The organism is Sphingomonas sp. (genome assembly GCF_048595155.1).
Classification (GTDB): domain Bacteria; phylum Pseudomonadota; class Alphaproteobacteria; order Sphingomonadales; family Sphingomonadaceae; genus Sphingomonas_I.
On sequence record NZ_JBMDXN010000005.1, the window covers coordinates 56347 to 102726 of the forward strand.

Genomic DNA, 46380 nt, shown 5'->3' on the forward strand with positions numbered 1-46380 from the left:
TGGCGATCGATCTGCCGCCTGGCGACCATGAACTGGTGGTCCGCATGGCAGGGAAGCCCCAGCCGGCCTTTCCGTTTGCCGTCGGTGCTGGGGAGGTCGCCGTGCTCCGGATCGGCATGAGCATGACCGGGTGTGAGATCACGCGCGAGGACGGCCCTCAATCCCTGCTCAAGCTGGCTTCCATCCCGATGGTCCGTCCGGATACGGCGCCCGCCGCAGCCATCACACCCACGCCAGCCTGGTCGTGAAGCGCGCGGCGGCCAACATGAACGGATGATAGCAAGATGATGTTCGGCCGCCTTAATCATGTAGGAATAGCGACGCCGTCGATCGAGGCGGCGGTGGCGCTCTATCGCGATCGCCTCGGCGCGACCGCTATCGGTATTCCCTTCGATCTTCCGGCGCAGGGCGTGCGGGTATGCTTCGTCGATACGCCGAACAGCCAGATCGAGCTGCTTGAGCCGTTGGGAGACGATAGTCCGATCCGGCGTTTTCTGGCGAAGAACCCGTTCGGGGGGCAGCATCACATCTGCTTCGAAGTGCCCGATGTGGTTGCGGCCAAGGAGGAGCTGGAAGCCGGCGGCGCAACCGTGTTAGGCGATCCCCGGATCGGCGCGCACGGCACGCTGGTCATCTTCGTTCATCCCAAGGACATGGGCGGCGTGCTGGTCGAACTTATGGAGACGCCGGGTGCGCATTGACTTCTCTCCGTGCCAGTTCGCGCGCTGGCATGATCCCGTCGGGCAGGATGCGTTCATACGGGCGGTAGCGTGACCGACAAGCCCACCTCTGCGGATTGGGCGGCGCTTGCCGCCAAGGAAGTCAAGGGCCGTGATCTCGGCTGGGAAACGCCCGAGGGCATTCCCGTCAAACCGCTCTATACGGCCGAGGATGTACGCGAGATCGATCCGGGCCTGCCCGGCTTTGCGCCGTTCACGCGGGGCGTGCGGGCATCCATGTATGCCGGGCGGCCGTGGACGATCCGGCAATATGCGGGCTTTTCGACCGCGGAGGAGTCCAACGCTTTCTATCGCCGCAACCTTGCGGGCGGGCAGAAGGGGCTGTCGGTCGCGTTCGATCTGGCGACGCATCGTGGCTATGACAGCGACCATCCGCGGGTGGTCGGCGATGTCGGCAAGGCGGGCGTCGCGATCGACACGGTCGAGGATATGAAGATCCTGTTCGACGGCATCCCGTTGGACAAGATGTCGGTCAGCATGACGATGAACGGCGCGGTGATTCCGATCCTGGCCTTCTTCATCGTCGCGGGCGAGGAGCAGGGCGTCGCCCAGGCGCAACTGGACGGGACGATCCAGAACGACATCCTCAAGGAGTTCATGGTCCGCAACACGTACATTTATCCGCCGGCACCGAGCATGCGGATCGTGTCGGACATCATCGCCTACACATCGGCCAACATGCCGAAGTTCAACTCCATCTCCATCTCCGGCTATCATATGCAGGAAGCCGGCGCGACGGCGGTGCAGGAGCTGGCTTTCACCATCGCCGACGGGAAGGAATATGCCAAGGCGGCGATGGCGGCGGGGTTGGACATTGACGCCTTTGCAGGACGTTTGAGCTTCTTCTTCGCGATCGGCATGAACTTCTTCATGGAGGTGGCGAAGCTGCGCGCCGCCCGCAAATTGTGGCATGGCATTATGGATGGCCTGGGCGCCAAGGATGCGCGCTCCAAGATGCTGCGGACGCACTGCCAGACATCGGGCGTGTCGCTGACCGAGCAGGATCCGTACAACAATGTGATCCGCACCACGGTGGAGGCAATGGCGGCGGCGCTGGGGGGAACCCAGTCGCTCCACACCAATGCGCTGGACGAGGCGATCGCGCTGCCGACCGACTTCTCCGCCCGCATCGCGCGCAACACGCAATTGGTGCTGCAGGAGGAAACCGGCATCACCAATGTCGTCGATCCGCTGGGCGGTTCCTATTATGTCGAAGCGTTGACGCAGGAGCTGCACGACCGGGCGCTGGAGATCATCGACCGGGTCGATGCGGAAGGCGGAATGGCCAAGGCGGTCGCCGCCGGCTGGCCCAAGGCGATGATCGAGGAAGCGTCCGCCGCCCGTGCCGCACGGGTCGATCGGCACGAGGACGTGATCGTTGGCGTCAACAAATATACGCTGCCCGAGCAGGACGAATTGTCGATCCTGGACGTCGACAATCATGCGGTGCGCGCCGGGCAGATCGCACGGCTCGAGCGGATCAAGGCAAGCCGCGATGAAGCCGCCTGTCAGGCGACGCTCGATGCGCTGCGCGCTGGCGCGTGCGCGTCACCGCTTCAACAAGCCCAGCCAGAGCAGGGCGGGGTAGGAACGAACCTGCTGGCGCTGGCCGTGGATTGCGCCCGTGCCCGGGCCACGTTGGGCGAGATCAGCCAGGCGATGGAAGATGCGTTTGGCCGTTATGGCACGACGCCCACGCCTGTCTCCGGCGTCTATGGCGGCGCTTATACCGATGATCGCCGCTGGGGTGCGCTGGTGGAAGGTGTGGAGGCTGTCGCCCGTCGGCAGGGGCGGCGGCCCCGCATGCTGGTCGCGAAGATGGGGCAGGATGGGCATGACCGGGGCGCGAACCTGGTATCGTCCGCGTTCGGCGATCTCGGCTTCGAGATTATCGCCGGGCCCTTGTTCCAGACGCCGTCGGAAGCCGCGCAATTGGCGCTGGAACGCGATGTCGACGTGGTGGGGGCATCCAGCCTGGCCGCAGGACACAAGACGCTGATCCCGGAGCTCATTCAGAAGCTGCGCGAGGCGGGGCGGACTGATATCAAGGTCATCGCGGGCGGGGTTATCCCGGCTCAGGATTATGCGTTCCTGCGCGATGCGGGGGTACAGGCGATCTTTGGGCCAGGAACCAATCTGGTAGCTGCGGCAGGCGAAGTGTTGCGTTTGCTGGGGCATAATTTGCCGCCCGAAGATGTGAGTGAGGCTGCCGAATGAACGAGATTAGTGCAATTGCTCCGGCGCCGGTGGCGCCGCTGGATCGCGGCGACGTTGCCGCGCTCTTCAACCTTCCGTTCATGGAGCTGGTTTTTCGCGCGGCCGAGATACACCGCCTGCACCACGACCCCAATCGCGTCGAACGTGCGACCCTGCTGTCGATCAAGACCGGTGGGTGTGCCGAGGATTGCGGCTATTGCTCGCAATCGGCCTATGCCGAGAGCGGCCTGAAAGCCTCCAAGCTGATGGACGTGGACGCCGTGCTGGAAGCGGCGCGCGAAGCCAAGGCGGCGGGATCGGAACGCTTCTGCATGGGCGCGGCATGGCGCGAGCCCAAGGACCGCGACATGGATGCCATCTGCGCGATGGTGGAGGGCGTGAACGCGCTGGGGCTGCAGAGCTGCATGACGCTGGGGATGCTGAGCGACGAACAGGCGCAGCGGCTGGGCGACGCCGGGCTCGATTATTACAACCACAATCTCGACACGTCGCCCGAACATTATGACAAGGTGATCACGACGCGCACGTGGCAGGACCGGCTCGACACGCTGGATCGGGTGCGCGGGCAGGGGATCAATGTCTGCTGCGGCGGCATCGTCGGGATGGGTGAGACTCGGGAGGACCGTGTCGGCTTTCTCCACGCTTTGGCGACCTTGCCCGAGGCGCCGGAGAGCGTGCCGATCAACGCGTTGGTGCCGGTGCCGGGCACGGTGCTGGGCGATATCCTGAAGGACGTGCCGAGCGCGCGCATCGACGATATCGAGTTTGTCCGGACGGTCGCCGTCGCGCGCATCCTGATGCCCACGTCGGTCGTGCGCCTTTCCGCCGGGCGTGAGAGCATGTCCGAGGCGACACAGGCTTTGTGCTTCCTCGCCGGCGCCAGTTCAATCTTCACCGGCGACAAGCTGCTGACGACCGGCAATGCGGGAACCGACAAGGACAGCCTGTTATTCGCGAAGCTTGGGCTGAATGCGGCTGCGCAAAGCGAACCGGCGCCGATGGCATGATGGACGATCGTCAAGGCGACGGATTGCTGGAGCGCTGATGTTCAAGAAAATCCTGATCGCCAATCGCGGCGAGATTGCGTGCCGCGTGATCCGCACGGCGCGCGCGATGGGGATCGAAACGGTGGCGGTCTATTCCGACGCCGATGCCCGCGCGCCGCATGTCGAAATGGCGGATCAGCGGGTCCGGCTGGGGCCGCCGCCGGCCGCGGAATCCTATTTGCTGGCCGAGGCGATCCTGCTGGCTTGCAAGGAGACCGGGGCGGAGGCGGTGCATCCGGGCTACGGCTTCCTGTCCGAGCGCGAGAGCTTCGCGCGGCTGCTGGCGGACAACGGCATTGCCTTCATCGGTCCGCCCCCCGCGGCCATTGCCGCGATGGGCGACAAGATCGAATCCAAGAAGCTGGCGCAGGCGGCCGGGGTATCGGTCGTCCCTGGGTTCATCGGCGAGATCCGCGACACCGATCATGCGGTCGAGATTGCCGGCGGCATCGGCTACCCGGTGATGATGAAGGCGTCGGCCGGCGGCGGCGGCAAGGGCATGCGGCTTGCCTGGTCCGAACAGGATGTGCGCGAGGGGTTCGAGGCGACGAAGCGCGAGGGGCTGGCCAGCTTTGGTGACGATCGCATCTTCATCGAAAAGTTCGTCGAGAGCCCCCGCCATATCGAGATCCAGCTGCTGGGCGACCAGCATGGCAATATCGTCTATCTGGGCGAGCGGGAATGTTCGGTGCAGCGCCGCCACCAGAAGGTGGTGGAGGAGGCGCCGTCGCCGTTCGTCACGCCCGAAATGCGCAAGGCGATGGGCGAGCAGGCGGTCGAACTGGCGCGCGCGGTGGGCTATTATTCGGCCGGTACGGTCGAGTTCATCGCGGGCGCGGACCGCAGCTTCTACTTCCTGGAGATGAATACCCGGCTGCAGGTGGAGCATCCGGTGACGGAATTCGTGACCGGGCTCGACCTGGTCGAGCAGATGATCCGGGTTGCCAATGGCGAGCGGCTGGCCTTCGGCCAGGATGATGTGCGCCTGTCCGGCTGGGCGATCGAGAACCGCGGCTATGCCGAGGATCCCTATCGTGGGTTTCTGCCGTCGACGGGGCGGCTCGTGCGCTATCGGCCGCCTACGGCCACGTCCGAGACGTCCAAGGTCCGCGTCGACGATGGCGTGGTCGAGGGTTCGGAAATCTCGATATTCTACGATCCGATGATCGCCAAGCTTGTCACTTATGGCGAGACGCGCGAACAGGCGATCGACGCGCAGATTGCGGCGCTGGATCGGTTCGAGATCGATGGCATCGGCCACAATGTGGATTTTCTGTCCGCGTTGATGCAGCATCCGCGCTTTCGCGAGGGACGGCTCACCACCGGCTTCATTGCGGAAGAATATCCCGACGGCTTTCAGGGCGCCCCGGTTGCGGCGGCGCTTACCGCGAGGCTTGCTGCCATTGCAGGCGTGGTCGCCTGTGCCGATGCATCGCGCGCGGCGTCGATCGACGGGCGCCTGAACGGGCGGGTCGAGCCGATCTGCGAGTGGATCGTGACGATGGACGGCGCCGAGCATCACGTTGCGGTGGAGGACGGCACCGTGCTGGTCGATGGCGAGACGTTGGTGGTGGACGCCCCCTATGTGCCCGGCCAGCGATTGATTGAGGCCGAGATCGACGGCGAACGATTGTCGGTGCGGCTGACGCGAACTGCAGCCGGCTTCCGGCTGACGACGCGCGGACATGCCCATGAGCTGCGGGTGCTGCCGCCCCACGTCGCCGCGCTTGCCGTCCATATGATCGAAAAGGTGCCGCCCGATCTATCGCGCTTCCTGCTCTGCCCTATGCCGGGCCTGCTGACCGCACTGCACGTGAAGGTAGGCGACAAGGTGGAGGCCGGCCAGCCGCTGGCGGTGGTCGAGGCGATGAAGATGGAGAATATTCTGCGGGCGGAGAAGGCCGGCGTCGTCGCCAAGATCGACGCCGTTCCGGGCGAAAGCCTGGCGGTCGACGCGGCGATCCTGGAGTTCGAGTAGCTTTCAATCCGCAAATGCGGCAGAGCCGTTTCAAAATCAGACACAAAGTTGAGGATGTATGACGGCGCAACCCTTGGACTTCGCGCTTGGCGAGATGGCCGACGCGATTCGCGAGACGACGCAGCGCTTTGCCACCGACAGGATCGCGCCGCTGGCGCCTCGGGTCGATGCCGATGATTGGTTCCCGCTCGAGCTCTGGCCGCAGATGGGCGCGCTCGGCTTGCATGGCATTACGGTGCCGGAGGCGGATGGCGGCCTCGGGCTCGGCTACCTTGAACATGTTGTGGCTTGCGAGGAGGTCAGCCGCGCGTCCGCCTCGGTCGGCTTGTCCTACGGCGCGCACTCCAACCTCTGCGTCAACCAGATCGCGCGCTGGGGTAATGCCGAACAGAAGGCGCGCTATCTGCCGAAGCTGATTTCGGGCGACAATGTCGGCAGCCTCGCAATGTCTGAGGCCAGCGCGGGCTCCGACGTCGTTTCGATGAAGCTGCGGGCGGACAAGGTTGACGGGGGGTACCGGCTCAACGGCACCAAATTCTGGATCACCAACGCCGCCTACGCCGACACGCTGGTAGTCTATGCCAAGACCACGCCGGATGCCGGGTCAAAGGGCATCACTGCTTTCCTGATCGAGAAGGACATGGCCGGCTTCGCGATCGGCCAGAAGATTGACAAGATGGGCATGCGCGGCTCACCGACCGCAGAGCTGGTGTTCAGCGACTGCTTCGTGCCGGACGAGAATGTGATGGGTCCGATCGACGGCGGCGTGAAGGTGCTGATGTCGGGCCTCGATTACGAGCGCGTGGTGCTCTCCGGCATTCAGCTTGGCATCATGCAGGCCTGCCTGGATGTGGTGGTTCCTTATCTTCAGGAGCGCAAGCAGTTCGGCAAACCGATCGGTGCCTTCCAGCTGATGCAGGCCAAGATCGCCGATATGGTCGTGGCGCTGAACTCGGCCCGGGCCTATTCCTATGCGGTCGCACGCGCCTGCGACGCCGGCAAAACGACGCGGCACGATGCTGCGGGTGCGATCCTCTATGCGAGCGAGAATGCGGTAAAGGTCGCGAACGAGGCTGTGCAGGCGCTGGGCGGCGCCGGCTACACCAAGGACTGGCCGGTCGAACGCTATCTGCGCGACGCCAAGCTGCTCGACATCGGTGCCGGCACCAACGAGGTGCGGCGGATGCTGATCGGCCGGGAAGTGCTCGGCGTATGAGGCGCCGTTCCTCCGCACGTCAAAGCCTGCATCCGGTGCGGCCATGACGCGGCTAACCTCGCTGGTGGATACCAACTCGGATAGTTTCCGCGCCAACGCGGCGCACAATCGTGCGCTGGTCGACGCGCTGCGGACCAAGGTTGCGCAAGCGGCATTAGGAGGATCGGAGGCATCGCGCGAACGGCATGTCGCGCGGGGCAAGTTGCTACCGCGCGACCGCGTGACGCGACTGCTCGACCCAGCGTCGCCATTCCTGGAAATCGGGCAGCTGGCCGCGAACGGCCTCTATGGCGATGAAGTGCCCGGCGCGGGCCTGATCGCTGGCATCGGCCGGGTGGCCGGCCGCGAGGTGATGATCGTTGCGAATGACAGCACGGTCAAAGGCGGCACTTACTATCCGCTGACGGTGAAGAAGCATCTGCGCGCGCAGGAGATCGCGCAGGAGAACAGGCTGCCCTGCGTCTATCTGGTCGATAGCGGCGGCGCCAATCTGCCACACCAGGCGGAAGTATTCCCCGACCGCGATCATTTCGGCCGCATCTTCTTCAACCAGGCCAACATGTCGGCGCTCGGCATCCCGCAGATCGCGAGCGTCATGGGCAGCTGCACCGCCGGCGGCGCCTATGTTCCCGCCATGTCCGACGAAAGCGTGATCGTGCGCGGGCAGGGGACGATCTTTCTGGCCGGGCCGCCGTTGGTGAAGGCTGCCACCGGCGAGGTGATCTCCGCCGAGGAACTGGGCGGCGCCGAAACGCACGGGCGGAAGTCTGGCGTGGTCGACCATATCGCCGAGAATGACGATCACGCGCTGACCATCGTCCGTGATATCGTTGCCACGCTGGCCCGCCCGAAAACGGCGGATGTCGATCTGGAGGAGCCACGTCCGCCGCGGCTGGACGCGCAAGACCTATACGGTATCGTCCCGACCGATGTCCGGGCGCCCTATGACGTCCATGAGGTGATTGCGCGCATCGTCGACGGATCCGAACTGCACGAGTTCAAGGCCAATTACGGCACGACTTTGGTCTGCGGCTTTGCGCGCATCTGGGGCATGCCGGTGGCGATCCTCGCCAATAACGGCGTGCTGTTCAGCGAGAGTGCGCAGAAAGGCGCCCATTTCATCGAGCTTGCCTGCCAGCGTCGCGTCCCGCTGTTGTTCCTGCAGAATATCTCCGGCTTCATGGTGGGCGGGAAGTATGAGGCGGAAGGCATTGCGAAACATGGCGCAAAGCTGGTGACAGCAGTCGCGACGGCGTCCGTGCCCAAGATTACCGTCCTGATCGGGGGGAGCTTCGGCGCCGGCAATTACGGTATGTGCGGCCGCGCCTATCAACCGCGCTTCCTGTTCACCTGGCCGAATGCGCGGATCAGCGTGATGGGCGGGGAACAGGCGGCGTCCGTACTCGCCACAGTGCATCGCGATGCGGACAAGTGGACGCCGGACGAGGCCGAGGCGTTCAAGGCACCGATCCGCCAGACCTATGAGGATGAGGGCAACCCCTATTATGCGACCGCACGTTTGTGGGACGACGGCATCATCGATCCCGTGCAGACGCGGGATGTGCTGGGGCTGGCGCTGGCCGCAACGACGAACGCACCCATTCCGGAGCGCGCCCAGTTCGGCATCTTCAGGATGTACTAATGAAAGACCGACTCTACCTGCTCGACAATATGTTCCCGGATGCTGACCTGCCGGGTAGGACCTTCTATTGCCGGGATTGCATCACCGTGTACGGTTTGCTCGCCGCATTCCCGGAGCGGTGCGAAAAGCTCGAGGTCATTCGTAGCCCGTATCCGCGACCGCGCGCCAGCGTGGTCCAGCAGCTAGGGGAGGCGCATCAATGGCTTCCGGTGCTGGTATTCGCATCGGATGCGCCGCGCGAACTCGCCGATGGCGAACATGAGGGTGTGCGGTTCGTCACCGATATGAAGCGGCTGCTCCATGCGCTTCACGTGCGTCACGGCTTTCCCGAAGCGCACCCCTGAGCCGAGCTTGAAGGATTGATCGATGCTGTTGGGCCTGCTGATCCTCGCCGCCGCAACCAACAATAAGCTTCCGCGCTGGGAAGCCATGCCGCCACCCGCCGGAGCGGAAGCCGCGGTGATGGCCCCGATCAACGCGCTATTAGCGGGATTGGAAAAGCGGGATGGTGCCGCGATCCTCGCCCAGGTGATGCCTGCCGGCGGCGCGACCTCTGCCACGGAGATGCCGGATGGGACGCGCACTATTCGCCATATGAGTTGGCAGGAATTTGCCGGCGGCATTTCCGGACGGTCGGAGGAAATTCGGGAAACGCTCAACGATCCGGCCGTAGAGGTCGATGGCGACATTGCGATGGTCTGGTCGCGCTATACCTTCACCCTCGGCGGCAAGGTTCATCACTGCGGAGTCGATCATTTCGACCTGGTGCGGGATGGCGGCGCCTGGAAGATACTCAACATCACCTGGTCCTCGCGCACAACCGGCTGTGAGAACGGCACGGAATGACGACTGACCTGATCTCGATCGGCGCTATCCTGCTGATGCTGCTGGTCGTGGGTGGCATAATGGGCGCGCTTCAGCGCGGTGGATTCTCCTTTGGCTGGCTGCTCGTGGCGGCCGGCCTGGTGCTATTGAACGATGCGCTGCTCACCAATTTCTACCATCACGGGCCGCGCCTGCTGCCTACTTCGAGCTGGAACTGGCAGGGCAAATTGTTCGCCTTGCTCGCCACCCTCGTCATCGCGGCGTTGCCCCGCTTCGGCTGGAGGAAATGCGGGCTGACGTTTCGCCAAAACCCCAAAGGACGAAGATCCGCGATCATCGTGGCTCTGCTGGTCTGTGCGGTCTTCATTTACTTCGCAATCAAGGCGCCGAACGGCCCGATTGACCGGGAAGCTCTGGCATTTCAGTTGACCATGCCGGGCCTGGAAGAAGAGCCGTTCTACCGCGGCATACTCTTGCTCGCGCTGAACGAAGCTTTCCGGGCGCGTGCGAACGTCCTGGGCGTCCAATTGGGGTGGGGCGGGATCCTGTCTTGCGCCTTGTTCGGATTGGCGCACGCCTTTGGCTACTCGCATGGTGCGTTCCATTTCGAGCCTATGGCGATGGCGTTGACTGCGGGGCCAGCGCTGATCCTGGTGTGGCTGCGCGAACGTACAGGAAGCGTTCTCCTCCCCATATTGCTGCACAATTTCGGCAATTCCATTTCCATCCTGATCTAGGCGGCCGATGATCCAATCCCTTCTTATCGCCAACCGCGGTGAAATCGCCCGGCGGATCATGCGGACGGCGCGCGCCTTGGGGGTTCGCACGATCGCCGTATATTCGGAGGTCGATGCGGCCATGCCGTTCGTGCGGGAGGCGGATGATGCGGTCTGCATCGGACCCGCGCCTGCACGGGAAAGCTACCTGGACCAGGCCAAGATCCTGGCGGCGGCGCGGCAAACCGGGGCGGAGGCGATCCACCCCGGCTATGGCTTCCTGTCGGAAAATGCGGACTTCGCAGAAGCCGTCATCGCGGCCGGACTGGTGTGGGTCGGCGCGCCACCCGCGGCGATCCGCGCTATGGGGCTGAAGGATGCTGCCAAGGCTCTGATGAGTGAAGCCGATGTGCCGGTAACGCCTGGCTATCTGGGCGAAGATCAGTCGACAGAGCGTTTGCACGCTGAGGCGGACGCGATCGGGTATCCTGTCTTGATCAAGGCCGTCGCCGGCGGCGGCGGGAAGGGAATGCGCCGCGTGGAAAGGTCCGGCGACTTTTCCGATGCGCTCGCCTCGTGTCGGCGTGAGGCCGCGTCCTCCTTCGGCGACGATCGCGTGCTGCTGGAAAAGTATATCCTCAATCCGCGGCATATCGAGGTGCAGGTGTTCGGCGATATGCACGGCAATGTCGTGCATCTGTTCGAGCGCGACTGCTCGCTGCAGCGCCGCCACCAGAAAGTGATCGAGGAAGCGCCCGCGCCGGGCATGGATGGGGCGACACGGGAGGCGATCTGCGCCGCCGCGGTAAAGGCGGCCAAGGCGGTCGATTATGTCGGCGCAGGCACGATCGAGTTCATCGCCGACGCCTCCGAAGGGCTGCGCGCCGACCGCATCTGGTTCATGGAGATGAACACCCGGCTACAGGTCGAGCATCCCGTCACCGAGGAGATTACGGGGCAGGACCTGGTCGAGTGGCAGCTTCGCGTCGCCAGCGGCGAGCCTTTGCCGAAGCGGCAGGAGGAACTCTCGATTAACGGCTGGGCGATGGAAGCGCGGCTCTATGCCGAAGATCCGGCGCGCAACTTCATGCCATCGATCGGCCCTATCGATCATCTCGTGCTACCTGCTGACATACGGTGCGACAGCGGCGTTGAGGAGGGCGGCGAAGTGTCTTCCTTCTATGATCCCATGATCGCCAAGCTGATCGCGCACGGCCCAGCTCGCGACGACGCCATTGCGGATCTGGCGGCGGCCTGCGCCGACGTTCAATGCGAGCCGGTGAAGACCAACGCCTGGTTTCTGGTACGCATCTTGGAGAGCCCGCCTTTTCAGGCAGGGAAAATGACGACCAATACCATCGCCGAACTTGGGGACGCGCTGGTTGCCGCGCCTGAGCCAAGTGAGGATTTGCTTCAGGTCGCCGCAAGCGCAGCCGTCTTCGACAGCGGCGTCGCTCCAGCCAGACTGGGCGAGCCTGCCTTTGCGCGTTTCGCCGGCCTCCTGGGATTTCGGCTCAACCGGCCGCCGGATCAACGCGTCCGGCTGGACGTCGACGGCAGCTTCCGTGAGGTCACCTTCGATCTGCTTGCGGAAGATGATACGCGTCTCCAGCATTTCGGCGCGACGCGAAGCGACACATCAACGATCCTGTTCGAGGACGGCGCTGCCTATGTGACGTCAGCCTATGTTCCGCGCGCGTGTCGCGATGGTGCGATAGGGTCCGGCGCGGTCAGCGCCCCCATGCCCGGCCGGATCGTTTCCGTAGAGGTGCACCAGGGTATGAAGGTCGAAGCCGGACAACGTCTGGTGGTGCTGGAGGCGATGAAGATGGAACAGGCCCTGATCGCACCTTTCGCAGGCACGGTCGGCGAACTTTCCGCCCGAGCGGGCGCGCAGGTAAGCGAGGGCACCGTGCTGGTGCGCATCGAGCGCGAGGACGCGTAATGGCAGGGCGCTATTTCGACGAGTGGCAGATCGGCGACAGGATCGAGCATCCGATCCGTCGGACGGTAACCGAAACAGACAACCTCCTTTTTTCGACAATGACGCACAATCCGCAGCCGCTGCACATTGATGCCGAGGCAGCGAAGGCGAGCGAGTTCGGCCAGATCCTGGTCAACGGCACCTTTACGTTCGCGCTGATGGTCGGGCTGTCGGTCGGCGAGACGACGCTGGGCACGCTGCTGGCCAATCTGGGCTACGACAAGCTCGTAATGCCCAAGCCGGTGTTCTTGGGCGACACGATCCGCGTCGCGACCGACGTGGTCGCGCTCAAGCCGAGCAAGTCGCGCCCGGGCGCCGGCATCGTCACGTTCGAACATCGCGCGCTTAACCAGCGGGACGAGATCGTCTGCTCCTGCCTGCGCATGGCGTTGATCCAGGGAAAGCCCGCCTGATGCGGCTGCGCTCGCTCCTGTTCGTGCCGGGCGATCGGCCAGACCGCATGGAGAAGGCGCTGGCGTCAGGCGCGGACGCGCTGATCCTCGATCTGGAGGATTCGGTCGCACTGGGGCGCAAGGCTGCGGCGCGCGCGGCAGTCCGATCCTTTCTGTCGAGCAACCGCCCGCTTTCAGTTTTGGTGCGGGTGAACCCCTTGAGCAGTCCTTTCATCGATGCCGACCTGGAGGCGCTGCAGGGTGTGCGGGCCGACGGGATCATGCTGCCCAAGGCGGAAGGCGCCGCAAGCATCGGGGCGATCGCACACCGCACAGACCTTCCCATTCTGCCAATCGCGACCGAAACGCCAGCGGCCCTTTTCCAGCTGGGTAGCTATGGCGAGGTTGCCGATCGGCTGATCGGTTTGACCTGGGGCGCGGAGGATCTGCCCGCCGCGATCGGCGCGACCGCGGCGCGGGAGCCGGACGGGCGTTATACCGCGCCGCTGGAGACGGTGCGCTCGCTTGCTCTGTTCGCTGCGCATGCCGCGCATGTCGCCGCGATCGAGACAGTCTATCCGGCGTTTCGGGATTTGGAGGGTTTGTCGGCCTATGCCGCCCGCGGCGCACGGGACGGTTTTAGCGGTATGATGGCGATCCATCCCGATCAGGTCGCCCCGATCAATGCCGCTTTCACTCCAAGCGAGGCGGAGGTTACGGCAGCGCTCGCGATCGTCGCGGCATTTACGGCGCAACCCGACGCGGGGGTACTAGCGGTGGACGGGAAGATGGTCGATGCCCCGCATCTGGCCCAGGCACGCCGGCTGCTCGGCCGGGCAGGGGAGGATGCATGACCTATCAGACGTTGATCGATGTCGACGCCTTGGCGGACTTGATCGAACAGGGCCGTGCCATCCTATTCGATTGCCGGTTCGACCTGACGGATGTTCACGCAGGCCGGTCAGCCTATCTGCAAGGCCACATACCCGGTGCGTTCTATATCGATCTGGAGCAGGACCTGTCCGGCACGCCCGATGGCCATAATGGTCGCCACCCTTTGCCCGACCGTGCGGCTTTTGCGGCGCGTATGGCGGCACTGGGGGTAAGCGACGGCCTACAGGTCGTCGGATACGACACATCGGGCGGCTTCTATGCGTCGCGTCTCTGGTGGATGCTGCGTTGGGCAGGCCACCGCGATGTCGCCGTCCTCGATGGTGGCCTCGCCGCCTGGACAGCCGCCGGCAAAACGTTGGTGACGGGAGAAGAGCCTGTGCGGGCGACCGGGACGTTCCGGATGTCGGCGGACCCGGCGATGGGTGCGGTAGACGTGCGCGCGATCCAAGCAAATCTTGGTAGCGGCGAAGCGTTGCTGATCGATGCGCGTACGCCCGAGCGTTTTGCCGGCCAGCCGCATCCGCTCGACGCCACATCCGGCCATATACCGGGCGCCGCCAACCGCTTCTATCAGCGCAATATGGATGGGGACAGCCGGTTCAAACCGGCAGAGGAACTGCGGCGGGAATTCGCGGCAATCCTGGGGGATGCCGGGCCGGAGCAGGTGGTGCACCAATGCGGATCGGGCGTGACCGCAACCCATAATCTGCTGGCAATGGAAATAGCCGGTCTGACCGGCTCGCAACTTTATCCGGGCTCATGGAGCGAGTGGACCAGTAATCCAACTCGCCCCATTGCCACAGGTTCGGATTAAGCGAACAGCTTCGCCCAACCACGCTTCTCGCGGTTCTTCCAATGGCCGCGATGATAGGCGTCGGATGCCAGTAGCGGCACGACCGAGCCGGCCTCTGCGAACACCATCTGCTCGATCGCCGTGTTCACCTTGCCCCAGCTCGCCGCTTCCTGCAGCGTCGAGGATGAGCAGGCACCGTCGCGTACGTCGGCAACGGTGATCTGGATCGCGTACTTGTGCACTTCGACGTCCTCGTGGCCGAGGATTTCGGCGCACACGACGGTGTCCTGTGTGAAGTTCTTCGGCACGCCGCCGCCGATCATGAGCAGGCCGGTGACGCCGGCCTTGATCTTGATGTCAGTCAGTTCGCGGAAGTCGGCGATCGAATCGATCGTCAGGTAGGGCTTGCCCGCCTTCATCGAATCGACCTGATGCTTGACGAGGCCGAAGCCTGCCGAGGAGTCCGTGAACGCCGGGCAGAAGATCGGCACGTCATGCTCGTAGGCGAGCTTGACCAGGCTGTTCTCCTTCTTGCCGTGCTCGACCAGATATTTGCCCATCTCACGGATGAAGGCGCGCGACGAATAGGCCTTGGGCTCGAGCGATTCAGCGATCTCGAAGATCGTGTGGTCGACGTGCTGGAGGTCTTCCTCGTCGATATAGGTGTCGTAGATACGGTCGATCAGCAGCGAACGCAGCGTATCGTCGTCCGGCACTTCCAGCGCCTGGAAATGCTTGTGGCCCAGGCCCTCGAAGAAATCCATGTCGACGATGGTCGCGCCGGTGGCGATGATGCCGTCGACCATGTTCGAGCGGACAAGTTCGGCATAGGCGTCCATGCAGCCGCCGGCCGAGGTCGAACCTGCGATCACCAGGAAGATGGTGCAATCCTTGTCGGCCAGCATGTCGTTATAGATGCCGGTCGCACGCGCCAGATCGCGGCTGGTGAAGCTCATCTTGCCCATGGCATCGATGATCGGACGGGCATCGTAGCTGCGGATGTCGATATGCTCGACGGTAGTGGAGAGCAGCTCCGCCTTGCGGGTGTCGTTGACAGGTACGTTCATGGGAAATCCCCGTGCACATATGAACCGACGTCGTTGTGGGGACGCGGAAACCCGAAAGCGAAGGCCGGACGGATCACCGCCCGACCTTCGAAACGCAATCGCCCTTACGTGTTACAGCGTGACGACGTTCGAGGAACGTACACGCTCCGGCAGCGCATCCATATAGGCGCTGGCCATCGGCTCATCGTCCATCACGACGGTCTCACCGGCAGTGAAGCCGTTGAAGCCGGTCCGCATCGCGCTGCCATAGGCACCGAGCATGCCGATCTCGATATAATCGCCAGCCTGGACGTCGGCCGGCAGCATGAACGGCCCGGCCATATGATCGATATCGTCACAGGTCGGCCCATAGAAGCTGAACGCCATGTCCTTGGTGCCCGAAATTTCCTCACGCACCAGCTCGACCGGAAAACGCCAACCGACATGCGCGGCATCGAACAAGGCGCCATAGGCACCGTCGTTGATGTACAGCTGGTCGCCGCGGCGCTTTTCGACCCGAACGAGCAGGCTCGCATATTCGGCGCACAGTGCACGACCCGGCTCCGCCCACAATTCGGCCGAATAGGAGATCGGCAGCGCCTCGAACGCATCGTGGATGGCGTCGAAATAGGCCTCGAGCGGCGCCGGCTCCATGCCCGGATAGATGGACGGAAAGCCGCCGCCGACATCGATCACGTCCACCGTCACGGCCGCCTCGACGATCGCGTTGCGAACGCGGCCAAGCGCGTTGACATAGGCAGAGGGTGACATCGTCTGGCTGCCGACATGGAAGCAGATGCCAAGCGCATCCGCGGCCTGACGAGCCGCAAACAGCAGCGCCTTGGTCTCGCCCGGCTCCGCACCGAACTTCGATGCCAGGCTGAGCTTGGCATAGTCGGACGGCACCCGCAGGCGCACGCACAGGGTCAGGTCGGTCGCCTGATCAGTGGCGCGCATGATCTTGTCCAACTCCTCGATCGAATCCAGCGAGAAGGTGCGGACGCCATGATCGAAATAGGCTTCGCGGATCGCTTCCTCGGCCTTGACCGGGTGCATGAAGCATAGAGTCGCACGTGGCGCGATCTGCGCCACAAGGCGCACTTCCGCGATCGAAGCCACGTCGAAATGGGTGATACCGCTGTCCCACAATTGCCGGATCAGATCCGGCGAGGGATTCGCCTTCACGGCGTAGAGCGAGCGGCCCTTGAACTTCTCCACGAAGAAGCGGGCAGCGCGGTGCGCAGCGTGCGGACGGATGAGCGTGACCGGCTGGACCGGACGCCCGTTAGCGATTTCAAGGCTCGTCGGAGCCTTGTTCGGGGTGGCCGCTAGCCCCAGCGCGTTATGTTGCTTGTGCAATTCAAGGGACCTCCAGTGCCGCAGGCGAACCTGCGGTCAACAGTTGAAAAAAACTGCCTTGCGGTGGAAGTCCCATGGGGCAGCGGACGCGCTACATAGGAGTGGGTACCCCCCATGTAAAGTTTCAATCGCAGAAGAAATCCGGCCCCAGCTTTTCGATAGGATAAACCGTGAGTTTTCAGAGTTATAGTGAGGTTCGCGCGCCCTCCCGCGACGGGATTTTAGCGGCGGTCGATCGGGTGGCCAATGTGGCGACGCGCACACCCTTGCTCCCGCTTCCGTCCGCGGCAGGCGGCATCTGGATCAAGGCTGAGTCGCTGCAGCTGGGTGGGGCCTTCAAGCTGCGCGGCGCCTATAACCGCCTCGCCCAGATACCGGAGGAGCAGCGCGCTGCGGGCGTGGTCGCCTTTTCCTCGGGCAACCATGCGCAGGGGGTGGCGCGCGCCGCGCGGATCCTTGGCATGCCTGCGGTGATCGTGATGCCTGCGGACGCGCCGGCGGTGAAGCTGCAGGCCACCAAGGCCTTGGGGGCCGATATCGTGACATATGATCGGCACCGCGAAAGCCGCGAGCAGATTGCGGCCGATCTGGCGGCGCAGAAGGGCGCCGTGCTGGTGCCCTCTTTCGACGATGTCGACGTTATCGAGGGGCAGGGCACGACGGGGATCGAGATGGCGGAGCAGCTGGGTCGAAGCCCAGCGCGGGTCGCGATACCCTGTGGTGGCGGTGGCCTGTCAGCGGGGATCGCGCTGGCATTGCCTGAGGCAGAGATCATCGTGGTCGAGCCGGAAGGCTGGGACGACATGACACGCTCGCTCGCATTGGGAGAGATCGTGCCCGTTGCCGACGATGCGCCTGTCACTTCGTGCGACGCCCTGCAGACCAAGCGCGTTGCGGAGCGAACATTCTCGGCATTGGCGGCGGCCGGGGCGCGCGGTCTTTCAGTTGCGGAAGAGGAGATCCGCGTGGCGATGCGCTACGCATTCGCGCAGGGGCTGGTGGTGGAGCCGGGTGGCGCCGTCGCTTTGGCGGCGTGGCTGGCGGGCAAGCTGCCACCGATCGATGGCGACACGGTGCTCGTCTGTTCGGGCTCCAATGTCGATCCGCGGGCATTTGCCGAGGTGATCGGCTAAGACGCCGTACAATGTGGGTGAAGGATGATGGGCATGGGCGGACGCATCAGGGTTGGCATTGGTGGCTGGACCTTCGAACCCTGGCGAGGCCTCTTCTATCCGGAAGGCTGGCCGAAGGCGCGCGAACTGGAATATGCATCCAGCCAGCTCACCGCGATCGAGATCAACGGCACTTTCTACTCGACGCAAAAGCCGGCGACGTGGGCGGACTGGGCGAAGCGGACCCCGGACGACTTCGTCTTCGCGATCAAGGCCTCGCGCTTTTGCGTGAACCGGCGGGTCCTGAGCGAGGCGGGGGAGTCGATCGACAAGTTCCTCAACCAGGGCTTGGCGGAATTAGGGCCTAAGCTCGGACCGATCTTGTGGCAGTTCGCCGCCACCAAGCAGTTCGATCCCGATGATCTTGCCGGCTTCCTTGCCCTGCTGCCGAAGAGCGTTGGCGGCGTCCCGCTGCGCCACGCGATCGAGCCGCGGCACGAAAGCTTTCGCAATCCGGCGCTGCTTGAGCTCGCCCGCACGGCCGGCGTGGCGATCGTCTTTGCGGATGATGAGGACAAATATCCGCAATTTGCGGATCTGACCGCGGATTTCGTCTATGCCCGCCTGCAGAACCAGCGGGAGGAGGAGATGACCGGCTATCCGCCGCAGGACCTCGACCGATGGGCGAAAACCGCCCGGGCGTGGGCCGACGGCACCGCTCCGGGCGGCTATTCCTATATCGTGCCCCCCGCCCAAGAGCGGGAGCAGCCGCGCGATGTGTTCGTCTTCATGATCAACGGCGCCAAGGTGCGCGCGCCAGCGGCCGCCACCGGGCTGATCGCGCGGCTACGCTAAAGCGATGCGCACCATCTCCAACGACGTCGCGGTCCGGCTATATCACCTTGATGATGAAGGTGGGGTTGCGACAACTTTGCTCTACGGCTCTCTTGCCGAAGCTTTGGCGGCGGCGGCAGCACAGCCGGAAGACATGCAGCCTGGATTGTATTTGCAGACAAGCAACGACGTCGTCGCCTATCTGGATCTGATCGAAGGCTGACTTCGATCACCACCGGAGTGTTGCCGGTTTGCATCGATTGCGTGTGCCGGTGTCACGAACGCGACACAATCGCTTCCTACGGCAATCTCGGGCAAGAACCGGATCGGTCGGCCCCAATGACAGCGAGAGGAACATGTCGGGTGGGATGCGAAACGCACCCGCCTCATTTCACGACCTAAGGGGAATTTGTTTGAGCTTCGTAGTCAAGAAATCCGCGCTCGCCCTGAGCGCGTCGATCGGTGCTATTCTGTTTGCCACCGCAGCTGCCGCGCAGGACGCGCCTGCGGCCACGGCTGCAGCGGCCAGCGACGATCTTGGGGAAATCACCGTCACGGCGCAGCGCCGTTCGGAGAATCTGCAGAACGTTCCGGTATCGGTAGGCGTGATCAGCGGTGCCGACCAGCGCACCTTCACGTCGGGCGGCGATGATACATTGCTCTCGCTGTCTGGCCGCGTGCCGAGCTTGTATATCGAATCGACCACGGGCCGCATCTTCCCGCGCTTCTACATTCGCGGCCTCGGCAACATCGATTTCTATCTGGGCGCCTCGCAGCCGGTATCGATCATCCAGGACGATATCGTTCTCGAGCATGTGGTGCTGAAGTCGAACCCGGTGTTCGACGTCGGCCAGGTTGAAGTCTTGCGCGGCCCGCAGGGTTCGCTGTTCGGCCGCAACACGACTGCCGGCATCATCAAGTTCGACACCAATCGCCCAACCCAGACCTTCGAGGGGCAGGGCCAAGCATCGTATGGCAGCTACAACACCGTCACCTTCGATGGCGGGGTCGGTGGCCCGCTCGTCGCCGACAAGGTCGCCTTCCGCCTTTCGGCTCTGTATCAACATCGCGACGATTACGTCGACAACACGTTCAACGGCGCGAGCGCAGACGGGACGGTCACGCCCAAGAAGAACGCCATGGGCGGCTTCAATGAGCGCGACGTGCGCCTGCAATTGCTGTTCACGCCTACGGACAAGCTGTCGGTCCTGCTTTCGGGCCATGCCCGCGATTATGACGGCACCGCGACCCTGTTCGAGCGCGGCTATCTCCGCAAGGGTTCGAACAAGCCTATCGGGCCGCGCAACGAGGTCGCCTATGACGAAGCGCAGAACAATCCGCAGGCTTACAAGACCTATGGCGCATCGGCACACATCTCTTACGATTTCGACTTTGCGACGCTAACGTCGATCACCGGCTACGAAACCACGTCCGGTTATAGCCGGGGCGACACGGACGGTGGCGCGGCCGCGAACTTCCCTTTCAACGGGGTGCCCAACGGCTTTGGCGAATCCCAGGGCCAGATTCGCGATCTCGATCAGTGGACGCAGGAAGTGCGCCTCGCCAGCAACGGCGAGAGCCGCTTCAAGTGGCAGGTCGGCGGCATCTACTTTGACAGCCGTGACACGACCGATTTCTACCAGCGTGGCTATTTCCTGACGACCGCCGCGCGCAACCCGAACAATTGGGTGCGGCTGCATAACATCAACACGTCGTGGGGCATCTTCGGGCAGGTCAGCTATGCCCTTACCGACAAGCTGACGATCACGGCGGGCGCGCGGGAAACCAAGGACACGAAGAGCACACGTCTCCTCAAGACGGCCGACACCGCTGCCGGCGCCGTAACCTATACCGGTCGTCGCTATGTGCGCCTGTCGGACAAGGAGCCGAGCTGGGATGCGAGCCTGCTCTATCAGATCGACCCGAACGTCAGCGTCTATGCCCGCGCCGCACGCGGCTTCCGCGGGCCGACCATCCAAGGTCGCTCGGCCGTGTTCAACGCGGATTTCACCACCGCGAATTCAGAAAAGAACACGTCGTTCGAGGCAGGCTTCAAGAGCAGCCTGTGGGACAATCGCCTGCGCTTCAACGCGACAGCCTTCGCCTACACGGTCAAGGACATCCAGCTGAACGGCAATGACAGCAACGGCAATGGCGTGCTGTTCAACGCGGACAAGGCAAAGGCCTATGGTCTGGAAGGCGATATCGAGCTGCGGCCGGTGCGCAACCTGACCCTGACCGCGGGCGCCAGCTATCTGCACAGCCGGATCGACGACAAGAATGTCTTCGCCCAGGCATGCAGCCTGAACGGCGTCCTGGTCTGCACCGTGGAGGATCCGCTGATCACGCGGGGCACCGGCACTGGCACCACCTACTTCGCGCAGATCAACGGCAATCCCTTGCCGCAGGCGCCAAAATATAACCTCAACTTCGCCGCACGCTATGACCTGCCGATCAGCGAGACGGGCAAGATCTTCGTGGCGACCGACTGGAACGTGCAGGGCTATACCAGCTACGTCCTGTACAAGACCAAGGAGTTCACCTCGAAGGGGAATTTCGAAGGTGGCGCAAAGATCGGCTATAGCGGCAATAACGGTGCCTATGAGATCGCCATTTTCGCGCGCAACATCACAAACGAGAAGAATCTGAAGGGCGTGATCGAGAATTATATGGCTGCGGTTTACAACGACCCGCGGATCATCGGTGTCTCGGTATCGGGCAAGTTCTAACCGACTATTCGCCTTGGCCTAAATGAAGCGGGCGGCGGTGCTTGGTTGCCGTCGCCCGTCTTCTTTCCCAACTTATGTTGGGAGGAACTGTCTGATTTTACGCCCGTTTTCTGTGGCATGCCCATCGTCCCAGGTGGCATGCGGGAGACGGCAATGCGTATCCACCATCTGAATTGCGGCACCGACTGCCCGATCGGGGGCGCGCTGTTCGACGGACGAAGCCTGGGCCTTACCGGGCGGCTGGTCTGCCATTGCCTTCTCATCGAAACCAATCGCCATGGCCTGGTGCTGGTCGACACCGGCTATGACCTGAAGGATGTCGATCATCCGCATCGTAAGCCGCATCCCCGCATCACGCGCTTTATGCGCGGCTTGCTCAACATCCGCCTGCGCGAAGACGAGACCGCGATCCGACAGATCGAGGCATTAGGCTTTCACGCCAGCGATGTGCGGCACATCGTCCTGACTCATCTCGATTTCGACCATGCCGGCGGCCTTGAGGATTTTCCGAACGCTGCCGTTCACGTGATGCAGAAGGAATATGACAGCGCGAGCGGCCCGCGCCGCGGCTTCGTCCTGCGCAACCGCTACCGCCCTTCGCAATATGATCAGCTTAATAACTGGCGGACCTATGGTGCGCAGGGCGAGCGCTGGTTCGGTTTCGATGCGGTTCGCGACCTTGATGGGCTGCCGCCCGAGATATTGCTGGTTGCGCTGCCGGGCCACACCTGGGGCCATGCCGGCGTCGCGATCCGGACCGGCACGGGCTGGCTGCTCCACGCGGGGGACGCCTATTTCTACCGGGGCGAGATGCGCCAGGCGACGCGGCGCTGCACCCCGGGCTTACGCGCCTATCAGAACATGATGGAAGTCGATCGAGCAGCCCGGCTAGACAATCAGGCCCGGTTGCGCTCGCTCTCGGTGGAGCGATCGCGCGAGCTCAACATCGTGTGCGCCCATGATCCAGCAGAGTTCGAGCGCGCGCGGGCAGGGGAGTTGTTGTAGGCCCGGTCCTCATCCTGCGTACCGGAGAACGACATGGACCTTGGGATCAGCGGCAAAACAGCGCTCGTATGTGCATCGAGCCAGGGATTGGGCCGCGGCTGTGCCACCGCATTGGCGGCGGCAGGGGCTCGCGTGATTATCAACGGGCGCGATGCGGAACGCCTGCAGCGGGCTGCCGAGGAAATTGCCGAGACAACCGGCGCCCAGATTATTCCAGTGGCGGCCGACGTCGGGACGGACGACGGGCGGGAGGCGCTTTTGGCCGCCGCGGGCGAGATCGACATCCTGGTCAACAACAATGGCGGACCGCCGGCGGCGGATTTTCTGACGCTCGATCGTGGCAAGCTTCTGACGGGGATCGAGGCGAATATGATCACGCCGATCCTGCTGGCCCAGGCAGTCATTCCGGGCATGATCGAGCGCCGGTTCGGGCGGATCGTCAACATTACCTCCGGCTCGGTCAAGATGCCGCTGGCAGGGCTCGATCTTTCTAGTGGCGCACGGCTGGGCCTGACCGGCTTTCTGGCCGGCGTAGCCCGGCAGATTGCCTATGCCAATGTGACGATCAACGGGCTCTTGCCGGGCGCTTTCGACACTGCACGTATTCACGCGCTCAACGCCAAGCGAGCGGCAGAGACGGGGAGCAGCCGTGAGGACGTTGCCAACCAGCGGATGCAGACCATTCCCGCCAAGCGGCTTGGGCAGCCGGACGAATTCGGCGCCGCCTGTGCCTTTCTGTGTTCGGTCCACGCGGGCTATATCACGGGGCAGAATATCCTGATCGACGGAGGCGCTTTTCCCGGCGTGCTGTAAGCGCTTGTGATCCGACGCATATATTGCGTCGTCCGCCGAAAAGTTCGGCCGTCGCCTGAACCGATCGGCCGCCTTTCTGTTTTTCCTATGTGGAATGCGGCTGAAGTCGCTCGGTAGATCAAGGAGTTAAGACCGTGAGGAAGAGGCTTTTGGCCTGGGGCGGATTAGGTGTCGGCCTCGCGATCGCTGGCGGCTTTGCCGGCAGCGCCGCGCTTGCGCGCGTGCGGCGGCCGCTGGAGTGGATCGCCGACTTCGATCATCAGGTAACAGGCGTCGCGGCTACCGACGACGGCCGCATCTTCGTCAATTTTCCGCGATGGACCGACGACGCCCCTATCTCGGTGGGAGAGTTGATGCCGGACGGTGGCGTGCGACCATATCCCAATGCCGAATGGAATAGCTGGCGCAATGCGAAGGCCGGCAAGATGCCGGTCGAAAAACATTTCGTGTGCGTTCAGTCGATCGTTCCCGATCGGCGTGGCAACCTGTGGGTGCTCGATCCCGGCGCACCCGGCAATGAGAAGATATTGCCAGGCGCTCCTAAGTTGGTGAAGATCGATCTGGCGCGTGATCGCGTAACCAAGATCATCCCGATCCCCGAAGATGTCGCGCTCCAAGGCAGTTACCTCAACGACATCCGCTTCTCGCCCGATGGGAAGCTTGGTTATATCACCGACAGCGGAACCCGCGGCGCGATCATCGTCGTGAACCTCGCCAGCGGCGAGAGTTGGCGCGCGCTGGACGGTCATGTCTCGACGCAGGTGGACAAGAGTGTCGAGGTACGGATCGATGGAAAGCAGCTCGTCCGGCCTGACGGGCGTCAGCCGATGTTCTCCGCTGACGGGATAGCCTTATCGAACGATGGGAAGACTTTGTTTTACCAGGCCCTTACGGGCGAAACCCTCTATTCTATCGCAACCGCAAAACTGCGGCGGGACGTATCTGAGGAGGATCGAAGCGCCGCGGTCGAAAGGGTGGCGCAAACCCACGTGGCCGACGGCTTATGGCTAAGCCGCGACGAGGTCCTCTACCTGACATCGCCGACGGATTATTCAATTACGCGGCTGGACGGGGATCGAACCGAGACAGTCCTGATCGATCGGCGGCTACGTTGGCCGGATACATTCTCGGAGGGGCCCGACGGCCGCATCTACATCACTGCCAGCCACATCCAGGACACGATGTGGTTTAAGCCCGGCGCGCCGGCGTCGATCCGCACATCGTTGTTCTCCTTCCTTCCGGAAGATGTCAGCAACAGGTGAGCGAACCCTCGCGGCGGTAAACCGGCCTTATTGATCAGGCCGGAAGTCGCGCCGTCTGAAGTTACTCCGATCCGTCTGAAAGGAGAAAGCGGCGGCGCCGGTGTCGCCGAGCGGCACGACCGCGCTTCCATAGGTCGATCGATAGCCACCCGTGCCGACCGCCACGCCGACCTCGCCATGGATGCGGCCATCCGGGGCAATGCCGTTGTCATCGATCGGGCGAGCGGGATGCGACGCGCCATATTCCAGCGCCGCCTCCCGCTCCTCCGGCGTGAGGCGGACGGTGCCCGGAACCGACGGGTCGGCCGGTATCGTACCCGAGAAAAAAGGCGCCTCAGTTTGCTGAGGTTGTGACTGGGCCAGCAGTGGCGTCGCCACCGCGATCATCAGGAACAGGGCCGGACGGAAGATCTTCATTATCATCCTTCTTGGCGGGAATTAAGCGCACAGCGCATGTCCCCTGCCTGAACAAAGCCCCACCAAAGGGGTCACCGCGGCGCGCGGCGTTCGCGATGTCCTTGCAGGGATATGACATTATCGTCGCTGTTACCCAAACGGTTGAGCGCCTCGGCCAGTTCGATCAGATTGAAGGGCTTGTTGAGAACGGGAAGACCCAGCACCGGTTCTGATGCCCCGGTATAGCCGGTCACTAGCAGGATCGGCAGCATCGGTCGTTCCCGCCGTATCCGGCGGGCGAGCTCGCCGCCGTCCATCCGCGGCATCTTATAGTCGGTGATAACCGCATCAAGTTCGAGACCAGCGTCCAATTTAGCTAACGCTTCCTCTCCGGTGCTCGCCTCGATGATATCGTGCCCCAGGTCACGCATCATCTCGGCGGTGCCCTTGCGGACGAGTTCCTCATCATCCACGAACAGAATAGTCATTCGTCGTGTCTGCGGAGCAGGCGCCTGTTCGGAACGGCTGGGCACGGTCGCGCGGCGCTCGTTGGTGACGGGCAGGAAGAAGTCAGCTCGGGTGCCCTTGCCTGGGTTGCTCGAGAGGGTGAAAGCGCCGCCCAATTGCCCAGCCAGCCCATGCACCATCGACAAGCCAAGCCCCGTGCCGCGGCCGGTTTCCTTGGTCGAGAAAAAGGGCTCGACTGCGCGCGCCAGGGTCGGCGCATCCATCCCGATACCCGTATCGATAACCGAGAGCCGCACGTAGAGGCCGGGAGTCAACTTGCTGTCGCTGCCTGGATCGATCAGTACCTGCTCGGCCGCAACGGTGAGGATGCCGCCGTTCGGCATGGCATCGCGCGCATTAACGCAGAGGTTCAGGATCGCGAGCTCCAGCTGATTTGGGTCCGCCAGCGCACGCGGCACGTCAGCGGAGCAATGCAGGCGAAGTTCAATCGTTGAGCCGGCCGAACTGGCGATCAGATCGCGCATGCCCTCCAGCAGCTCGCACAAATCCACCGGTCCGGTCTGCAGCACCTGGCGGCGCGCAAAGCCAAGCAGCCGCTGCACCAGCGTTTTTGCGCGCTCACCCGACTGCAAGGCATGGCCGATCAGCCGGTCGACGCGGGCATCGTTGCCGGAAACTTTCCGCTGTAGCAGATCGAGCGCGCCAATGATCGGCGTGAGCAGATTGTTGAAATCGTGCGCAACGCCGCCGGTGAGCTGCCCCAATGTCTCCAGCTTCTGGGCTTCGTGAAGCTGCTGGACGGCCAACTCGCGCTCCCGCGTGCGCTCCTCGACGCGCTGCTCCAGTTCCGCGGCAAGAGCGTGCAACTGATCCAACCGTGCTCGCGCCTCATACTGGCGCAGCCGCCCGCGTCGGGCAGCCTGGGCAAGGCTGATCAACGTAGTGGGGTGGAAGGGGCGCTCCAGAAAGGTGACGTTCCCCAGCATCGCAAGGTAGCGACCGGCCGCAGGGTTGCGCTCCAGTCCACCGCCGCGCTGCGTCAGTAATATGAAAGGGAAATCCGACCATTCCGGCTGCGTCTCGATCCAGGCCGACAGCGCGTGTAGGTCTGCATCGCGCAGCGCCTCCTCCGTGATGAGGCCGAAACCGGCGCCGGCCACAAGCTCGGCGCGCAGCTGCCCGATCGACGCGCAAACGAAGCTGGAGAAGCCTTTTTCCGCCAGCATGGCAGAGGCTACGGCGGCGTCGCGACCCTGGGGCGCCAGGATCAACGCGCGTTCGGATAAATGCGGTATCAATCCGCTACAATCGCGTCGGCCACGCTCTTGTCCACGAGCGTCGGCACACCGCGCAGGACCCCGTGGAAGTTGAACAGCGGCTGGCCCAAACTTACGCCGGACGCGTCGATCCTGAATTCGCGGATCGTATCTTCATGCGCACTGGTGCGTTTCTTGATCACCGAAATAGCTCGGCGCACCCGGGCTTGCGCCTCAAAATAGCGCAGCAGGATGACCGTGTCCGCGAGGTAGGTCACATCGACCGGCGCCTTCATATCGCCGACAAAGCCGTGCTGCGCGACCGTCAGGAAAGTCGATGCGCCCTGGCGGTTAAGATATTGCAGCAGCTCATGCATGTGCAGGATCAGCGCCTGTTCCGCCGGCATCGCAGCCTGATAGCCGTTCAAACTATCAATTATGACCGTGCTGGCTTGCTGCACCTCGACGCAGGCGCGTACGCGCTCAGAAAATTCGCCGGGGCTCAACTCCGCCGCATCGACCTGCTCGATCAGCAATTTGCCTGCATCCACAAACGCTTGAAGATCGATATTGAGACCGCGAGCGCGATCGAACAACAGACCGAGCTCTTCATCGAAGACGAACATTGCCGCCTTTTCTTGGCGCTCCATCGCCGCCACGATGAAGGTAAGGGCGAGCAGCGATTTGCCGGTACCGGCAGGCCCGAGAATCAGAACGCTGGAGCCGCGTTCCACGCCGCCGCCCAGCAAAGCATTCAACTCCGGCGATCCCGTGCGCATCGGCTCGCGGGAAAAAAGTGTTTTATGCTCCGCAGATACCAGGCGGGGGAAAACACGTGCACCGCCGGTGTCGATCACAAAGTCGTGATACCCGCCTCTGTAACGTTGGCCGCGATATTTGATCACACGCATCCGCCGGCGTTCTGATCCATAATCGGGCGATAGTTCTTCAAGCCGGACCACCCCGTGCGCGATGCTATGCATCGTCCGGTCATTGGCTTCCGCCGTCATGTCGTCGAGCATCAGCACGGTCGCATTATGACGCGAGAAATAATGCTTAAGGGCAAGAATTTGACGTCGGTAGCGCAACGAGCTTTGCGCAAGAAGCCGGATTTCGGAGAGGCTGTCGATCACCACGCGGTTGGGCTTCAGCGTCTCGAACCGCTCGAAGATGCGCTTCGTCGTTTCGCCGAGTTCCAAATCGGATGAGTAAAGCAGGCTCTGTTGCTGATCATCGTCCAGCAGGCTTTCCGGCGGTATCAGCTCGAAGATATCGACACCCTCAAGGGACCAGCCATGCGATGCGGCGCCCGCGCGAAACTCGGCTTCCGTTTCCGATAGGGTGACATAAAGGCAAGTCTCGCCGGCAGCCGCGCCGGCGATCAGCCATTGCGTGGCGATCGTCGTCTTGCCCGTGCCCGGAGACCCTTCGAGCAGGAATAGCCGCGCCCGCGCGAGGCCCTTGGTTACGTCGTCCAGCCCTTTGATGCCGAACAGCGCATATTCTGCTAGGTCAGTCACCCGTCTTCCTTAACCATAATCGGCGAAGCGCGCATCAGCGCATCGTTTACGATGCCGATATGGCAGCAATCGACGTTCCGGCCATTAATCCCAAGCAACTTACTGACAGCAATCAGGCAGCAGCCCGCTCACGTTCCCGCATTTCCTGGTTGAGCATTTCGGCGAGCAGGAAGGCAAGCTCGATACTCTGGCTTGCATTAAGACGAGGGTCGCAATGGGTGTGGTACCGATCAGCCAAGCCCTGCTCCGTCACGGCGATCGCGCCCCCGGTGCATTCCGTGACATTCTGACCCGTCATCTCGGCATGAATGCCGCCGCCATGCGTGCCTTCGGCGCGATGCACTGCAAAGAAGCCGCGCACCTCGGCCAGGATCCGCTCGAACGGGCGCGTTTTGAACCCGTTCGCCGCCTTCACCACGTTCCCGTGCATCGGATCGCAGCTCCACACAACCGGACGACCCTCGCGCTTCACCGCACGGACCAAGGTCGGCAGCCCGGCTTCGATCTTGTCATAGCCGTAGCGGGTGATCAGCGTGATACGGCCTGGCTGGCGCGCTGGATCGAGCGTGTCGAGCAGGCGAAGGAGCGTATCGGCGTCCAAGCTCGGTCCACATTTAATCCCGATCGGATTGCGCACGCCGCGTAGATATTCAACGTGCGCAGACCCCAGGAAGCGCGTGCGATCGCCGATCCACAACATGTGCGCGCTGGTATCGTACCAGTCACCCGTCAGGCTGTCGCGACGCGTCAGCGCCTGCTCATACTGCAGCAGCAGCGCCTCGTGGCTGGTGTAGAAGCTGGTGCCGCGCAGTTGCGGAACAGTTTCCGGATTGACGCCGCACGCCGCCATGAAGCTCAGCGCTTCGCCAATCCGATCGGCCAGCTGCTGGTATTGGGCGGCCCACGCCGAACGCCCCATGAAATCCAGCGTCCATGCATGGACCTGTTGGAGGTTGGCATAGCCGCCCTGCGCGAACGCGCGCAGCAGGTTCAGGGTCGCGGCCGATTGGCTGTACGCCTTGATCATCCGGTCCGGATTAGGGGTGCGACTCTCCGGCGTGAACGCAATGTCGTTGACGTTGTCACCGCGGTACGAGGGGAGGCTGATGCCGCCCACTTCCTCCATATCGGCAGACCGTGGCTTAGCGAACTGGCCGGCCATCCGGCCGACCTTGATGATCGGCAGTTTGGATGCATAGGTCAGCACGACCGCCATCTGCAAAATGACGCGGAACGTGTCGCGAATATTGTTCGGATGGAATTCCGCGAAGCTTTCCGCGCAATCGCCGCCCTGCAAAAGGAAAGCCTTGCCCGCAGCAACCTCTGCCAGGTCCTCCGTCAGCGCCCGCGCTTCGCCCGCAAAGACCAGCGGCGGATAGCGGCCCAGTTCTGCCTCTGCCGCGGCCAGCGCCTGCGGATCGGGATAATGGGGGAGCTGCCGCGCTTCATGGTCGCGCCAGCTTTCGGGAGTCCAATTCGTTGCCATCGTCATCAATCCTCACCCCGCATTTCGCGGATGAGACGCCGCTTGGCAAGGATAAGCCTACTTGGGGCAGATGCAGGCTGAGTTGTTACGCCGTACCGAGCGCGATGCGCCAATCCCATCGCAACGGGTCACCGTCCATCACCTCGACGCCCTGCGCGATCAGCCCATCGCGGATTATGTCAGAGCGCGCGAAATCCTTCTCGGCACGCGCGGCTTTGCGATCGTCGAGCTGCTGCTCGATTTCCTCGGCGGTCACCGCTGCGCCCGCGGGGCGAACGCGGAGCGCCACGCGAGACGTGGTGGCCAGGTTGAGCCCCAGTGCCTGATCGAATGCGATCAGGGTTGCCCGCCGGTCGGCCGGCACCACGGCGCGGTCGGCAAGCAGCTCTTCGAGCGCCACCAAGGCGATCGGCGTGTTCAGATCGTCGGAAAGCGCAGCATCGAGCCGGGCCAAATATCGCGCATCGGCCGTGCCCTCGTCTGGCCCGATCTTCTCCACGGCCATGACCAACCGTTTGAGGCGCGTGAGAGCCGCGGTAACGGCGTCCGCACTGAATTCCAGCTCCGACCGATAATGCGCCGTCAGGCACAGCAAGCGGTAGGCGAGGGGGTGTATGCCCGCATCGATCAGCGACTGTAGCGTGGTGAACCCGCCACCGGATTTGGACATCTTTCCCGAACGATCGACCAGGAAGTTGTTATGCATCCAGAAGCGCGCGCCGGTGAAGCCGGGCTGTTCAGCGGTGCAGCCGCAATAAGCCTGATTCTGCGCGATTTCATTCGGGTGGTGAATTTCGCGATGATCGATCCCGCCGGTGTGGATGTCGAACGGTTCCGGCCCGAGATATTTCAAGCTCATCACCGAACATTCCAGATGCCACCCCGGTGCGCCGCGGCCCCACGGCGACTCCCATTCCATCTGGCGCTGCTCCCCCGGCGGCGATTTGCGCCAGATGGCGAAATCCTGCGGATTGCGCTTGCCTGACACGGGATCGATCCGGCTTTCGCCCTCGTCCGACACGGTACGGGCCAAGCGGCCATAATCCGGCACCGTCTTCACGTCGAAGTAGAGTCCGCTCTCGATCTGATAGCAATGCGCCGGGGCGATCCGCTCGGCGAAGGCGATCATGTCCGCAATATGGTCGGTAGCGACCGACCAGCGGGAGGGATCGAGGATGTTGAGATCCGCAAGATTCTGCTTGAAGGCCGCTGTATAGAAAGCGGCAACCTCCCATATGTCCTTGCCGAGACCGGCGGCGGCCAGCTCCATCTTATCCTCGCCCGCGTCTGCGTCGGAGGTAAGATGCCCCACGTCGGTGATGTTGATGACGTGATTGACCGCATAGCCCTTCAGAACCAGCGTTCGGCGGAGCGTGTCGGTGAAGACGTACGCCCGCAAATTGCCGAGATGGGCGAAATTATAGACGGTGGGACCGCAGCTATAGATGCGCGCCGTGCCGCCATCGCTGGGCGCGAACGGCTCCATACTGCGGGTGAGGCTGTTAAAAAAGGTGAGCTGGCTTCCTGTCATCGCCATGCTCGTTAGCGCGCGACCTTGCGCGCGTCACGCCGCCCGTGAGACGCGGCACAAAAGAAAACGGGCGCCCGATGCCGGACGCCCGTTCCTATCTTCCACCCGAAGGCGGCGAGATCACTGCTTGTTGGCTTCGACCGCGTCAGCGGCGTCATGCGCGTTGTCAGCAGCGTTGTCGAGCGCGGCAGCAGCCGTGTCGTTCGACGTGTTCTCTGCCATATCCTCAAGGTTCTCGCCCGCGTTATCGAGCGCGTTGGCGGTCGCGTCAGTCGCGTTTTCCGCCGGGGTCTGCTTGCTGCAAGCGGCCAAAGACATCAGGCCGGCAGCGGCGAGAACAAAGACAACCTTCTTCATCCGAGCTGCTCCACGTATTTATTCCGGGCCCGGCCCGAATGCCGTCCCGACCGCTCCATTAGCGCACGGGTTTTGCCCGTCAACGCCGAATTTAGCGTGCTCCAAACCCGTCCCGCCCCATTTTGTTGCGTCGCAGCAGCGCGGCTGCAACCTTTTGGTAGTTGAAGATTTGTTCATAAATACCATCTTCAAGGAGCGGTTCGGCATTCGCCGCGCGACCTAAGTTGAGGTGGGGCTACGGACGGAAAAGAGGACAAGATGGCATCGACCATTGGCGCGACCAGGATCAAGCGGATTGCATTGATCGGCAATAGTCCGCCGCGGTTGTGCGGAATCGCAACCTTCACCCGCGACGTTGCCAAGGCGTTGCATGCGTCCTTCCCCAAGGTTGATCTTGATCTTTACGCCATGACGGATCCCGGCGGCTCTTACGCGTATGGCGAAGAAGTCACCTGCTCGATCCGACAGGAAGAATTGGCCGATTATCGCGCTGCGGCGCAGCGCATCAACGACAGCCGCGCCGATGTCGTGCTGGTGCAGCATGAATATGGAATTTTTGGTGGTCCGGCTGGCGCCTTATTGCTTCGCCTGCTGGATCGGGTCGAGGCGCCGGTCGTCGTAACATTGCATACGGTGTTGGAGCATCCCAATGCAGACCAGCGCGGAGTGATCGAGGCGCTTGCCCGCCGCGCGTCCAAGTTGATCGTGATGGCGCAGAAGGGTCGCGAGATCCTGATGCGCGTCCATGGCATCGCATCGCACCAGATCGCGATCGTACCGCATGGCGTGCCCGATCGCCCCTTCGTCCCGGCCGACAGCATGCAGGCCCGCTTCGGCTTCGCCGGCCGGCGCGTTCTGCTGACCTTCGGTTTGCTCTCGCCGAACAAGGGCATCGAAACGATGATCCGCGCGATGCCCGCCATCGTCGCCGCGCATCCGGAATCGCTCTATGTCGTGCTAGGCGCGACGCATCCCCATCTCGTCGCCCGCGAGGGCGAGGCCTATCGCGAGAGCCTGATGGCGCTGGCGGAGGAACTGGGCGTGGCCAGCTCCGTGCGCTTCATCGACGGCTTTCTCGATCAGGAAGCCTTGCTCGATTATCTGCAGGCGGCCGATGTCTATGTGACGCCTTATCTGACCGAGACGCAGATCACGAGCGGCACGCTGTCTTATTCGGTGGCGTTGGGGAAGCCAGTCGTCTCCACGCCTTATTGGCATGCCGCGGAGCTGCTGGCCGGCGGCACCGGCGTGCTGGTCCCGTTCGGCGACAGCCGCCGCTTCTCCGAAGAGATCATCACGCTGTTGGACGATCCCACGCGTCTGGCCGACATGGCCAACCGTGCTTATTCCGCCGGCCGTTCGATGCTGTGGAGCGCGCTGGCGCAGGCCTATGTCACGATCTGCGAAGAGGCGATCGCGAAGCGGCCGGTGCGAATCCACCGCGCCGCGCGGGCCCCGTCGCGCACTGCGGTCAAGCCGCGGTTAGAGGCGGTCGAGCGCATGACGGACGCGACCGGCATGATCCAGCATTCCAATTATGCCGTGCCGGACCGAAACCATGGCTATTGCGTCGATGATAATTGCCGCGCGCTGATGCTGATGCATCGGATCGAGGGCGAGGATGAGGAGCGTGCCGACCGGCTTGCCACTATTTACGGCGCGTTCGTCCAGCATGCCTGGAATGGCGATATCGGTCGTTTCCGGAACTTCATGGGCTTCGACCGGCAATGGCTGGAAGACGAAGGATCGGAGGATAGCTTCGGTAGGTCGCTTTGGACGATTGGCGCGACTGCCGCGGAGGCGCGTGACCCGAACATGCGGCGGTGGGCGCTGAACCTGTTCAATCAGGTCGCACCCCATTCGCTGGAACTTGGCAGTCCTCGGACGTGGGCGTTTGCATTATTGGGAGCGGAGGCCGTGCTGCGCCAGCATCGCGATCATCCGATCGCACGGCAGTTGGTCCGTGAGTTCGGCGCGCGGCTGCTCGAGCAGCTGCGGCAGGAGCGCAGGGACGGTTGGGTCTGGTTCGAATCGGTTCTGGCGTACGACAATGCCCGCCTGCCGGAAGCCCTGCTGCGTGCCGGCGATGTGCTTGGCGATGCCGCGATGATCGAAGAGGGCCTTGCCGCGCTCGAGTGGCTGGACGTCAAGCAGACCAATGGCGAAGGTCAGTTCCGGGCGGTCGGCAGCGACAGCTTTGGGCGCGCTTATGCCGATCCATTGCCGTTCGATCAGCAGCCTTTGGAAGCCTGGGCAACCGTCGATGCGATGATGTTTGCGCATCAGCTGACCGGTCAGGGACGTTGGCTCGACGCAGCCTGGCGTGCGCATGGCTGGTATCTGGGGGAAAATGACCTCAATCTGCCTATCGCGACGGTTGCCGATGGCGGCTGTTTCGATGGTTTGATGAGTGATCGCGTCAACCTGAATCAGGGCGCCGAATCGATCCTGGCATTTCAATTCTCCTGTGCGGCCATGTCCAAGGCCGCAACGAATGCGGACAGCCGTCCGGCAGAAGTGCAAAATAATTTGCGCGCGTGACGCCGATGCGGTGAGCCGCTGTCGAATTGGGGTTTATTTGCCTGCTCAGTGCCGGAATAAGGCCGTCCCAGGCCGGGGGGTTCCGGCACTGCTTTAAGACAATCGCCGGGGTGCCCGCTTGCTCGATGTGATTCACGCTCCACTGCGCCTGTCGGCGGACCCTGCGCGGGTTGTGGTGCGTCCCTTCCATATTCCGATCGAGGCCAGCAATTCTGCGGGCCGGCCCGGCCGCGTCCGCCGCATCGTGGAGTCGGTGCTCGAGCTGGACGAAGAAATGGCGGAGATCGAGCTGGAGCTGGTTTTGCGCGATTTCGAAGCGCGGCACTGGCAAACCCGATCCGTCTTCATGGGGCGCTATGCGCAGATCCAACATGCGCTAGGCCTGAACTCCGCCGAAATTTCGGAGATCAAGCAGCAGCTGATCGGCGCCTATTTCTGCCACGAATATAGCTATGCCGCCGCGGCGCTGATGAACCCCAGCGTCGTGCCGCACCCGGACCAGAGCGGCTTATCGCGCGGCGCCGTTCGGATCGCCATGTCGCTCCGCGCTGTCGGCGAAGGGCATATTTCCTCTGTATCCTTCCGCGAGGGCATTTTGGGCCCGGGCCCGGTAGTCGAGCTGATGCCGGAACCTCCGTTCGCGACTGCTGCGGACGGCGCGGGAGAGGCAGGCAATGGCGCGATCGAAGTCCATCGCCATCCCGACAGCTCACTGTCCGGTACGGTCCTGTTCCCGATGACCGCAGCACAGTCCAAGGGACTGGAGGATATGCGGCTGGTCGAGTTCACCCATGAGGATGGCAGCCGCGAGTGGATCGGTACCTACACCGCCTATAATGGCGCGGCCATCCGATCGGAATTGCTGCGTACGCGCGACTTCCGCACCTTCACGCTGTCGCCGATGGGCGGCCCGGCCGCGCGTAACAAGGGAATGGCGCTGTTCCCGCGCAAGGTGGGCGGCGAATATATGATGATCGGGCGGCAGGACGGGGAGAATGTGTTCCTGCTCCGGTCGGATCGGCTGGATTTCTGGGGCGAGGGCGAGCTGCTGCTGACCCCGCAATTCACCTGGGAAATGGTGCAGCTGGGAAATTGCGGTTCGCCGATCGAGCTGGATGAAGGCTGGCTGCTGCTCACCCACGGCGTGGGTGCGATGCGTAAATATTCGGTTGGCGCCATCCTGCTGGACAAGGAGGATCCTTCCAAGGTGATCGGCCGCATGAGCCAGCCGCTCCTGTCGCCCGCTGACGAAGATCGCGAAGGCTATGTGCCCAACGTGGTCTACAGCTGCGGCGGTATGCGGCACGGCGACCTGATCTTCCTGCCTTATGGTGTGGCGGATAGCTCGGTCGCCTTCGCCTTCGTTTCGATCGACAGCTTGCTGTCGGCCATGCGCTGATCGGCGCGCGGTTAAGAGCGGTTCTACGCGTCAGCGAGGATTGGAAGGGACCGCTTCGTCCGGTTGCGAACCAGCAATTTAGAGGCGAGCACAGCCACACCCGCTGCACCATAAGCTATCAGCGTTACCTGCGGCGCGAGTACCAGCGGCAGCAGGAGCGCGAGCCGCAGATAAAGCGGATTGAAGCCGAACGTTTCGCCAAGGGCGTGACAAATTCCGAGAAGATTATCCTGCTGCTGCTTGGCCGGGCTGATCATCATATTGTCCTGCATCGAGGAGGGACTATTCCCTCGTTGCCACAGGCTTTGCAGAGATCGTGCCAGATGAGCTCTACACCGAACTACAAGCGCTCTTTCGGATGGTGTGGGAGATCTCACAGGAATTTGGCACGTCGTGCCAACTTCTTGGCTGCCGCTAAGCACCCCGACCACCGGATCCGGACAGCCACCAGTCAGGGCAGAGGCGTAACCTGAGAATAGACGACTACCCAAGCGCCGTTGCGCTTCGCCCAAAAGTCAGAATAGCGAAAATGCTCGCTGAACGGCTTTCCATTGTCGGTGCCGCGGACCCGCGCTTCGCCGCCGATGATCGCGCTATTTTCGGTAGGCCGTACGAAGAGCCGGTCGACGATCTCGAACGGCTGCAACTTCGATTTAGGATCGGTGAAGCCGGCGATGAAGTCGGCCTTGTCGCCGATGCGTCCTGAGGCGCGCACCAGCAGGAAATCGGGTGCCAGCAACCGTTCGAGCGTGGCACGATCCGCATTGACTTGTGCTTGTTCGAACGCCTGCGATGCGGCACGGACTTCGCTATTATCGGCCGGAATTTGCGCGACCACGGTAGAGGCCGATGCAAACAGCGCCGTCGCCCATATCCGCGCGCCAACCACATCAATTCTCCTGCGGTTGAGGCGGCAAAGCCGCCAGGGGATCGGCTGTGTCGACCACCACCCGCAGCATCGCGGTCCACGCATCGATGGCTTGATTCAGCTGCGCACGATCAATCTTGTCGAGCGTGTCGTCAGCCGTGTGGTGAATATCGAAATAGCGAGTACCGTCCTGCTCTAGGTCGATCACCGGCGTGCCGCGCTGAACCATCGGCCCGATATCCGTGCCGCCATGCGCGGGTGATGATCCCGGGCCTACGCCAAGCCCGCCGAGTGCGGTGGTCAGTTCGGCCAGCAGCGGGGCCTTGGGATCAGCGAAATGCGTGCGGAATTGCCAAACGCGATCGCCACCAAAATCGGCTTCTGCGGTCAGCGCATGCTTTTCGGCACCGTGGGCTTTCGCATAAGCGTCGCCACCAAAGCCGCCTTCCTCTTCCGCTCCGAACCATACAAGTCGAATAGTGCGCTTGGGCTTGGGGCCGTCAAGGATGCGCTTGGCCGCTGCAGTGGTGATAGCCAAGCCGGCGGCATCGTCGATCGCACCGGTCCCGAGATCCCAGCTATCGAGATGACCGCCGATCAGCACCACGCCGGCTTTCGGATCACGCCCCGGCACCTCGGCAATGACGTTGCCCGACGGATGCACGCCCGTCATACGCGGCGTTAGCGCAAGATGGATCTGGACGGGCTTGCCGCGCGCGATGATACGCTCGAGCTGTTCAGCATCGGGCACCGACAAGGCTGCCGCCGGGATCGGCGTGGCACCATCCGTCCAATTCTGGACACCGGTATGGGGCACGCGGTGATGATCCGTGCCGATCGAGCGAATAAGGATGGCCGCCGCGCCTTTATTCGACGCAATAGAAGGCCCCGTCCGCCGGGCAGCCCCGAAATAGCCGTAGGACGATCCATCCTGCGTCGCCGTCATGCGGTGCGACACGAACACGATCTTTCCGCGAACCACGGCATCCGGCGCAGCCTTCAATGCCTCCAGGCTGGAAAAGCCGACAACCTCTGCCGTGATCCCGCCGTCCGGCGTGGAACCGCTATTGCCGAGTGCTGCAAGAACGAGCTTCTGGGGAAAGGGGGCGACGATCTCGGCTGTCTCGGCACCGCGCACCCAGACTGGCATGTCAAAGGGCTCGATCCGCACATTGGCGAAGCCTAATGCCTTGAGCCGAGCGACAGCCCAATTGCGGGCGCGTGCCTCCGCCTCCGTTCCGGCCAGTCGTTGACCAACTTCCGTCGTCAGACCTTCGACGATGTCATAACCGACGTCGCTCGGCGGTGCCGAGAAAGCCGAAGATGCAAGGAAAGCGGCGGCAACCGCGGGAATAAGAGCGCGCATGCTGTTCGCTACGCCAATTCTGCGCCGATTGGCAACGCGCGGCGGACTGAAAAAAACGGAGTGGCTGGCAAGGGGGCAGCCAGCCACTCCAGGGGAGAGACGTATTTAGAACGAACCGCGTAGACCGATAAGGAACTGTCTACCTGGCTTATACTCCGTGAACGTTGCGTTCGGGAACTGGAAATAGGTCCGCAGTTTAGAGTTGGTCAGGTTAACGACATCAAATGTCAGCTGCGGCGCATGGCGGATTCCAAAAATCTTCTCCAAATCGAAGATAGAAGAGAAATCGGTCTGGCGATAATTGTTCGTGAACAACGCCGCGTCAGGGATGCCGTTCTGGTTGCCGTTCGATGCTTGCGATCCCTTCCGGAACGTCGTCGAGACGCGCAAGCTCACGCCATTCTGCTCGTAGTAGGTACTGATATTGTACGTATACTTGGCCACGCCAAGCGCCACGGCGGGCGCGGCACCGCTTCCCTTTTGATCCACGATGGTGGCGTTGGCATTAAAACCGAAGCCCTTCACGCCGAACCGCTCGGTAATGAAATCAAGCGGCTGGACCCACTGGAATTCCATCCCGTTCACCGTAAGCGTACCGCTGGCATTGACCTGCTGCGAAACCTGCACGGTCGCCACGTCCGGGCCGCCGCGATCGTTGATCGCCTGCTGCTGCGTGGGCGACAAGGACGCGAAGGTGATGCCATAAGCTGCCAAGGCGCTGAATGGCTGCGTTATGATCTGGTTGTTGGTGAAGCCGGTCAGTTCCTTACGGAACGCTGCCACGCTGATCAGGCCTTCCCGGCCGGTATAATATTCGATGCCAAGATCGATATTCTTCGACGTGTAAGGTTTGAGCGCAGGGTTGCCGAGCGAGGCGGTGTCCGCCGACGGGGACGAGAAGTTGACACCCGGCAGTTGCGCGTTCGGATCCGCACGGGTCATCGTCTTCGACACGGCGAAGCGTGCAACCGCATGTTCGCCGATGTCATAGGCGAAGTTCGCGGCAGGCAGCCACCTCGTATAGCTGCTCTTCGTCGTCACCGTGTTCACGACGTTCGGATACAGGCTGCCCTGCTGATCCGCTGTCGGATTCGCCGGATTGCGCGGATCGGTCAGCGACACGAGACCCGAAATGGTCTGCCTCGTATGCACATAGCGCACACCGACGTTGAAGCGCAGATCGGCATCGGCGATCGTCTGGATGCCGTTCACGGAGAAATAGGCCGTCGGCGACTGTTCGCGAATATAGCCGCCCGAGGCGCCGGTGTTGGCCGATCCGGCCACCGGTGCGGAATCGTGGAAGGCATCATAATTGGATGCCTGCTTGAACTTGTTCCAGTCGACCGTGACATAGCCGTCCCGGCCGGGGCGCAGGAAGTTCGCCAGTTGCGACGTCGGGATCAGCGAGCCGCCATAGGTGACGGGGCCGGTCTGGCCGGCCGAGAAGCCGGTCCCGTAGCCTGCATAAGACGGATAGCCTGCCGGAGCTCCGCCCGGCGAATTCAAGCCATCGCAGGTCGGCTGCGCGTTGGGGGAGGGGACGAAAACGCTCGGATTGTTGCCGCAGACGGCATTCTGCCAAGCCTGGCTGTTATCGAACGCCTGGATGCGACGCGAAATGTCGTCATAGTTCGCACCGACCTTCACGTTGAGCTTCTCATCGCCCCACGTGAGGTCACCACGAATACCCTTCGTGATATATTTGCGGCGCTCGTCCTGGATGTTGACGCGGCCGCCGCCGGTCCAGCCGAAGTTGGCGGGATTGTTCAGATCGACATTGCTGGTGATCTGGGGAACGCCGCCGTCATTGACGTACGTAACCGTATTGCCGGACGAGGGCGGGGTGATGACGACAACGCTCGGCGACTCACGATGGAACGTGCTGCGCGTATAATTGCCCTGGACGTTGAGCTTCAGATTGCTCGTGATGTTCCACGAGGCGCCCGGGTTGACGCTCCAGAAGCGGGTCGTCTCGATATACGGACGATATTCCAGGAAGAATTGCGAATTGGCATAAGTGCCACCGGTAACCGTGCAGCCGTCCGAGCAATCCGTCTTGTCGTACGTGGTGTTGATGGGGATCAACGCGCCGTTGCGCCCAACCCAATTCATGTCGACGCGCTTCAGGTCGTTCTTCTTCCAGCCGTACAAGCCGTCAATATAGAAGTGCAGATCGTCACTCGGCCGCCATTCGGCACTGATGACGCCATTGATGCGATCGCGACTGCCGTACACGTCGGCGGGGCGGCCGAGACGCGGGATCAGACCATTGTCGATCTGCTGGATGGTCGCGCCGGGATTGAGGGCAAGTAGTGCCGCCTGATCGAGCGTCTGGCCGGGCACAAGGCCGTTCCCGGCATTGACCGGCACCGTCGACGGAATGGTCCAGTTGCCTCCACCCGTGGAATTCGCCCCTGTTGCCGAGCCGAACTGCGCGGCACTCAGGTTCGGGTTGGTATAACCGATCGTTTCATAGCCGGTGGTACGCGAAACGGTGTGGTTAGCGGCTACGCCGGCCAAGATGCCGAACGTTCCGCTGGTGTGGCTGGCGATGAGTGAGCCCCGCTGACCCCAGCGGGATGCTTGGCTCTGCTTGGTGCCCTGAAGGTTGTAGGTCACATGCGTGCCCGGATTGTCGAACGGCCGCGCGTTACGGATGTCGACGTTACCGGAGGCGCCACCCTCTTGGAGGTCGGGTGTGTAGCTCTTGTTCACGGTGAGCTTCGTGAACAAATCCGTCGGAAAGAAGCTGAGATCGACCGAGCGATCGGTGCCCTGAGCGTCGGTGGCGCCGCTGGAGGCAACAGCAATCGGCGCGCCGTTGAGCGTGACCTGCGTGAAGTTGCTGCCGAGGCCGCGGATCGCGACGTTAGTGCCTTCGCCCGTGATGTCGCGACTGATCGTGATGCCAGGAATGCGATTGAACGATTCCGCAATGTTGAGATCGGGGAATTTGCCGATGTCCTGCGCAAAGATGGAGTCGGTAAAGCCGGTCGCGTTACGCTTCGACGTGGTCGACTGCGCAAGGCTGCGGCGATACCCGGTGACCACCACCTCCTGAACATCGGGGCCGGTCCCGGACGGATCTGCCGTTGGTGGCGTTGCGGCAGGGGCGCCGACGGTTGCAGGCGTGTCGCTGGACGCCTCCGCTGCGGAGGCAGCAGCGGGAACCGCCGGCGCTGCGTCGGTCTGCGCAGCGGCAGGAATGGAATAGCCGGCCAAGATAGTGGCGCCGAGCAATGCGGCGCGTCGAGCAAAAATGGCTCGCATCAGGATCCCTCTCTTTCGGTCACCTCCCCGACGGAGGCGAATCTGCAAAGTCGCTATGTTAGCGATCACATCGCCGCCTATTCCGTAGCCGGCGATCCTGTCAACAAATGGTTTACCAACTGGTAATACCAGTTAGGGCCGGGTGTGCACTAGGTCCGGAGGAGCCGTTTGCCCGTACTCGGGCTGGGCAATCCATTATTGCCATGCGCAGCCTGTGAACGTGGTCAAGCCATTGGGAGCGGGCTCTGTGAGGTGACGGAGAAGACGGCTCACGACCTTTTGAGAGCGCTATCAACGGAGCGCCGCTGAAAGAATGACTAGCCGTTCCTTTATCGCGAGGAATTGCGTGGGTGACGCGCCGTTAGGTCGATCTTGCGCGAGGATGGGACAGCCTGATTGAGCTGGCCGCCGGATTGAAGATCCAGGTGACGACACCCATGTTGGCAAGCGCCAGCGGTGCGTCTATCGGCATCCGCACAGTTTCTCACATCATCGACACGCGGAGACGCCATCTTATGGCCGTGCAGTATAGCTTCGTCATGAAAGGCCTGACGAAGACCTTCCCGGGCGCCAATAAGCCCGTGCTCAACAACATCAATCTTCAATTCCTGCCCGGTACGAAGATCGCGATCATCGGTGTCAACGGCGCCGGCAAGTCGACGCTGATGAAGATCATGGCAGGCTATGACACCGAATATTCGGGCGAGGCCTGGGCGGCCGAAGGATATCGGGTTGGCTATCTTCCGCAGGAGCCGCAGCTCGACCCGGACAAGACCGTCCTCGAAAACGTCAAGGATGGCGTGCGCGGCGTTGCCGACATGGTGGATCGCTTCAATGCGATCTCCGCCGAGATGGGCGATCCGAAGGACGATACCGATTTTGACGCTCTGCTAGAGGAGATGGGCACGCTTCAGGAGAAGATCGACGCGGTCGACGGCTGGACGCTCGACAATCAGCTCGAGATTGCAATGGAAGCGTTGCGCTGCCCGCCCGGCGATTCACCGGTAACGAAGCTTTCCGGCGGCGAACGCCGCCGTGTCGCATTGACGAAGCTGCTGCTGGAAAAGCCCGAAGTCCTGCTGCTCGACGAACCGACCAACCACCTAGACGCGGAAAGCGTTGCTTGGCTGGAACGCCATCTGATCGATTACAGCGGTAACGTCATCCTCGTCACCCACGATCGCTACTTCCTCGATAACGTCGTGGGTTGGGTATTGGAGCTGGATCGCGGACGCAGCTTGCCGTTCGAAGGCAATTACTCTGCCTGGCTGGAAGGCCGGGCCAAGCGTCTCGAGCAGGAGGAGCGCGAAGAGAAGGGCCGCCAGACCGCGATCCAACAGGAGCTGGCGTGGATCCGGCAGAGCCCGAAGGCGCGTCAGACCAAGTCGAAGGCGCGTATCCGCGCGTTCGACGAGCTGGTCGAAAAGCAGGCGGATCGCCGCCCGGATAGCGCACAGATCCTGATTCAGATCCCCGAACGGCTGGGCCATAAGGTCATCGAAGCCAAGGGCCTTACCAAATCCTATGGCGAGAAGCAGCTGTTCGAAGACCTCTCCTTCACGCTGCCGCCCGGCGGCATCGTCGGCGTGATTGGCCCTAACGGTGCCGGCAAAACCACGCTCTTCCGCATGATCACCGGGCAGGAAAAGCCCGATGCGGGAGAGATCGACGTCGGGCCAACGGTCAAGCTCGGCTATGTCGATCAGTCGCGTGACCATCTGGATGCCAACAAGAACGTTTGGGAAGAGGTCTCCGACGGCCTCGATCGGTTCACGTTCGGCAAATATGACGTATCGACGCGCGCCTATGTCGGTGCCTTCAATTTCAAGGGATCAGATCAGCAGAAGCGGGTCGGCCAGCTTTCGGGCGGTGAGCGCAACCGCGTGCACATGGCCAAGATGTTGAAGGAAGGTGGCAACGTTCTGCTGCTCGACGAACCGACCAACGACCTCGACGTCGAGACGCTTCGTGCCTTGGAAGAAGCGCTGGAAAGCTTCGCCGGCTGCGCCGTGGTCATCAGCCACGATCGCTTCTTTCTCGATCGTCTGGCCACGCATATCCTCGCCTTTGAAGGCGACGGTCATGTGGAATGGTTCGAAGGCAACTTCGAAAGCTATGAGGAAGATAAGCGCCGCCGCCTGGGCGATGCCGCCGACCGGCCCGGCGCCGGCGCGTACAAGAAGCTGACCCGCTAACCCCGACGGTCGCCAAGCCGCCTAACCCGCGCTAGCGGGGCGGCATGGCGTCCGGATCGGCCATCGCGGAGAAGATCGAACAGGGCGTTCGCGCGCGGCTTCACGCCTGCGCGCGGCGCCCTTTCGTCGTCGGCCTGTGCGGCGCGCAGGGCAGCGGCAAGTCCACGGTGGCGGCCGCACTCAAGGCGCTGTTAGAGCGCGACGGCCTGTCCTGCGCGATCCTGTCGATCGACGACCTTTACCGGACCAAGGCCGAACGGCAGCGACTGGCAACGGAGGTTCACCCGCTGCTCGCGACGCGTGGCGTTCCCGGCACGCATGACATCGCGCTTGGCGAGGCGTTGTTCGACGCGCTCGCTCGTGGCGATGCCGTGACACTCCCGCGCTTCGACAAGGCGATCGACGATCGTCTGCCCGTCAGCGATTGGGAACGGCTTGCCGAGCCCCCGGCGGTGCTCATCTTCGAGGGCTGGTTGGTCGGCGCACGCCCGCAATCCGCCGCCGCGCTCGCTTCGCCGGTCAATGCGCTCGAACGCGCCGAGGATGCCGACGGCGCGTGGCGGCGTCATGCCAACGCACAATTGGCCGGGCCGTATCAGCAGCTTTTCGCCCGGATCGACTATCTCGCCCTGCTCGCCGCGCCCGATTTCGCGGTCGTCGAAGGATGGCGGCTGGAGCAGGAGCATGAGCTCCACGCACGACGCGGCGCTGGAATGTCGGACGAACAGGTGCGCCGCTTCGTCCAGCATTATGAGCGGCTCACCCGGCACATCCTCGCCGAGATGCCGGCCTATGCCGACATGACGATCGCGCTCGACGTCGATCGCGCGATCCACGCGGGCGACATCCGCGCCTGAGCGTCAGGCGACCGCATTGTCCCGGATGACCTTGGCATACCAATAAGCCGAATCGCGCGGCGTCCGCTTCTGGCCATGGTCGAAATCGACATGGACGATGCCGAAGCGCTGCGAATAGCCCGCCGCCCATTCGAAATTGTCGATCAGGCTCCACAGATGATAGGCGCGCACCGGCACGCCGTCGTCGATCGCGTTGCGCAATTCCGTGAGGTGACGGCGCAGATAATCGATCCGCCGAACGTCATGGATCCGCCCATACGCCGCCGGCGGCGTATTGTCGGCGATGCCATTCTCGGTGATCTCGATCGGAATGGAGCCGGTCAACTGCTGCATACGCTTGAGGATCTGGCGGATGCCGGGCGGATCGATATCCCAACCGAAGTCCGACTTGCCGATCGACCGCGGCGACCAGGCCCACTCGGCGCGCGTATTGAGGTTCGGGATACCGTTACCCTTGGGCTCATCCCACACGCGCCAGCCGCTGTAATAATTGATACCGACGAAATCGAGCGGCACCTTCAGCCGCGCCTCGTCGCCCGCCTGCCATCCGAGCAGCGCCGCCTGCTGATCCGCCGGCAGCAGATCGGGATAGGTGCCGGTCAGCGTCGCCTGCAGATACCAAAGGTTGATCAGCTTGTCCCAGCGCACCGCCGCCGCCTTGTCGGCCACGCTGTCGCTCGCCGGGAAGCAGTTCGCGCAATCATAGGCGCTGCCCACTTCCACTTTGGGATTGACGGCCTTGAGGGCGCGAAAGGCGTTGGCGTTGGCAAGATTGGCGACGTGGGTCGATTTCAGGAATGCCAGTGGATCCTTGCGCCCCGGCGCCATGCCGCCGTCCCAATAACCGGCCTGAGTGAAGGTTTTAACCTCGTTCAGCACGCTCCAGGCGTGGACGCGGTCCGCCAGCGCCCGAGCCATGATATGCGCATAATCGGTCATGCGATCGGCGGTGTCGCGGTTCGGCCATCCGCCCGCATCCTCCAGCGCCTGGGGCAGATCCCAATGATAGAGGGTAGGAAAGGGGCGGATGCCCGCCTCCAGCAGCCCATCGACCAGCCGCTTATAATAATCCAATCCCGCCTGATTGGCCGGACCGCGCCCCGTTGGCTGGATGCGGGGCCAGGCGATGGAGAAGCGGTAGCTCTTAACACCGAGCTGTTTCATCAGGGCGATATCATCGCGCCAACGGTGATAGCTGTCATCCGCAACGTCGCCGGTATCGCCATTCTTGGTCTTGCCGGGCGTGTGGGAGAAGGTGTCCCAGATCGAGGCGCCGCGACCGCCCTCATGCACCCCGCCTTCTATCTGATAGGCCGCTGTAGCCACACCCCATAAAAAGCCATTCGGAAACGTCACGGCGGCATTATCGGTCGCCGCGCGCAACATTGTGGAGGGTCCGGAGACGGCGAGCCCAGTACCCAGCGCCCAGCCTGATCTCAGGACGTCCCGCCGCTTCATGCCTGTCTCCACTGCCGTTATGTCAACGATGTCAAATCGCGCGATAACGCTAAATCGCGGTGAAATAAACAGGCGCGTCAGTTCAGCGAGAGGCCTAGAATGGATCGGCGGCCGGCGCCTCGACGGCGTTCGTCGGCTTGCTGCCCCACAGCGCATAGAACAGCACATAGAGCTCACAGGCGGCGGTCAGCAGGAATGACCATTGCAGGCCATAGTCGTCGGCCAGGCGGCCCTGCACGATGACGAGCGCACCGCCTGCGATGGCCATGATCAACAGGCCCGATCCTTCTTCGGTCAACGGACCGAGACCACGGATGCCAAGCGTGAAAATGGTAGGGAACATGATCGAATGAAACAGGCCCACCAGGATCAGCGACCACATCGCAAGCGGGCCGTGGGCGAACACCGTGACGATCATCACTATGAATGCGCCCACCGAGAAGAGTGCGAGCAGCGTTTCCGCGCGGACCTTCTGCATGATCGCCGAACCCAGGAAGCGCCCAACCATCATCCCGCCCCACAAGAGCGTCAGGTAGCGGCCCGCATGTTCGGGCGTCACGTTCGCGATATCCGGCTGGCTCACGAAGTTCACGAACAGATTGGCGACCCCGATTTCGGCGATGAGATAGATGAAGATTGCGGGAATGCCGAACACCAGGTTGCGGTGCCGCCAGAGCGAATGGTTCTTACGCTCTTCCTTTGCGACACGGTTCGTGGCTGTCCCCATCGCCGGCAGCGGGAAGCGGGCGATGACGAAGGCGAGCAGCACCAATACAATCGCGACCAACAGATAAGGCAGCACGACGGAA

The 46380-nt window shown here is 62.8% G+C and carries 38 protein-coding genes and 1 pseudogene (1 of these 39 only partly in view); 25 read left to right on the plus strand and 14 right to left on the minus strand.

The window, feature by feature from the left end:
• The 14 genes from ACOJSI_RS00835 to ACOJSI_RS00900 all read left to right on the plus strand — a co-directional run.
• On the plus strand, positions 1–248 hold the final stretch of the coding sequence (locus ACOJSI_RS00835) for a hypothetical protein (RefSeq protein WP_420136352.1). 328 nt of this gene lie to the left of the window's left edge; 248 of the gene's 576 nt are visible here — the last part of the coding sequence; its start codon lies off the left edge, out of view; the stop codon is at positions 246–248.
• A 36-nt stretch (positions 249–284) separates the two neighbouring features.
• On the plus strand, positions 285–701 hold the full coding sequence (mce, locus tag ACOJSI_RS00840) for a methylmalonyl-CoA epimerase (RefSeq protein ID WP_420136353.1): 417 nt from the start codon (positions 285–287) through the stop codon (positions 699–701).
• A gap of 69 nt (positions 702–770) precedes the next feature.
• Positions 771–2957, plus strand: a complete 2187-nt coding sequence (scpA, locus tag ACOJSI_RS00845) for a methylmalonyl-CoA mutase (RefSeq protein ID WP_420136354.1) — start codon at positions 771–773, stop codon at positions 2955–2957.
• Entirely contained in the window at positions 2954–3964 is a 1011-nt protein-coding gene (gene bioB, locus ACOJSI_RS00850) for a biotin synthase BioB (protein WP_420136355.1), read from the plus strand. Before scpA ends, bioB begins: the two co-directional genes overlap by 4 nt.
• 37 nt (positions 3965–4001) lie before the next feature.
• Positions 4002–5981 carry a biotin carboxylase N-terminal domain-containing protein gene (locus ACOJSI_RS00855; RefSeq protein ID WP_420136356.1) on the plus strand — a complete coding sequence of 660 codons (1980 nt, stop codon included), beginning with the start codon at positions 4002–4004 and terminating at the stop codon, positions 5979–5981.
• Between the two features lie 58 nt (positions 5982–6039).
• Positions 6040–7197 carry an acyl-CoA dehydrogenase family protein gene (locus ACOJSI_RS00860; RefSeq protein WP_420136357.1) on the plus strand — a complete coding sequence of 386 codons (1158 nt, stop codon included), beginning with the start codon at positions 6040–6042 and terminating at the stop codon, positions 7195–7197.
• 43 nt (positions 7198–7240) lie between these two features.
• Positions 7241–8839: a carboxyl transferase domain-containing protein gene (locus ACOJSI_RS00865; RefSeq protein ID WP_420136358.1), complete on the plus strand. Its 1599-nt coding sequence runs from the start codon at positions 7241–7243 to the stop codon at positions 8837–8839.
• Positions 8839–9183 carry a DUF3088 family protein gene (locus tag ACOJSI_RS00870; protein WP_420136359.1) on the plus strand — a complete coding sequence of 115 codons (345 nt, stop codon included), beginning with the start codon at positions 8839–8841 and terminating at the stop codon, positions 9181–9183. The genes ACOJSI_RS00865 and ACOJSI_RS00870 overlap by 1 nt, the downstream gene beginning before the upstream one ends.
• 22 nt (positions 9184–9205) lie before the next feature.
• Complete coding sequence (locus ACOJSI_RS00875) at positions 9206–9685, plus strand: nuclear transport factor 2 family protein (RefSeq protein ID WP_420136360.1); 480 nt, start codon at positions 9206–9208, stop codon at positions 9683–9685.
• Positions 9682–10401 (plus strand): CPBP family intramembrane glutamic endopeptidase, BDIM_20840 family, encoded by a 720-nt coding sequence (locus ACOJSI_RS00880; protein WP_420136361.1) that lies wholly within the window; start codon positions 9682–9684, stop codon positions 10399–10401. Before ACOJSI_RS00875 ends, ACOJSI_RS00880 begins: the two co-directional genes overlap by 4 nt.
• 7 nt (positions 10402–10408) lie before the next feature.
• Complete coding sequence (locus tag ACOJSI_RS00885) at positions 10409–12325, plus strand: acetyl/propionyl/methylcrotonyl-CoA carboxylase subunit alpha (protein WP_420136362.1); 1917 nt, start codon at positions 10409–10411, stop codon at positions 12323–12325.
• Positions 12325–12777, plus strand: coding sequence for a MaoC family dehydratase (locus tag ACOJSI_RS00890; protein ID WP_420136363.1), 453 nt, complete (start codon positions 12325–12327; stop codon positions 12775–12777). The genes ACOJSI_RS00885 and ACOJSI_RS00890 overlap by 1 nt, the downstream gene beginning before the upstream one ends.
• Positions 12777–13610 carry an HpcH/HpaI aldolase/citrate lyase family protein gene (locus ACOJSI_RS00895; RefSeq protein ID WP_420136364.1) on the plus strand — a complete coding sequence of 278 codons (834 nt, stop codon included), beginning with the start codon at positions 12777–12779 and terminating at the stop codon, positions 13608–13610. The genes ACOJSI_RS00890 and ACOJSI_RS00895 overlap by 1 nt, the downstream gene beginning before the upstream one ends.
• Positions 13607–14464: a sulfurtransferase gene (locus tag ACOJSI_RS00900; RefSeq protein ID WP_420136365.1), complete on the plus strand. Its 858-nt coding sequence runs from the start codon at positions 13607–13609 to the stop codon at positions 14462–14464. The genes ACOJSI_RS00895 and ACOJSI_RS00900 overlap by 4 nt, the downstream gene beginning before the upstream one ends.
• On the opposite strand, the gene ACOJSI_RS00905 is transcribed toward ACOJSI_RS00900, so the two are convergent.
• The gene (locus ACOJSI_RS00905) at positions 14461–15510 is read right to left on the minus strand and encodes a 1,9-bis(guanidino)-5-aza-nonane synthase (protein ID WP_420136366.1); all 1050 of its coding nucleotides are present in this window, start codon (positions 15508–15510) and stop codon (positions 14461–14463) included. The genes ACOJSI_RS00900 and ACOJSI_RS00905 overlap by 4 nt on opposite strands.
• Before the next feature lie 111 nt (positions 15511–15621).
• The gene (locus ACOJSI_RS00910) at positions 15622–16848 is read right to left on the minus strand and encodes a type III PLP-dependent enzyme (RefSeq protein WP_420136367.1); all 1227 of its coding nucleotides are present in this window, start codon (positions 16846–16848) and stop codon (positions 15622–15624) included.
• Positions 16849–17018: 170 nt separating this feature from the next.
• On the opposite strand from ACOJSI_RS00910, the gene ACOJSI_RS00915 reads away from it, so the two are divergent.
• From ACOJSI_RS00915 to ACOJSI_RS00945, 7 genes are all read left to right on the plus strand, one after another.
• On the plus strand, positions 17019–17981 hold the full coding sequence (locus ACOJSI_RS00915) for a threonine ammonia-lyase (protein ID WP_420136368.1): 963 nt from the start codon (positions 17019–17021) through the stop codon (positions 17979–17981).
• Positions 17982–18014: 33 nt separating this feature from the next.
• Positions 18015–18815, plus strand: a complete 801-nt coding sequence (locus ACOJSI_RS00920) for a DUF72 domain-containing protein (RefSeq protein ID WP_420136369.1) — start codon at positions 18015–18017, stop codon at positions 18813–18815.
• A 4-nt stretch (positions 18816–18819) separates the two neighbouring features.
• Complete coding sequence (locus ACOJSI_RS00925; RefSeq protein ID WP_420136370.1) at positions 18820–19017, plus strand: hypothetical protein; 198 nt, start codon at positions 18820–18822, stop codon at positions 19015–19017.
• A 145-nt stretch (positions 19018–19162) separates the two neighbouring features.
• Positions 19163–21523 carry a TonB-dependent receptor gene (locus tag ACOJSI_RS00930; RefSeq protein WP_420136371.1) on the plus strand — a complete coding sequence of 787 codons (2361 nt, stop codon included), beginning with the start codon at positions 19163–19165 and terminating at the stop codon, positions 21521–21523.
• A gap of 117 nt (positions 21524–21640) precedes the next feature.
• Positions 21641–22528: an MBL fold metallo-hydrolase gene (locus ACOJSI_RS00935; protein ID WP_420136372.1), complete on the plus strand. Its 888-nt coding sequence runs from the start codon at positions 21641–21643 to the stop codon at positions 22526–22528.
• Positions 22529–22561: 33 nt separating this feature from the next.
• Positions 22562–23341: an SDR family oxidoreductase gene (locus tag ACOJSI_RS00940; RefSeq protein ID WP_420136373.1), complete on the plus strand. Its 780-nt coding sequence runs from the start codon at positions 22562–22564 to the stop codon at positions 23339–23341.
• A gap of 134 nt (positions 23342–23475) precedes the next feature.
• Complete coding sequence (locus ACOJSI_RS00945; protein ID WP_420136374.1) at positions 23476–24603, plus strand: L-dopachrome tautomerase-related protein; 1128 nt, start codon at positions 23476–23478, stop codon at positions 24601–24603.
• 27 nt (positions 24604–24630) lie between these two features.
• On the opposite strand, the gene ACOJSI_RS00950 is transcribed toward ACOJSI_RS00945, so the two are convergent.
• From ACOJSI_RS00950 to ACOJSI_RS00975, 6 genes are all read right to left on the minus strand, one after another.
• Complete coding sequence (locus ACOJSI_RS00950) at positions 24631–25020, minus strand: hypothetical protein (RefSeq protein ID WP_420136375.1); 390 nt, start codon at positions 25018–25020, stop codon at positions 24631–24633.
• Between the two features lie 71 nt (positions 25021–25091).
• On the minus strand, positions 25092–26738 hold the full coding sequence (locus ACOJSI_RS00955; protein ID WP_420136376.1) for an ATP-binding protein: 1647 nt from the start codon (positions 26736–26738) through the stop codon (positions 25092–25094).
• Positions 26739–26761: 23 nt separating this feature from the next.
• Positions 26762–28243 (minus strand): ATPase domain-containing protein, encoded by a 1482-nt coding sequence (locus ACOJSI_RS00960; RefSeq protein ID WP_420136377.1) that lies wholly within the window; start codon positions 28241–28243, stop codon positions 26762–26764.
• A 112-nt stretch (positions 28244–28355) separates the two neighbouring features.
• Positions 28356–29729 (minus strand): class II 3-deoxy-7-phosphoheptulonate synthase, encoded by a 1374-nt coding sequence (locus ACOJSI_RS00965; RefSeq protein WP_420136391.1) that lies wholly within the window; start codon positions 29727–29729, stop codon positions 28356–28358.
• A gap of 85 nt (positions 29730–29814) precedes the next feature.
• Positions 29815–31260 (minus strand): cysteine--tRNA ligase, encoded by a 1446-nt coding sequence (gene cysS / locus ACOJSI_RS00970; protein WP_420136378.1) that lies wholly within the window; start codon positions 31258–31260, stop codon positions 29815–29817.
• Positions 31261–31380: 120 nt separating this feature from the next.
• Entirely contained in the window at positions 31381–31617 is a 237-nt protein-coding gene (locus ACOJSI_RS00975; protein WP_420136379.1) for a hypothetical protein, read from the minus strand.
• 258 nt (positions 31618–31875) lie between these two features.
• On the opposite strand from ACOJSI_RS00975, the gene ACOJSI_RS00980 reads away from it, so the two are divergent.
• Both ACOJSI_RS00980 and ACOJSI_RS00985 read left to right on the plus strand, forming a co-directional pair.
• Positions 31876–34158, plus strand: coding sequence for a glycosyltransferase (locus ACOJSI_RS00980; RefSeq protein ID WP_420136380.1), 2283 nt, complete (start codon positions 31876–31878; stop codon positions 34156–34158).
• Between the two features lie 118 nt (positions 34159–34276).
• Positions 34277–35557 (plus strand): glycoside hydrolase family 130 protein, encoded by a 1281-nt coding sequence (locus ACOJSI_RS00985; protein ID WP_420136381.1) that lies wholly within the window; start codon positions 34277–34279, stop codon positions 35555–35557.
• 23 nt (positions 35558–35580) lie between these two features.
• Here ACOJSI_RS00985 and ACOJSI_RS00990 read toward each other — a convergent pair whose 3' ends face one another.
• The 4 genes from ACOJSI_RS00990 to ACOJSI_RS01005 form a co-directional block, all read right to left on the minus strand.
• Positions 35581–35814: a PspC domain-containing protein gene (locus ACOJSI_RS00990; protein WP_420136382.1), complete on the minus strand. Its 234-nt coding sequence runs from the start codon at positions 35812–35814 to the stop codon at positions 35581–35583.
• A gap of 194 nt (positions 35815–36008) precedes the next feature.
• Positions 36009–36446, minus strand: a complete 438-nt coding sequence (locus tag ACOJSI_RS00995; RefSeq protein WP_420136383.1) for a nuclear transport factor 2 family protein — start codon at positions 36444–36446, stop codon at positions 36009–36011.
• 1 nt (position 36447) lies between these two features.
• Positions 36448–37791, minus strand: a complete 1344-nt coding sequence (locus ACOJSI_RS01000; RefSeq protein ID WP_420136384.1) for a M20/M25/M40 family metallo-hydrolase — start codon at positions 37789–37791, stop codon at positions 36448–36450.
• 105 nt (positions 37792–37896) lie between these two features.
• Positions 37897–41061, minus strand: coding sequence for a TonB-dependent receptor (locus tag ACOJSI_RS01005; RefSeq protein ID WP_420136385.1), 3165 nt, complete (start codon positions 41059–41061; stop codon positions 37897–37899).
• 515 nt (positions 41062–41576) lie between these two features.
• Between ACOJSI_RS01005 and ettA the strand changes: the two genes are divergently transcribed.
• Both ettA and ACOJSI_RS01015 read left to right on the plus strand, forming a co-directional pair.
• On the plus strand, positions 41577–43256 hold the full coding sequence (ettA, locus tag ACOJSI_RS01010; RefSeq protein WP_420136386.1) for an energy-dependent translational throttle protein EttA: 1680 nt from the start codon (positions 41577–41579) through the stop codon (positions 43254–43256).
• A 44-nt stretch (positions 43257–43300) separates the two neighbouring features.
• On the plus strand, positions 43301–44113 hold the full coding sequence (locus tag ACOJSI_RS01015; RefSeq protein ID WP_420136387.1) for an adenylyl-sulfate kinase: 813 nt from the start codon (positions 43301–43303) through the stop codon (positions 44111–44113).
• 3 nt (positions 44114–44116) lie between these two features.
• On the opposite strand, the gene ACOJSI_RS01020 is transcribed toward ACOJSI_RS01015, so the two are convergent.
• Both ACOJSI_RS01020 and ACOJSI_RS01025 read right to left on the minus strand, forming a co-directional pair.
• Entirely contained in the window at positions 44117–45571 is a 1455-nt protein-coding gene (locus ACOJSI_RS01020) for a GH1 family beta-glucosidase (protein WP_420136388.1), read from the minus strand.
• A gap of 94 nt (positions 45572–45665) precedes the next feature.
• A pseudogene (locus ACOJSI_RS01025) lies at positions 45666–46380 on the minus strand (glucose/galactose MFS transporter); the annotation flags it as partial.

Bases quoted from the DNA above. Each gene is read 5' to 3' on its own strand.
- mce (WP_420136353.1), top strand. From the start codon at position 285: ATGATGTTCGGCCGCCTTAATCATGTAGGAATAGCGACGCCGTCGATC.
- bioB (WP_420136355.1), top strand. From the start codon at position 2,954: ATGAACGAGATTAGTGCAATTGCTCCGGCGCCGGTGGCGCCGCTGGAT.
- ACOJSI_RS00855 (WP_420136356.1), top strand. From the start codon at position 4,002: ATGTTCAAGAAAATCCTGATCGCCAATCGCGGCGAGATTGCGTGCCGC.
- ACOJSI_RS00860 (WP_420136357.1), top strand. From the start codon at position 6,040: ATGACGGCGCAACCCTTGGACTTCGCGCTTGGCGAGATGGCCGACGCG.
- ACOJSI_RS00865 (WP_420136358.1), top strand. From the start codon at position 7,241: ATGACGCGGCTAACCTCGCTGGTGGATACCAACTCGGATAGTTTCCGC.
- ACOJSI_RS00870 (WP_420136359.1), top strand. From the start codon at position 8,839: ATGAAAGACCGACTCTACCTGCTCGACAATATGTTCCCGGATGCTGAC.
- ACOJSI_RS00875 (WP_420136360.1), top strand. From the start codon at position 9,206: ATGCTGTTGGGCCTGCTGATCCTCGCCGCCGCAACCAACAATAAGCTT.
- ACOJSI_RS00880 (WP_420136361.1), top strand. From the start codon at position 9,682: ATGACGACTGACCTGATCTCGATCGGCGCTATCCTGCTGATGCTGCTG.
- ACOJSI_RS00885 (WP_420136362.1), top strand. From the start codon at position 10,409: ATGATCCAATCCCTTCTTATCGCCAACCGCGGTGAAATCGCCCGGCGG.
- ACOJSI_RS00890 (WP_420136363.1), top strand. From the start codon at position 12,325: ATGGCAGGGCGCTATTTCGACGAGTGGCAGATCGGCGACAGGATCGAG.
- ACOJSI_RS00895 (WP_420136364.1), top strand. From the start codon at position 12,777: ATGCGGCTGCGCTCGCTCCTGTTCGTGCCGGGCGATCGGCCAGACCGC.
- ACOJSI_RS00900 (WP_420136365.1), top strand. From the start codon at position 13,607: ATGACCTATCAGACGTTGATCGATGTCGACGCCTTGGCGGACTTGATC.
- ACOJSI_RS00905 (WP_420136366.1), bottom strand. From the start codon at position 15,510: ATGAACGTACCTGTCAACGACACCCGCAAGGCGGAGCTGCTCTCCACT.
- ACOJSI_RS00920 (WP_420136369.1), top strand. From the start codon at position 18,015: ATGGGCGGACGCATCAGGGTTGGCATTGGTGGCTGGACCTTCGAACCC.
- ACOJSI_RS00925 (WP_420136370.1), top strand. From the start codon at position 18,820: ATGCGCACCATCTCCAACGACGTCGCGGTCCGGCTATATCACCTTGAT.
- ACOJSI_RS00930 (WP_420136371.1), top strand. From the start codon at position 19,163: ATGCGAAACGCACCCGCCTCATTTCACGACCTAAGGGGAATTTGTTTG.
- ACOJSI_RS00935 (WP_420136372.1), top strand. From the start codon at position 21,641: ATGCCCATCGTCCCAGGTGGCATGCGGGAGACGGCAATGCGTATCCAC.
- ACOJSI_RS00940 (WP_420136373.1), top strand. From the start codon at position 22,562: ATGGACCTTGGGATCAGCGGCAAAACAGCGCTCGTATGTGCATCGAGC.
- ACOJSI_RS00950 (WP_420136375.1), bottom strand. From the start codon at position 25,020: ATGAAGATCTTCCGTCCGGCCCTGTTCCTGATGATCGCGGTGGCGACG.
- ACOJSI_RS00965 (WP_420136391.1), bottom strand. From the start codon at position 29,729: ATGGCAACGAATTGGACTCCCGAAAGCTGGCGCGACCATGAAGCGCGG.
- cysS (WP_420136378.1), bottom strand. From the start codon at position 31,260: ATGACAGGAAGCCAGCTCACCTTTTTTAACAGCCTCACCCGCAGTATG.
- ACOJSI_RS00975 (WP_420136379.1), bottom strand. From the start codon at position 31,617: ATGAAGAAGGTTGTCTTTGTTCTCGCCGCTGCCGGCCTGATGTCTTTG.
- ACOJSI_RS00980 (WP_420136380.1), top strand. From the start codon at position 31,876: ATGGCATCGACCATTGGCGCGACCAGGATCAAGCGGATTGCATTGATC.
- ACOJSI_RS00990 (WP_420136382.1), bottom strand. From the start codon at position 35,814: ATGATCAGCCCGGCCAAGCAGCAGCAGGATAATCTTCTCGGAATTTGT.
- ACOJSI_RS01000 (WP_420136384.1), bottom strand. From the start codon at position 37,791: ATGCGCGCTCTTATTCCCGCGGTTGCCGCCGCTTTCCTTGCATCTTCG.
- ACOJSI_RS01005 (WP_420136385.1), bottom strand. From the start codon at position 41,061: ATGCGAGCCATTTTTGCTCGACGCGCCGCATTGCTCGGCGCCACTATC.
- ettA (WP_420136386.1), top strand. From the start codon at position 41,577: ATGGCCGTGCAGTATAGCTTCGTCATGAAAGGCCTGACGAAGACCTTC.
- ACOJSI_RS01015 (WP_420136387.1), top strand. From the start codon at position 43,301: ATGGCGTCCGGATCGGCCATCGCGGAGAAGATCGAACAGGGCGTTCGC.
- ACOJSI_RS01020 (WP_420136388.1), bottom strand. From the start codon at position 45,571: ATGAAGCGGCGGGACGTCCTGAGATCAGGCTGGGCGCTGGGTACTGGG.